A 57,671-nucleotide genomic window follows, 5' to 3' on the forward strand; every position below is an offset into this window, starting at 1 on the left:
CGATCTGTCAGCAATGGCCGTCCGCGCCCTACCCTAGCCGCGGTTGTGGACGCGGCTGTAGGGCGTATCCACCATGGGCAGATTTGGACGCAGCTTGCCGTCAAACGCGCGGTAGGCGTTCTCTACGGCGGGCGCCGTGGGGATCGTGGCGATCTCGCCGATGCCCTTGCCGCCGTATGCCACGGGCAGCAGCTCGTCCTTCTCCACGTAGATGGCGTGAATATCCGGAATCTCGGGCGCACGGAACAGCCCAAGCGTACCGTACCTTGCCTGGGGTACGCAGTCCTTGAGCGGCCAGTCCTCGGTAAGCGCATAGCCCATACCCATGAGCACGCCACCTTCGATCTGACCCTGGATGGAGATGGGGTTGACCACCTTGCCGGAATCGTGCGCGGCATAGACCTCACTCACGCGGCCGTCATCGTCCAAAATGACCACATGCGTGGCAAAGCCGTAGCAGATGTGGCTCTTGGGGTTGGGGACGTCGGCGCCCAGCTTGTCGGTCGGCTCCAGGTACACGTAGCCAAACTCGCATCCCTCGAGCGCCTTGATGGCGGCCGTGGGATCCTGAGGATGCGTACCCTGGCAGACGACGAGCTCCTGCTTTCGCAGCTGATAGGCGCGGCCGTCGTCGTACTCGATCTTGACGCCGTCGCCATGTGCACTCACGGGAGCGGTGGGCGCAGGCTTGCCGGCCTCGATGCCAAGCATGGCATCGCGCAGCAGGAAGGCGGCACCGCGCACGGCCTCGCCAGTCACGACCGTCTGTCGCGAGCCAGACGTGGTGCCGGAGTCGGGAGCGTTCTCGGTGGAGCACTCTCCGTTGGCAATGCAGTGAAGCGGCAGGCCACATGCCTCGGCAACGTCCTGCAAAAACAAAGCCGCGGTACGCGCCGGCGGGCGGGTTGTTGGTGTAGTAGCCAAAGCCGCGAATGTCGGTATTCTGGTACTTGTAGGGGCCGACGGCATGCGTACAGGCGCGCTCGAGCACCGGGCCGCACAGCGACGCGTAGGCGCCGGTGTCAAAGTTGATCTCGCAGTCCAGGCCGGTAAAGTTCCCCTCGGCGTCGCAGCCCAGTGTAAAGGTGCCGTCCATGGCGTGACGCTTGGGATGGAAAGCGAGCGACTCGGCACGCGTGAGCTTGCACTTCACAGGACGCTGGAGCTTATAGGCAGCAAGCGCGGCCAGGTGCTGGATGGACACGTCCTCCTTGCCGCCAAAGCCGCCGCCCACGAGCATGGTCTCTACAACCACGCGCTCGGGTTCGCTATCCCAACCAAACATGTGGGCGCACTCTTTGCGCGTGTCGTAGGCGCCCTGGTCGGTCGACTGCACCTTGACGCCGTCCTTGTACGGGAAGGCAACGGCGCACTCGGGCTCCAAGAAGGCATGCTCGGTAAAGGGCGTGGTAAAGCGCTGCGTCACGGTGAACGCACTCTCCGCCAGCGCCTTGGCGGCGTCGCCGCGCGTCACATGGCGGCACTGACACACGTTGTCCTTGAGCTACACCGTGTTGCCAAAGGCAAAGAAGCTGTCGTGCAGGTGAGGGGCGTCGGCAGCCTTGGCCTCGACAATGTTACGCACGGGCTCCAGCGGCTCGTAATCGATCTTTACGAGCTTCTTGGCCTTCTCGAGCGTCGCTTCGTCCTCGGCGACCACCAACACAATGGCATCGCCCACGCAGCGGGCGTCGCCGCCTGCGGAGGCGCAACCGCTTCCGCAGGCAACGTAGGCCACGTTATGTTGAATGGATTTGGCCATAAGAGACCCGCCTATTTCTTAAGAAGGTACGAATAGTTGTCGCGCACAGCCCTGATGGTCAGGCGGACGGCCTCGGGAAGACCGGTGTTGACGGCATCGACCGAGACGGTGCGGACCGTGCCGGCGACGCGGACCTTAACTTAAAGTAGTCCTCGTCCACGGCCAGGAAGCCCTCGTTCTCGGAGTTCTCCATGTCCTGCTCGCTCCAGAACAGGGTGAGCTTGTCCTTGTAGGGACGACCCTCCTGGTAGGGGCAGAACACGGCGCAGTTGCCGCACTCGTTGCACATGCCGTCGACATGGACGACCTGATGCTTGGCCAGGCCCGGCACCTTAATGGCAACGTTGGCGCGGTTGGGGCACACGTCGCAGCAGACCTCACACACCGAACCGCAGCCCAGGCAGCGAGTCTTGGTGCAGTTGCGCTTGTCGCGGCACAGCGACCCCTTGCGCTCGTAGCAGGTATCCTCGCGACCGGCCTGCTCGTTGCAGTCGGCGTACCTGTTAAAGTCCACACCGGCGATGGCACGGGCAACCTCGGCGGCATCGGCGATAGCCTCGACCACGGTCGCCGGACCGCGGCGGCAGTCGCCGGCAGCCGTGACGCCCTCGACGCCGGTGGAGGTGGCGGCAAGGCGGCCGCGACGGTCGTGCTCGACGCCCGCGGCATCGTACAGGCTGGCATCGATGCCCTCGCCCACGGCGCAGATCACCGTGGTGGCGGGAAGCTCAACAGTTTCGCCCGTGGCGACGAGGCTGCGACGGCCGCTTGCATCCGGCTCGCCAAGCTCCATAACATCGCAGGTCAGCACGGCGCCGTTGAGCGCCTTGGGCGCCAGCAACTCGCAGAACTCAACGCCGTCGGCAAGAGCAAGATCGAGCTCTTCCTCGTCGGCGGGCATCTGCTTCTTGGTGCGGCGATACACCAGGCGCACGTTCTTCACGCCTGCCAGGCGCTTGGCCACGCGGGCAGCATCCATGGCGGTGTTGCCGGCGCCAATGACCACGACGTCCTCGCCCAGCTCGAGCTTCTCGCCCTTCTTGGCGGCCTCGAGGAACTCCAGCACGTCGAGTTCGGCGCCCTCGCCCAAGCCCGCAGAGCCGGGCATCCAGGCGCCGGTGGCCACGACCACGTCGGTGAAGCCCCGGGCCTTGAGCCCGTCGATGGAATCCACGCGAGCGTTGAGCTGCACCTTGGCGCCAAAGGCCAGGCAGAGCTCGGCGTCGTGGTAGATATCGTCGCTGGCGATACGGAACTCGGGGATCACGTGACGGACCACGCCGCCGAGCGAGTCGCGGGCCTCAAAGATGGTGACGGGCACGCCGGCACGCGTCAGGAAGAACGCCGTCGCCAGACCGGCAGGGCCGCCGCCGATAACGGCAACGTTGCGCTCGCCGTCGTTGGCGATGGCCTGGGCGCGCAGCTTGGGCAGCACGGCGGTCATGGCCTCGCGGGCGGCCTTGAGCTTGCTGGCGCGGATCTGGGCGCCCTCGGGCTCGTAGAACGCACGCTCGCAGGAACGGCCGCAGGAATGTGGGCAGATGGTACCGGTAATGAACGGCAGGGCGTTGCGCTCGATGATGATGTTAAGCGCGTCCTCGTAGCGGCCCTCGTCAACAGCCGCCAGGTAGGCGGGAATATCCTGCTGGATGGGGCAGCTCGTGCGGCACGGCGTGGTAAAGCAGTCGGAAAGCGGGCTCTTGCCGGCGACCTTGCGGTCGGGTAGCGGGCGCAGCGGCTTCTTGTAGAGCGGGTTGGTGAGCGAATCTGTCTGAATCGCGGTCACGGCGTCGAGAGAGACGCCCGCGAACGGCTTGCCGTCCAGATCGGTAAACTCGCCGGCGATCTGGCTAAAGCGCTCGTAGCCACCGGGCTTGAGCACGTCAGTCGCCAGGGTGACGGGCCAAATGCCGGCGTCATACAGGGCACGGATGTTGTAGACCGTGGCACCGCCGGAGTAGCTGATGCGCAGCTTGCCATCGAACTGCTCGGTAATGCGGCGGACGGCCTCGATGGTCAGCGAGAACAGCGAACGGCCCGACATGTACATCTCGGTGGAGGGCAGCTCGTTCCTCGTCACATCGACGGGGAACGTGTTGGTCAGCTTGACGCCAAACTCCAGGCCGCGCTCGGCGCACAGGGCAATCAGGCGCTCGAACATAGGCACGGCATCGGCCCACTGCAGGTCCTCGCGGAAGTGCGTGTCATCGAAGACGATATAGTCAAAGCCCAGCTCGTTGAGGCGCTGACGTGCAAACTCATAGCCCAGCAGCGTGGGGTTGCACTTGATGTAGGAGTTGAGGCCCTTCTCGGTGATCAGGTAGGTCGCGATGCGCTCGATCTCCGCCGGCGGGCAACCATGCAGCGTGGACTCGGTAATGGAGTTGGAGACACGCGCCGGGAAGGACTCGACAAACGCGGCATCGACATGCTCAAATTTGTCCAGGTTGGCGAGCGCCCATGTGCGGCACTCGTTCCAGACGTCAGAGCCGCTGGCGTCCTTCATGCCCTCGATGTAGGCGTCGACCTTGGGGCTCTTAATACCCTCGAGGTCATAACCCACGGACATGTTGAAGACAAAGCCGTCCGGGCTTCCCAGGCCGTACTCGCGAGCGATCAGGTGGCAGGCAAACCATGCCTTCACGTACTCGGCAAAGGCCTGCGGAACCTCGAGCTCGGTCGACCACTCGCAGTTGTAGCACTCGTCCTGCGCCACAATGCAGGGTTTGTTCACACACTTGGAGAGCTCCTCGCCATCCATCACCTGAACGGTCTTGAGCTCAAAGAAACGAGAACCGGCCACGTAGGATGCCACGATGTTCTGGGCCAGCTGCGTATTGGGACCGGCGGCCGGGCCAAACGGGGTCTCGATGCACTCGTCAAAAATGGGAAGCGCGCCCCCCTGGTTGGTCGTGACCATCTTGCGCACGCCAAAGATGGCGTCCTGGGTCTTGTGCTCCTCGATGATCCAGTTCATCAGCTGCGAAAACGGGATCGGCCTCATGATGTCGCTCATAATGAGCTCCTCTCTGTAACGCCCGGCGAGACCGCGCGGCGGGCGCAAATACGGTGTAGCGCTAGCACAAGCGCCGGGCTCAAGCACACCGAGCTTACGATCGAAGTACTTGCTGGCCATCTTGACGTTGTTCTCGAACAGCATGGTCATAGCCTCGCACCAGCCCACGTTGGGCATGGCGGCGATCATGTGGTTGTCGTTATCGCGACACTCCTTGGCGGCCCACTGGGCAAATTCGGCGTTTTCGGCAATGGCCTGGTCGCATTTTTCCTGGCCGCGGCGATCGGAGACCTCGTAGCACAGGCACGAACGCATGCCCAGCTCCTGAGCTGCATCCTTAATGGTAAAGAGGCTTCCCGGGATCTCGCAGAAGCTCGCATGATGATCGAAGATCGTGGTGACGCCATCGCGGATGGAATCCAAGATCGTGGCATAGGCGCTGGCCTTGGTGCCGGCGAGGGTCAGGTTGTCGTCGATCTTCCACCACTGCTGCTCAAGATTCTCCAGGAAGTTGGTGGGGTTGCAGCCCTTGATGGCAATCGCGGGCCAGACCCGAGTAGATGTGGGTGTGGCAGTTGATGAGTCCGGGCATGATGAGGTTGCCCTGGGCGTCGACGTACTCAGCATCCGGGTACTTGGCCTTGAGCTCGCACTCGGGGCCCACTTCGACGATCGTATCTCCGTCAATGGCGACCGCACCGTTTGGAATGAACGGGGTCTGAGCGTTGCGGGTAAAAACGGAACCGTTAGCGACCAGAAGCATGGATGCTCCCTTCAGCATCAGGGGCGGGATTTGACACCTCTGACATGGCGGAGTGCGAAGTGCCGGCCTACACCGGAAACGGGCCCTCTCCCGTCAACGCTTCACCAAAGGGACAAACCCTTTGAAGTGCGGCCTATCGCCGCATGGCGTCGGCGGACGAGGCGATACGTCCGCCAACGAATAGCACCGAATTGGTTACTTCTTGCTCTCGGGCAGGACCAGGTCCACGGCAGCGTCCTTGGCAGCATCGATGTGCTGAGCCGCGACCGGCGTCTGCGGAAGGATCAGGTTGAGCACGATGGCCATGATGACGGTGGGGGTCACGGCGTTGGAGCCGATGACGGTGGACACCCAGGTGGGCATGCCCTCGCCGGCAAGGCAACCGCTGGCCATCCAGATACCCAGGCCAAAGACAACGGAGGTGCCGACGATGGTGGTGGTGCGCTGCGTGAGGCCCTCGCGAGTGAACATGCGCACGCCGTTCATGGTGATGGTGCCAAAGACGCCGACGGTCGCGCCGCCGATGACGGGCTGCGGGATAGCGGAAAGGACGGCAGAGAGCTGCGGGAACAGGCCGGCGATGGCAAAGACGGCTGCGATGATCACAAAGACCCACTTGTTGACGACCTTGTTGGAGCAGATGATGCCCACGTTCTGGCCAAGGGCGCTGGTGGGAAGACCGCCCAGCAGGCCGCCGACCATAGAAGTGAGGCCCTGGGACACGATAGCGCCGGAGAGCTCGCGCTCGGTGGGCATACGGTCGATGGAGCCCAGGCAGGCGGCGGAGACGTCACCGATAACCTGGATGGCAACCATGGGGAACACGACGGCGAGGGTAATGCAGACCTCGGGATCAAACTCAAGCGCGTAGGGCATGAGCTTGGGAAGGGCGAAGACCTGAGCGGTGGCGACGCTGGAGAAGTCGATCATGCCAAAGGGGATGGAGACGATCATGCCAACGATCATGCCAAAGAACACGGAGCCCAGCTTGAGCGTGCCCTTGCCAAAGTTGGCGAGCGCAAAGACCACGACAAAGGTGATAAGAGCGACGCACCAGGCCTGCGGGGTGCCCCACAGCGGCGTGCCCATGCCGCCGGCCATGTACTTGACGGCCGTGGGATAGAGAGAGACGCCAATGGAGAAGATGACCGTACCGGTCACGACGGGCGGGAACAGCCACTTAATCTTGCTGTAGGCCAGACCAAAGAGGACCGCAACGGCGCCGCCGACGATCTCGCCGCCCAGCAGCGCACCAAAGCTAAAGCCTTAACGGGAGGCATGCCTTCGCGAGTGAACAGGGCTTCAGTGCCGTTCGTAACCGTCTCCTGGGTCATTTGACCACCAATCCTCGAAGTAGTTGTTTTCGCATCTAACGCTCTATTGTGACGCAGTGCGGGGTTGAGGTTGTGCCTTCGTTGCATATCGCATTAAAGTGGATTCTCATTCTCAATAATAATTTTTTGTTATCAGACTATTCTTCAGCTGAGAAAACGCATTTCCGCAGGTCAGAAAAGTGTCTGGTCAAAATAACATCTAACTTTTCTTTTGGTCGACTGCTTACCGCCAAAATCCTACCGTTCGTCTGTATTACGCAATGTACCTGCGGATATGCGAGATGATGGGCAGCGTGTTACCATGAGAAAAACTGTTATGAACACTTCGATAGAACCCAAAGGAGTTGCCCGTGAACGAGACCGTACGTCGCTTTTTGCCGATGGTCGATTTCTTGGAGCAGGTACTCGGTAAGAACAGCGAAATCGTGCTGCACGATTTCTCGGATCCCGACCACGCCATCGTCGATATCCGCAACGGCATCGTGAGCGGCCGCAAGGTCGGCGGTCCCGCCACCGATCTGGCACTCAAGATCATGCACGACGCCAAGTATCGCGACCTGCCGTTTATTACGGGCTACGAGGGACGCGGTGCCGGCGGCAAGACGTTGGAGTCAGCGACGTACTTTATCCGCGAGAATGACGAGATCGTCGGTATGCTCTGCGTCAACACCGATCTCTCGACCGTGCGCTCCATCAACGCCATGGCGCAGCAGCTCATGGCATGCTTCGACGCTGTGCCTAGGCAGGCGGAGCCCGCGTCTATCGAGGTCGAAAGCCTTTCGGAGTCCACACAGGAGCTCATCGACCGCAGTATTTCCGAGTTGCTCGAAAGCCGCGGAATGGAAGTTTCTTCGCTCGGCCAAGCCGACCGCGTCGATGTTATCCGCCATCTCAACGGCAACGGCGTGTTTATGCTCAAGGGCGCCGTGGCCTGCGCCGCCTCCGCGCTGGGCATCTCTGAGCCCAGCGTATACCGCTACCTGCAAAAGGTCCGCAAGGAGGGCTAACGAGCAGAATGGAGCGCGGGTAGTCTTTTTGGGACGGGGCTATTTTAGCTACCCTCCCTCTGCCCGTGATCTCGATGAGCCGCAAGTAAAATCAATCTTGCATGTAGGGGTAGCTAAAATAGCCCCGTCCCAAAAAGACTACCCCTGACACAAAGAACCCTGCAGCTTCGCACGCGCTGCAGGGTTCTTTTGCATGTCATGGCTTGTTTTCGCCTACATCTTAGAGAGCGGCGATGACCTCGATCTCAACGAGACCGCCAGCCGGAAGGGCAGCAACCTGGAAGGCGCTGCGCGCGGGGAACGGAGCCTCGAACTTGGAGGCGTAGATCTCGTTCACGGCGGCAAAGTCGGCAATATCAGCCAGGTAGACCGTCGTCTTGACAACATCGGCAAACGTGGCGCCGGCAGCGGTCAGCAGGGCCTCGACGTTAGCAAGGGACTGCTTAGCCTGAGCCTCGACGCCTTCAGGCATCTTGCCGGTTGCGGGATCGATGCCCAGCTGGCCGGACAGGAACACCATGTTGCCGGTCTGGATGCCGGGGGAATACGGGCCGATGGCTGCGGGTGCGTTATCGGAAGAAACGACGGTCTTGCTCATGTTTTTCTCCTTACAAGTAAAAGGGAACGGGAGCGCGGCATTCATACCGGGAGGCACAGTTCGGTCTGAATGCCGCGCTTGATTGGGATAGTACTCAAGGTTTCCGCGCGATGCAAGATTATTATTAAGTTGCAAGAATATTTTATCGCCCAACGGTTTCCCCGGACCGCCGAACGGCTCTCCACGGGGTCAGCCAGCCCAAGCTGCTGAAGACTTTATCCCGCTTGGAGCACGGGCATCGTCCATCGCGACGGCGCCACTATACTTTTGAGTATCTGAGCATTTTGAAAGGCAGGATATGACCGCAACCGCCAGTCGAACCACCAACCGCAGGCCCGAGCTTTTGGCCCCCGCCGGAGGGCCCGAGCCCTTTGCCGCCGCGCTCGCCGCCGGGGCAGACGCCATCTACTGCGGCATGGGCAGCTTCAACGCCCGCCGCAAGGCAACCAACTTTACCGATGAGGCATTTGAGCAGGCCTGCCGCGCCGCGCACCTGGCCGGCTCGCGCGTCTACGTCACGGTCAACATCGTCATCAAGCAGTCCGAGATGAGCGATGCGCTGCAGCTCATCCATCGCTGCTCCACGCTGGGCGCCGACGCCTTCATCATCCAGGACTGGGGCCTGTTCTTTGAGGTCAAGCGCACGATGCCCGGCATCGAGACGCATATCTCGACCCAAGCGAACATCCACGACGACCGCGGAACCCTTTGGTGCCGCGAGCAGGGCGCCGACCGCGTAACCCTCTCGCGCGAGCTTTCCATCGACGAGATTGCCGCCATCCACGATGCCGCGCCCGATGTGGACCTTGAGGTCTTTAGCCATGGCGCCATCTGCTTTTGCTACTCGGGCCTGTGCCTGCTTTCAAGCTTTGCCATGGCGGGACGATCGGCCAACCGTGGCATGTGCGCCCAGCCCTGCCGCCTGCCCTACGAGCTGATCGACGAGAACGGTCGCACGCTCTCCCCCGCCGGCCGCGAGCGTGCGCTATGCCCGCGTGACACCAACACCTCACAGCTTGTTCGCCGTCTGTATGACGCCGGCGCCGCGTCGCTCAAGCTCGAGGGCCGCATGAAGGCGCCCGATTACGTGTACTCCATCGTTGATGTGTATCGTCACGAAATTGACGACATGCTATCCGGAGCCACCGTTGCCGAGGATGAGGAAGCCGCCCGTCAGCGCCAGCTCAAGCGCTGCTTCAACCGCGACTTTACGCACGCCTATCAGGACGGTACCTCGGGCGACGAGATGATGAGCTATGAGCGTTCCAACAACCGCGGCCAGATCGTGGGCACGGTGCTGGGCAGCCGCCCGGCCAACCGCGATGTGTGCGGCCTCAAACCCGACGACCGCCGTCGCCGCGCCGCCATCGCCCGCATTGAGCTGTTTGAGCCCGTGGGCAAGGGCGACCTGCTGGAGCTTCGCCACGATAACGAGTTTGACCAGTTCCTGACCACCATTGCCGCCGATGATGCCGCCGCCGGTGACATCATCGAATGTCGCGTGCCCCGCAGCATGCCCGAGGGCTGCCGCGTCCGCGTGATTCGCAGTCAGCGTGCCATCGACGCCGCCGGCGCCGCGCTCAAGCGCGATGTGCTGCGCCGCCGAGCTGTTGACGTGTCCGTCGTGGCGCGCCTGGGCGAGCCGTTTACCGTCACACTCACCTGCTGTGACAACCCCGCGCTCACCGCCACCGCCACGGACTTCACCGTCGAGGCCGCCAAGACCCGCGCCGTCGAGGCATCCGATCTGGTTGAGCACGTCGGGCGCATGGGCTCCTCTCCCTTTGAGGCCGCGAGCTTTGACGTTTCGCTCGACGCCGGCTGCGGCATGGGCTTCTCCGCCGTGCACAAGGTGCGCGCCGCCGCCTGCAAGGCACTGGAAGAGGTCATTCTGGCGCCGTACGAAGAGCGCGCGAGAACGCTCGAGTTGCCGGTGCTCGACAAATGCACGCGCCCCGCACCCGAGCATTACCGCGATGAGCCGCAGATCTGCGCCGCCGTCACCTCGCTCGAAGCAGCCGAGGCCGCCCGTACCGAGGGCGCCACGCGCATCTACATGACCACCGATGCGCTCGAGGCCGCCGCGCTCTCCCCCGCCGACGCATTTGAGCAGGGCATCGTGCCCATACTCGACGAGGTCTGTCGCGCCATCGACCACGAGCGCGTCGATCCCTGGATCAATGCCGGAGCCACCGTCGCCGTCGGCAATATCTCCGAGCTCGCCGTAGCCGCGCAGGCCGGCGCCACGGCGGAGGTCCGCTCTTGCCTGCCGGTGCACAATACGCCCTGCATGGAGGCGCTTGCAGAGCGCGGAGCCGATGCGTTTTGGCTCTCGCCCGAGATCACGCTCGACGAGATTGTCTCGCTCGGCGCCGCCGCGCCCGCGGCTCTGGGCATCACCGTCTTTGGCCGCCCGCGCGTCATGACAAGCGAGCATTGCATTCTGCAGGTTGCCAACGGCTGCATCCACGATTGTGCCAACTGCCGTCTGCGTGCCCGCAAGCTCTCTCTCAAGAATATCGACGGAAAGGTCATGCCCGTCCGCACCGATATCCACGGCCGCTCTCGCCTGTACGATGCCTACCCCATCGACCTCACGCCGCAGGTTCCTCAGCTGCTCGATGCCGGCGTACGTCGTCTCATGGTGGACGGAACGCTGCTCGAGACGGATGAGGTGGGCCGTGCCGTCGCTCGCGTCCGTCGCGCCGTCGAAGCAGCGCAGGCAGGTCGCAAGCCCGCCGCTCGCCTGCGCGGTGCCACCTCCGGCTGCATGTTTGTGGGAATTAGCTAACCGAAAGGCTTACACGTGAACGAAGAACCTCAAGTCCTCTACTGCGACGCCTGGCTCATGGCCATCGATAAGCCCGCCGGCATGATCGTCCACGGCGACGGCACCGGTGAGCGCACACTTACCGACTACGCCAGCGACCTGCTGCTGGCGATGGGCGACGGCTTTGCCGCGACCGACATGCAGCCGCTCAACCGCCTGGACCGCAACACCACCGGCGTGGTGCTGTTCTCGCTTGACAAGCAGACGCAGCCCGCCTTTGACCAGATGGTAATCGACCACGCCTTCGAAAAGCACTATCTGGCGCTCGCCGAGGGCAAAATCGACTGGAACGAGAAGCTCATCGACAAGCCGATCGCCCGCGACCGCCACGATAGCCGCAAGATGCGCGTCGGCGCCAGCGGCAAGCCATCGCAGACGCGCGTGAAGGTGCTCAAGCGCCTCAAGAGCCGCCGAGGCCTGCCCACGCGCTCGTATATCGATGTCGAGTTGCTCACCGGCCGCAAGCACCAAATCCGCGTGCATCTGGCGAGCGAGCGTCATCCCCTGGTTGGCGACGACCTGTACGGAACGCCGCGCCCTTGCGGCCTGATGCTCCACGCCCACAGCGTGTCCTTCACGCATCCCGTAACCGGCGAGCACATCCACATCGAAGCCCCCTGCCCCTGGGAGCCCTAAACCACCACAATGGGGACAGGCACCTTTGTGGTGGTTTTGCCGCAATGGCTCAGCCGCGGTCCCAAAACGTCTCGATCTGTAACAGTTAGAACCCATTTTCCGGTCTACCTGTTACAGATCGAGACATTCGAATCCCCCTCAAGGGAAAATCTCAATCTGTAACAATAACTCGGCAAAATCGGTCCCAGATGTTACAGATTGAGACATTATGGAGTCACCAGAAAAAGTATCTCGACCTGTAACAGCTGGAGCCCATAGTCCCCTCCTCCTGTTACAGATCGAGACAAATCCCCCGACAGCAAAGACGGCAACGCCGCACATGAACGTTGCCGCCTTTCCATTGGCAAAACTTTTTCGTTCCCGCTACTCGGCAACCTTGTCGAGAGGCTTCTTAAGGAAGCTCAGGACCAAGCAGCCGACCACGGCACCGATAGCAAGGGCCAGCAGATACTGCACCGGGTTTGTGATGACCGCGATAACCCAGGCGCCACCGTGCGGAGCGGGGCTCGCGCAACCAAAGAGCATCGACAGACCGCCGGCGGTCGCAGATCCCAGGATGCAGGCGGGCAACACGCGAAGCGGATCGGCCGCGGCAAAGGGAATGGCACCCTCGGTGATAAACGACAGACCCATGATGTAGTTCACCAGGCCTGCCTTGCGATCGGCCTCGGTCCAGCGGTTCTTAAAGAACGTCGTGGAGAGCGCGATTACCAGCGGCGGTACCATACCGCCCGCCATGACGGCAGCCATGATCATATTGCCCTGCAGCGTTTGCTCGGCAAGGGCCGCGGTGCCAAAGACATATGCGGCCTTGTTGATGGGACCACCCATGTCGGTCGCCTGCATGCCGGCGCAGATAATGCCCAAAAGAACGATGCTCGTGCCCGAAAGACCGTTGAGCGCGCCGCTAATGGCGGTGTTGATAACGCCCATAATCGGGTTAACGGCCATCATAAAGAGACTCGTAAAGAGAATGCCCAGCACGGGGTAGATGAGCATGGGCTTGATACCGTCGAGCGACTCGGGTAGCACGCTTGCAGCCTTCTTGAGCGCATTGACGATAATGCCGGCGGCAAAACCGACCAGCAGCGCGCCCAAAAAGCCAGCAGAGACAAGCTGAGCCTGGGCATCGGCATCCATTGCCGTGGTGAGATAGCCCAGCGTAAAGCCCTGCTTTGCAATCCAGCCGCCCACAAAGCCCGCGGCCAGGCCCGGACGATCGGCAATGGACATGGCAATGTAGCCCGCAAGGATGGGGAGCATAAAGTTGAACGCCTGGTTGCCCGCAAGGTTAAAGAAGGCCGCGACCGGAGTGCTATGGCCGTATGCGCTCGTGCCCAAACCCGCCTGGTCCAACAGAAACGAAAGCGCCATAAGGATGCCGCCGCCAACGACAAAGGGGAGCATGTGCGAAACGCCGTTCATGAGGTCCTTGTAGACCCTACGACCCAACCCCTCGGATTCGCCCTCGGCAGCCGCCTGTACCGCGGCGCCGCCGGACACATGATGAATAGGAGCATTGCCCGCAAGCGCAATATTAATAAGCTCCTCGGCGTCATTAATGCCACGCGTCACCGCACAGGAGTAAACCGGCTTGCCATCGAAGCGATCGAGCTCGACATTTTTATCCGCCGCAATGATGACACCCCTGGCACCAGCGATGTCCGCCGCGGTCAGCACATTTTTAGCGCCGCCCGAACCCTGAGTTTCGACCTTAATGCTCACGCCCATCTTGGCTGCCTGGTCTTCCAACCCTTTGGCCGCCATAAATGTGTGAGCAATGCCCGTTGGACATGCCGTGATGGCAACGACATCGTAAGTGCCGCCCCCCACCTTCTCGTTTGCAGCTGACATGTTTCCTCCTTTTGCACAAGCAGGCCCAGCCCTCCCCTTCCGAGGGTCACAACCTGCGTATTACCTTGTGTTTGAGTGATTGATAGCACCGAAGTGACGGCGCTTTTAAGCGATATCTATACGATGGCCCCGGCGGGCATGATCACGTCGTATGGAAACAGGGGTACTGGGAAATCATGCCCGACGGGGCCATCGGAACCACCAGAATGGGGACAGGCACCTTTTGGTGGTTTTGGCCTTACTTCGCCCCGTTGCTAAACCGTGATGACGTTTTCCATCGTCTGGTACTTGGCGGGCACCTCGCCCGCAGTGATAACCGTTGCGTCACGGAAGTCCGCAAATTTTACGGGAGCCACCATGCCAAACTTACTGGCGTCCGAGATTACGAAGCGTTTGGCTGTATGGCGCATCGAGATACGCTTGACCTGCGCTTCCTCGATATCGGGCGTCGTAAAGCCCTGCTCGGCGGCAATGCCGTTAGAACCCCAAAAACCGCAGTTAAAGTTGTAGCGGTCTAGGGTTGCCAGAGCATCGGGGCCAACGAGCGCCTCGGTCTCGGGTTTAAGCTCGCCGCCCAGCACCACGGTGCGCATGCCGCGCACAGCGAGATGCTGAGCATGGAGCACGGAATCAGTCACATAGGTGACCGATTCGAGATGCGGAAGATGCTCGATGAGTCTGAGCGTTGTCGAACCCGAATCGATGTACACAAAGCTCTCGGGCTCCACGAGCGCCGCGGCGCGGGCGCAGATACGCTCCTTGTCGTCGTTATGGAGATCACTGCGCTCACTGATCGTTAGGTCGCGCGTCACGTGCGCGCGCTCAAGACTTGTCGCGCCACCGTGCACCTTGGCGATGCGGTGCGCTCGGTCGAGCGTCTGTAGGTCGCGTCGAATGGTAGAGGCCGTCACGCCCAGGGCATCGGCAAGCTCGGGCACCGTTACCGAGCCAGCCTGCTGCACCATCGACACAATCGTATTGAGCCTATCTTCCGCAAGCATCGCTTACTCCTCCTCGGGGTAGACGACTCCCCAATCGGCGCGGAGCTTGGTCATGAGCTCCATCACATCAGAAGCATAATCCAGAAGCTCACGCTTGGAATCGTCGCCGGCGACGGCCTGCTCGAGGTCAGCCATCTCGTAGCACAGGGCATAAGCCTCGGTGCCCGCGGCGACCTCCTCGCGACGACCGTCCGCGGTCCAAACGATCGTCGCGTGATCGGCGCGCGGATACTCGTTGACCTCGACATAGCAATTGTCAAAGCTGATAACCGAGCGCTTTGGCTGCTTGGAGTGGAGCGTAAGGCTCACGACGCCCAGCTGCTGCTCGGCATTGCGGCAGACGATGCCGCCTGCAACGTCCACGCCGGTCTCGCAGGTGTTCCCCAGAGACACGACCTCGACGGGCTGGCTCGCCATAAACAGGCGCATGACGGACAGGGCGTATACGCCAATATCGAGCATGGCACCGCCGGCGAGGTTGCGGTTGTAGAAACGGTTGGTCAGATCGCCGTACTCCTTGTAGCTACCAAAGTTGAGCTGAGCGAGGTTCATGCGGCCAAACTCGCCGGCATCCATGCGGCGGCGCAGCTCTTGATACAAAGGCATGTGGAGCACCGTGGTAGCGTCCATAAGGACCACGTTGTGTTCGGCGGCAATGGCGCGGGCCTCATCGAGCTCGGCGGAGTTGAGCGTGATGGCCTTCTCGCAGAGAACGTGCTTGCCGGCCGCCAGGGCGGCGCGCAGATAGGTGATATGGGTGTTGTGCGGGGTGGTGATGTAGACGGCGTCGATGTCAGGATCGGCGTAGAGATCCTCAACCGTGTCATAGACCTTCTCGACGCCGTACTGGTCGGCAAAAGTCTGAGCCTTGGTGAGCGTGCGGTTGGCAACGCCCGTAAGCTTGCGGCCGGCCAGGGCAAGGGACTGAGCCATCTGGTTGGCAATAACGCCGCAACCGATCACAGCCCAACGGAGCTCGGGAGCCGTAAAGATGTCGTTAGGGAACGGCTTGTCCTGGACCGAAGCAAATGCTGCTTTGGCGGCTGCCGCGGCGTCGAGTGGAGCCTGCTTAGAATCTGCCATTATGTGTCTCCTGTGTCATAGAACGTCTTGCATTTCTGACAGCTCTATATTCGCACAAACACGCGCGTCTGTGCGCGTTTTTGCGTATCTCACCGCTAAACGGTCATTATTGCCCCGTAAACGGCACATATATACGCATAGGTGCGTAATTTAACGCAATCTAACGCGCATAAACGCGCACACAAGCAATTTATACAGCACGACCCGCTCATTTATGCTTACCCAGTTAGGGTACTCATGTAAGTCTGTCCCCAATGAGTAACTCATTTAAGTATGTCCCCAATGAGTGGGGATCAAAAAAGGCCCGGGTGCCGTGGGGCATCCGGACCTTTGCTAGCAACTTGATGTTGCGGGCAGCTTAGAACTTGTGGCCGCACTTCTTGCAGACGCGCAGCTTGTTCTTGCCGTCCTTCTCGTGACCGACGCGGGTAACCTTACCGCACTCGGGGCAAACGAGATTGACGTTGGAGGCGTCGATGGGAGCCTCCTGCGAAACGATGCCGCCCTGCTGGTTGGCAGCGTTGGGCTTGACGGCCTTCTTGACGACCGAAACGCCCTCGACAACGACCTTGTTCTCGGCAGGGAGAGCACGCAGGATAACGCCCTGCTTGCCGCGATCCTTACCAGAGAGAACCTGGACCTTATCGCCCTTCTTGATATACATATATCTCCCCTAACTACAGGGTCTCGGGAGCGAGCGAGACGATCTTCATGTACTTCTTGTCACGAAGCTCGCGAGCGACGGGCCCGAAGATACGGGTGCCGACGGGCGAACCATCGTTGTTGATGACGACGCAGGCGTTGTCATCAAAGCGAATGTAGGAGCCATCCTTGCGGCGGATCTCCTTAACGGTGCGAACGACGACGCAACGGACAACGTCCTTCTTCTTGACGTTGGCGCCAGGGGTAGCCTCCTGGACAGCACCGATGAACACATCGCCGATGCCTGCATAACGACGCTTGGAACCGCCAAGCACCTTGATGCAGCGAATCTTGCGAGCGCCGGAGTTGTCGGCGACGTTCAGCATGGTTTGCATCTGAATCATGGTAGATGTTCCTCCGAACTAAGAACCGAAGAGAGGTGCGCAGCCTTTATACGGCCCGTGGTATGCAAGCCAGGCATACGCACATCTTCGGAAACGTACAAGTCGTAAGAGCGACTGCTTATTTAGCGCGCTCGACGACCTCGATGAGGCGCCAACGCTTCATCTTGGACATAGGACGGGTCTCCATAACGCGGACGGTATCGCCCACGCCAGCCGTGCACTCCTCGTCATGAGCGTGCAGCTTCTTGGAGGTGGTCATCATCTTGCCGTACTTGGGGTGACGCTTGCGCTCGGTGATGGTGACGACGATGGTCTTGGCACCGGAGACAGAGGTAACGACACCCGTACGGACCTTACGCGTGTTACGCGAATCAGTCATGTTCTCTCCTTAGGTCCTACTCGGCGACAGCGGACTTCTCCGCTGCGATCTCGCGGGCGCGCTGCTCCGTGAGGACACGAGCAATGTCCTTCTTCACGGTGTTAACGCGAGCGGTGTTGTCCAGCTGGCTGGTGGCCATCTGGAAACGAAGGTTAAAGAGCTCGGCGCGCATTTCCTTCAGCTTCTCAACGAGCTGAGCGTCCGAGAGCTCACGAATCTCTGCGGGCTTCATTAGTTCTCCTCCTCGGCCGTCTCTTTAGCGGCAGGCTTAGCGACGATCTTGGTCTTGATGGGGAGCTTGTGCTGCGCCAGACGCAGAGCCTCGCGAGCGACCTCCTCGGGCACGCCCTTGACCTCGAACATAATGCGGCCGGGCTTGACGACGGCCACCCACTCCTCGGGGTTACCCTTACCGGAGCCCATGCGGGTCTCCGCAGGCTTCTTGGTGATGGGCTTATCGGGGAAGATCGTGATGTAGACACGACCGCCACGCTTCATGTAGCGGGTCATGGCAATACGAGCGGCCTCGATCTGACGGTTGGTGATCCAATGGGCCTCGAGAGCCTGGATACCAAACTCGCCGAAATGCAGCTCGGTATTACCCTTGGCCTGGCCCTTCATGGAGCCACGCTGCACCTTGCGGTGAAGAATACGCTTAGGGGCAAGCACTACTGACCCCTCCTCTCGGAGTTACGACGACGAGGACGGGAAGAGCCCTCGAGTGCAGGGTTGGGAACAGGCTGGCCCGGGAGCTTCTCGCCCAGGTAGATCCAGACCTTCACGCCGCAAGCGCCCATGGTGGTGCTGGCGACAGCCGTGCCGTAGTCGATCTTGGCACGGAGGGTGTGCAGAGGCACGCGACCCTCGCGGTACCACTCACGACGGCCCATCTCGGCACCGCCGAGACGACCGGAGCACTGGATACGGATGCCCTTAGCGCCGGCCTTGCGGGCGGACTGGACAGCCTTGCGCATAGCGCGACGGAAGGCAACGCGGCCCTCGAGCTGCTCGGCGATAGACTGAGCAACGAGGTTGGCGTCGAGCTCGGGGCGCTTGATCTCGACAACGTCGACGGAGAGCTGGCCCTTGGAGACGCCAGCGACCTTCTCGAGCTCGGTGCGGAGGGTATCGATCTCGGCACCCTTCTTACCGATGACAACGCCGGGGCGAGCGGTGAGGATGATGACCTTCACCTTGTCGCCAGCGCGCTCGATCTCGACGCGGGAGACAGCTGCGCGGGAAAGACGCTTCTCGAGGTACTTGCGAATCTCGAGATCGTTACCGAGGGTCTTAGCGTAATCCTTCTCTGCGAACCAGCGGGAGCGCCAGTTCTCGGTAATGCCAAGACGGAAGCCGGTGGGGTAGACTTTCTGACCCATACAGCTTTACGCCTCCTTTCGAGGAGCAACGACGACGGTGATGTGGGAAGTACGCTTCAGAATACGAGAAGCGGAACCCTTGGCGCGGGGACGGATGCGCTTAAGCGTCGGACCCTCGTCAACATAGGCAGCGGCGACAACCAGGTTGTCGGCACGCAGACCGTTGTTGTTCTCGGCGTTCGCAACGGCGGAACGGAGAACCTTCTCGACATCCACGGCGACGGCGCGGTCGCAGAAGTGGAGGATGTCGAAGGCCTGAGCGACAGGCTTGCGGCGGATCAAATCGACCACCAGGCGGGCCTTGCTGGGGGAAACACGCACGTACTTAGCGACGGCGCGAACCTCGGTGGCCTCAGTTTCAATAGACTTAGTTGCCATTTACGGTTAACCCCCTATTTGGCCTTGTGGCCACGGAACGTACGAGTCGGCGCGAACTCGCCGAGCTTGTGACCAACCATGGACTCGGTAACATACACGGGCACATGCTTGCGGCCGTCGTGGACGGCGATGGTGTGACCAACCATCTCGGGGAAGATAGTGGACGCGCGGGACCAGGTCTTCACGACGTCCTTCTTGCCAGCCTCGTTCATCGCGGTGATACGCGAGAGAAGGCGAGTCTCCACGAACGGGCCCTTTTTGAGACTTCTGCTCATAAGTGCTTTCTCCTAAAACTCGGTATCCGAAATTACTTCTTACGGCGACGAATGATGTGCTGGTTCGAGACCTTCTTCTTCTTGCGCGTACGAAGGCCCTTCGTCGGCTTACCCCAGGGGGTAACAGAGGGACGACCAGAGGTGTGGTTCTTGCCCTCGCCACCGCCGTGCGGGTGGTCGACAGGGTTCATGACGGTACCGCGGACGGTCGGGCGCACGTTCATGTGACGCTTACGGCCGGCCTTGCCGATGACGATGTTGGCGTGATCGGCGTTGCCGACCTCACCGACGGTGGCGCGGCAGGTAACGAGGATGCGGCGCATCTCGGAGGAAGGCATACGGACGATAGCGTACTTGCCCTCCTTACCCATCAGCTGACAGGAGTTACCGGCGGAACGGGCGATAGCAGCGCCCTTGCCCGGCTGGAACTCGACGGCGTGGATGAGCGTACCGACGGGGATGTCGGCGAGGGGCAGAGCGTTGCCCGGCTTGATGTCGGCGTCAGAACCGGACATGATGGTCTGACCGACCTCGAGGCCCTTGGGGGCCAGGATGTAGCGCTTCTCACCGTCAGCGTAGTGCAGCAGAGCGATGCGAGCGGAACGGTTCGGATCGTACTCGATCGTGGCAACCTTGGCGGGCACGCCGTCCTTGTTGCGCTTGAAGTCGATCACGCGGTAACGACGCTTCACGCCGCCGCCCTGGTGGCGGGTGGTGATGCGACCGTTGTTGTTACGACCGGCCTTCTTGGGCAGGGGCTCGAGAAGAGACTTCTCGGGCTTGGTGCAGGTGATCTCGGAGAAGTCGGAGATCGTCTGCCAACGCCTACCAGCGGAGGTCGGCTTAAGGTGCTTTACAGCCATTACAATCCCTTTCAATAGGAATCCGTTAGCCATCGCAGACAGGGATTCGAGGTTCTGCCTCGGGTGCGATGACACCGGACGTATACACGGTTCCGGGCGTGTCCATTTTATACGCCCAAAACCTTGAGCTCTCGCCTCCCCTATTTGGGAGGCATGAGCTCACTCAACAGCAGCGAGTCTTAGGCCTGGTTGCCAAAGACCTCGATGGTGTCGCCCTCGGCCAGCGTGACGATGGCCTTCTTCCAAGAACGGGTCTTGCCGGCGACATAGCGCACGCGCTTGGTCTTGGGCTTGACCGTCAGGGTGTTCACGCGAACGACCTTGACGCCGAAGATCTCCTCGACAGCGTCCTTGATCTGATACTTGTTAGCATCCTTGGCGACCTCGAACGTGTACTTGTTCTGCTCCATGCCGGAGAAGGAACGCTCGGACACGATCGGACGGATGATGATCTCGTGGGCGGTCATTTATGCAAGCACCTCCCCGAAGTGAGCGGCGATGTCGGCGGGCATCAGCACAGCGTTGTTGTTGACGAGATCGTAGGTGTTGGCCTCGTCGGCGGTGATGATGAACGTCTTGGGAATGTTGCGGAACGACAGGTAGGCGTTGACGTCCTCATCGCGAACGATGATGGTCAGACGCTTGCCCTCAAGGCCGAGAGCCTTGAGCATGGCAACGGCAGCCTTGGTGGAAGGCTTCTCGAAGCCGTAGTCGTCGACGAGCACGAGCTCGCCATCGGCCAGCTTGGCGGACAGCGCGGAGCGCATAGCCAGCTTGACCTCCTTGTTGTTCATACGCTTAGCGTAGGAACGGGGCTTGGGGGCGAAGACGACGCCACCGTGACGCCACTGGGCAGCACGGATGGAACCCTGGCGGGCACGGCCAGTACCCTTCTGACGCCAAGGCTTCTTGCCGCCACCGGAAACCTCAGAGCGACCCTTAGCAGACTGGGTGCCCTGACGCCAAGAGGCCATCTGGCACTTGACGATGTGGTGCATAACGTGGATGTTCGGCTCGATGCCGTACACCTCAGCGGCGAGCTCGGCCTCGGCGACCTTCTTGCCCTCGCTGTTCTTTACTTCAAACTTTGCCATTTAAGTGTTCTCCTTGGTATGACGCTGGGCTAAATGGGCTGGGCCCTTAGGCCATACGGATGGCGACGAGACCATTCTTGGCACCCGGGACAGCGCCCTTGACCAAGATGAGGTTCTGCTCGGCATCGATGCGGACAACGGAAAGGTTCTTGACGGTAACGCGCTCGTTACCCATGTGACCGGCCATCTTGACGCCCTTGAGGACGCGCGCAGGATAGGCGCACTGACCGATAGAACCGGGGTGACGCTGGAAGTGAGAACCATGCGTCATAGGACCGCGGCGCTGACCCCAGCGCTTGATGCGACCCTGGAAGCCCTTACCCTTGGAGGTGCCGATGACGTCGACCTTCTCGACATCAGCGAAATCAGCGACGGTAACGACCTCGCCGACCTTGTGCTCCTCGCCGTTCTCGACGCGGACCTCACGAAGGAAGCGGACAGGCTCGACGCCAGCCTTGGCGAAGTGACCAGCCATGGGCTTGTTCACGTTCTTGGCCTTGATGTCGCCGAAACCGATCTGGACGGCGTCATAGCCGTCGGTTGCCTGAGTTTTAACCTGCGAGACAGCGCAGGGGCCAGCCTGGATGACCGTGACGGGAACGACGTTGTCGTTCTCGTCCCAAACCTGGGTCATGCCAATCTTGCGGCCGAGAATCATGCTGATCAAGATATGATCCCAACTCTCGCGTGGTCTTGGGACAATGCGTACACCACCGAGCGTACGCCCCTAGAGGACCACTACTTACACGACGTGCTCCCCAGCCTTGTATTGTGCCCGAACTACCTGACAACCCTATTAAGCAGGCATTTTGTCCAGCCAGAATACTCCCCTGGTTTCACACAGCTGTTTAGTATACACGGCTGCGGGCGTATCCATCGAGATTCATATTTCACTCACATTGTTTACGCAGGTAAAGTGCGTGGAATCGCCTGGGCTTTGGCGGAGGGGCGGCGAAATATATTAAGTTTGCTGCTCTACAGTCCTGCGCAAGACGGAAAGCACATTAAGTGCTTTCCTTTGCGTGCGGAACTCGCGACAAACTTAATATATTTCGCCGCCCCTCCGCCAAAGCTCGAGAGACGACACGTTGATGTCTGCTTAACTCTGCTCGCTCAGCTAATTACTTTGTTGGGGGTCCACTATTTGCTGGAGGGTGAACTTGCATTGCATTGGCTCGCCTTCTGCTTGTGGCTTCGCCTCATCGAAATCGAAGATCATGATGGCACAGTTGGGGAGTTTTGTTGGGAGCTCGAAGCCCTCTGGGGCTGCAGCCTTGATGAATTGGCGGCTGGCGCTGCCGTGACTTACTGCTAGGAGAGTTTCAACGTCTTCGGCGCTCATGAGGTAAGCGAGGGTACTTACCATGCGCTCCTGCAGGGCATGGCTTCCTTCTCCGCCAAATGGGACCAAATCCTCGCCGGGGTCCCAGACGTCGGTGGGCAGGGCGTCGTGAGGGCCTTCTTCGAAGGTACCGTAGCTGCGCTCGATGATGCCTTCGCAGGGTTCGACGGCTGCGTCCGGGCCGAGGAGCTCGGTTGCGACGAGACTTGCCGTGTCCATAGCTCGGCCTAAGGGCGATGAGACCACTTTGTCGGGGACGACGTCGTGGCCCTTGAGCCATGCGGCCGCCATTCCCGCTTGTTTGCGGCCAAGGTCGGTCAACGGTGAATCGCAGCGGCCCTGGACCAGCTTTTTGACGTTGAATTCCGTCTGGCCATGGCGGAGCAGATACAGCCTCTTCATGTTCTCCCCTTCTGCATACATTACTTTGCCGACACAGCCCTACTCGTGGGCATGGCCTACGTAGTCTTCGTCAATCGTAATCTTGGCAATCGACTTAGGATATTCGGATTCGACCCTCTGGGCCAGCGTGTGCTTTACGTCTTCGGCACTCATCTGCAGATCCGAGGGACGCACGCAGTCAAAGATCACGTTGGTGTGCGTAGGGCCCGGCACGCAGCGCAAGTCGTGAATCGAAAGGCGGCTATCGATCTGTTGAGCCATAGCGTTAATGCACAAACGCATGCTCGCCACCTTGGGGTCGTCGGTCACGATGGGGTCGTAATGGAGCGTGACGATCATGCCGTCTTCGTCCTTAAACGACTGTTCGATGTTATCGAGCGTGTCGTGGCTCTCTAGTGGACTGACCTCAGCTGCCATCTCGGCGTGGGCGCTCGCAAACTTCCTGCCCGGACCGTAATCGTGAACCATCAGGTCATGCACGCCCAAAACACCGGGATAACTCATGATCTTGCCACGGATATGCTTGACCAGTTTGGGGTCGGGTGCTTGGCCCAAAAGCGGGCTCACCGTATCTTGGATAAGCTCAAAGCCGCTCCAGCCAATATAGGCGCCAACGGCAAGGCCGACCCAGGCATCAAGATTGACATACGTCACCTGAGAAACAATCGCACATGCCAGCACAGCACCCGTGGCAAGAACATCGTTCTTGGAATCCTGAGCCGTCGCATGCAGCGTCTCGGACTCAATACGGTCGCCGAGCTTTTGGTTGAGGGCCGCCATCCACAGCTTAATGACCATCGAAAGCAGCAGGACCGCAACCAGGGCAAGCGAGAACTCAACTGGCTCGGGATGGATGATGCGTTCAACCGAGGATTTGATTAGCTCAAGGCCGATGAGCAGCACGAGCGCCGCCACGACCAGGCCCGAGAGATACTCGTAGCGTCCATGTCCGTAAGGATGCTCAGGGTCCGCCGGCTTACTCGCCAGCTTAAAGCCAAGCACGCTCACGATGTTTGAGCTGGCGTCGGACAGGTTGTTCATGGCGTCCGCCACGATTGAAACCGACCCCGACAGCACGCCAATTACGCCCTTTGCAGCGCAAAGTGCCACATTGGCGATAATGCACACCACGCCCGTCAACGTGCCCACGCGCGCACGGTCACCTTGTGCTCGTTTAACAATCCACTCGACCATCTTTACCTGCCCCCAACAGCGTTACTCATACACCCGTTTGTCGAATAGCTCAGTAGTGTAGACCCTTTACAGCATCGATACAAAAAGGCCGCAACCCAAAGGGCTGCGGCCTTATCAATCGTGCGATCGAGCAAAAAGCTTAGAGCTTGATGTCGATATCGACACCAGCGGGAAGGTCGAGACGCATGAGCGAATCAACGGTGCCCGAGGTGGGGTCGAGGATGTCGATGAGGCGCTTGTGGGTGCGCATCTCGAACTGCTCACGGGAGTCCTTGTTCACGTGCGGCGAGCGGATAACCGTGTACAGGTTACGCTCGGTGGGCAGGGGGACAGGACCGGAAACGCGAGCACCGGTCTTCTGAGCGGTCTCGACGATGAGCTTCGCGGACTGATCGACGACCTCGTGATCATAGCCCTTGAGGCGAATGCGGATCTTCTGGGTAGCCAACTTAAACCTCCAAAGAGTGCGAGAGATGTTCTCGCGGATTACGTAACAGGGAGCTCGAACTTAGGCGTTCTTGCTCATGACCTCGTCCACGATGGACTTGGGCGCGGGCTCATAAGAGTCGAACTGCATCGTGTAGGATGCACGGCCCTGGGTCTGGGAGCGAAGGTCGGTAGCGTAACCGAACATCTCGCCCAGCGGCACCTTGGCACGGATGAGCTTGCTGTTCTTGCGATCCTCCATGCCCTCGATCTTGCCGCGGCGACCGGAGAGGTTGCCCATAACGTCGCCCATGTACTGCTCGGGGGTCTCGACCTCGACAGCCATGATCGGCTCGAGCAGCTGCGGATCGGACTTCTTGAGGGCGTCCTTGATAGCCATGGAACCGGCGATCTTGAAGGCGGCCTCGGAGGAGTCGACCTCGTGGTAAGAACCGTCGAACAGGGTGACCTTAACGTCGAGGACCGGGAAGCCGGCGATAACACCGGTGTTCAGGGCCTCCTGGATGCCCTTGTCGATGGACGGGATGTACTCCTTGGGCACGACGCCGCCGACGATAGCGTTGACGAACTCGTAGCCGAAGCCCTCCTCCATCTTCTCGAGCTTGATGACGGCGTGGCCGTACTGACCGCGACCACCGGACTGACGGACGAACTTGCCCTCAGCCTTCTCGACGTCGTGACCAGCGGTCTCGCGGTAGGCAACCTGGGGCTTACCAACGTTAGCGTCAACCTTGAACTCACGGAGCAGACGGTCGACGATGATCTCGAGGTGCAGCTCGCCCATGCCGGCGATGATGGTCTGGCCGGTCTCGTGGTTGGTGGACACCTGGAAGGTCGGGTCCTCCTCGGCGAGCTTGGTCAGAGCCAGGGACATCTTGTCCTGCTCGGCCTTGGTCTTGGGCTCGATGGCAACGTCGATAACGGGCTTAGCGAACTCGATCTTCTCGAGGACGATCTCCTTGCCCTCGGCGCACAGGGTGTCACCGGTGGTGGAGTTCTTGAAGCCGACGCAAGCGACGATGTCGCCGGCGGCAGCGTCGTCGCGGTCGATACGCTCGGCGGCGTTCATCTCGAGGATGCGGCCGAGGCGCTCGCGCTGACCGTTGGAAGCGTTGACCACGTAGGAGCCGGACTCAGCGCGGCCGGAGTAAACGCGGACGTAGGTGAGCTTACCGACGAACGGGTCGGTCATGATCTTGAAGACCAGGCCGGAGAAGGGCTCGTCGAAGGAGGGATGACGCTGGATCTCCTCGCCGGTGTCCGGATCGGTACCGGTGACGGCCTCGACGTCAAGCGGGCTGGGCAGGTAGTCGACGACAGCGTCGAGCAGCTCCTGAACGCCCTTGTTCTTGTAGGCGGAGCCCACAAAGACGAGGTTAAGCTCGTTGGCCAGAACACCCTTGCGCAGAGCAGCCTTGAGCTCCTCGACGGTGAAGTCCTCCTCCATGAGGATCTTCTCCATGAGCTCGTCGTCAAAGCTGGCAGCAGCGTCGAGGAGCTCCTCGCGCTTGGTGGCAGCGATGTCGGCAAACTCAGCCGGGATCTCGTCCATCGGCTCGGGGTAGGTCATGCCCTTCTCGTCGGCCTTGAAGTCCCATGCAGTCATGGTGACGAGGTCGATGACGCCCCAGAAGTTGTCCTCGGCGCCCATCGGGACCTGAGCGGCCACGGCGTTAGCGTCGAGACGATCCTTCATGGTCTCGATAGCGTTGAAGAAGTCAGCGCCCACGCGGTCATACTTGTTGATGAAGGCGATGCGGGGGACGTTGAAGGTGGAAGCCTGACGCCAAACGGTCTCAGACTGGGGCTGAACGCCGGCAACGGCGTCGAAGACGGCGACAGCGCCATCGAGGACGCGCAGGCAGCGCTCGACCTCGGCGGTGAAGTCAACGTGGCCCGGGGTGTCGATGATCTGGATGCGGTAGTCCTTACCGTCCTTGTTCCAGAAGCACGTGGTAGCAGCGGAGGTAATGGTTACGCCGCGCTCCTGCTCCTGAACCATCCAGTCCATGGTGGCAGCGCCCTCATGGACCTCACCGATTTTGTGGGTCTTACCGGTGTAGTAAAGAATACGCTCGGTCGTGGTGGTCTTACCGGCATCGATGTGAGCCATGATGCCGATGTTACGGGTATCGGAAAGCTTGTACTTAGGCTTAGCCATGTTAGTTCCTTACCTTAACTTACCAACGATAGTGAGAGAACGCGCGGTTGGCCTCGGCCATCTTGAAGACGTCCTCACGCTTCTTGACGGAAGCGCCCAGGCCGTTGGAAGCGTCGAGGATCTCGTTGGCGAGACGCTCGGCCATGGTCTTCTCCTTGCGAGCGCGGGAGAAGTTGACGATCCAGCGGATACCCAGAGCGGTGGAACGACGGGAGTTGACCTCCATCGGGACCTGATAGGTAGCGCCACCGACACGCTTGGGCTTAACCTCGAGCGTGGGCTTGACGTTGTCCATAGCCTTCTTGAAGGTAGCGAGAGCGTCGCCACCCTCGGACTTCTCGGCAACGATCTCGAAAGCGGTGTAAACGATGCGCTCAGCGGTGGCCTTCTTGCCGTCAAGAAGGACCTTGTTGATGAGCTGAGTCACCAGGCGGTTGTTGTAAACGGCGTCAGGCTGAACCTCACGACGATTAGCTGCTGCACGACGCGGCATGTGAAATCTCCTTAAGTGTCTACCGTGCGGCGCTCAAGACGGCACACGGCGAAAGTATCAAAACGTTATCTGGCTTATTTAGCCTTGGGGCGCTTAGCACCGTACTTGGAACGGGCCTGCATACGGTTCTGGACCGGAGCAGCGTCGTAGGCGCCACGGATGACGTGATAACGGACACCAGGGAGGTCACGGACACGACCGCCGCGGACGAGCACGATGGAGTGCTCCTGCAGGTTGTGGCCCTCACCCGGGATGTAAGCAGTAACTTCGATGCCGTTGACGAGGCGAACACGGGCAACCTTACGAAGAGCCGAGTTCGGCTTCTTGGGGCTCGTGGTGAAGACGCGGGTGCACACGCCGCGCTTCTGGGAGTTGTGCTGCAGAGCAGCGTTCTTGGACTTCTTGGGCACGGAACGACGGCCCTGGCGAACCAGCTGGTTAATAGTAGGCAAAGCGTACTCCTTCTCGAATGATTCCAGCTTTCTGTAAAGTGCAACGGCTTGAATCGAGGGGTCAGCATCCCCCTACGAAACACGCAGTTCGATAGGATACGTGGCGTTAGCTGTGCCGTCAACAGACCACGCCGCCGGGCGTATCCCAAAATTGGCACATTTCCGCAAAGCCTACACAAAAGGAATCCCCTCCTGTGCGTGGGGGCGGATCCCCGGGCCGGGCGGCACAGGGGTTAAGTTTGCTGCTCTACAGTCCTGGCTCGCACGGAGGCCACATTAAGTGGCCTCCGGCTCGTGCGGAACTCGCGACAAACTTAACCCCTGTGCCGCCCGGGCCGGGGATCCGACGTGCTCGTCGGGGCAACGTTACCTGCCAAAAAGGGACAGGTTTATTTTGGTCGGTTTTATCTGGGGAAACGTCGCGCTCCAACGGTGATCTGCTCTCACCTGTCGTATGGAAATCGGCGGCGCTTTCGGAAGTATGCGGCAAATTCTGGACCCGCCGAGCGCACCGGGGTTTTGCGATAATAAACCCGCAGGTAGAGCGCTTGAGCATATACGGTGTGGTCGACCCATCAAGATTTTGCCGCATACTTCAGGAATGCAGGCGAATATCGTGCGGTCTAACCGCCCATTTACCGCAAAGAAGGCCGCTTCCCCTAGTAGAAAGCGGCCCCAAATCTTACGAATAGACGATGGTAAAGGGTTCCGACGTTTCGGCGCCCCCTGTTGAAGTGCAGCGTGTGCCTTCGAGCGTTACTGAAACCACTTGGTCGACATCAATCAACATCGTTGGCACCCAGATGTTCTCTCCGCTATTGCGCGTATAAGAAAAATATAAGTTGAACGCCCCTGCGTCGTCATCTTCGATAATCTGCTCCGATCCATCCTTGTAGGTAACCGTCAACTTCTTCGTGACTGCGTCAATGCCCAGATCATCGATGTGCGTCTGGATGGAAAACGGGCTGATCTCGAGAGGCGTGTCATCGGAGCGGAGTTCCTTAGTATCGACGTACGCTCCAACGCTAAACTCGGGTGTCGATGCCTCGAACGGCTTCGCATCCTCTCCTTCGCCCTCGGTCCACGAGATATTCCAGGTGACCGCATGTTGAAAACCTCGCTCGCGATCCATAGAAGCAAAGTACATCGTGCCATTAATGACAGTATCGCTTGATGTGTCCTTATCAATGGTGCAGCGTGTATCAGCCCATTCCTCGCCGAAGTTCATGCTGGGTGTACTGACGCCCCCTTCTTCTTCACCATAGAGAACAAGTTCGCCAAGCTCTGCCGCCGGCTTGTAGTAGTTAACGCCATTCGGATTGGACAATGTAAACGTCACAGCACCGCAACCGTTCTCGTCGATTGCCATCTCATGAATGTCGAGCGTATAGCCGTTGCCCTCGACGGACAGATTGACCTTCTGGACTGCACCCTCCAGGCTTTGGGGCGCGATACCATCACCAAACTCTCTGGTGTAGGTATATTTCGTCCCCGACGAGCCGCCATTTGTCCAGGTAACGGACTCTCCGTTGCCATGGTTTCCCCAGGCAGAGGCAAAATAACTGGAATTGACAACAGCGTAGGCGACCCCTCCGGTCGCCAGCACTCCGGCAAGACATCCGATTACGGCAACATACAGAGGCTTCGCGTGACCCTTTCGGTGAAGCGGCTCGCCAGCAGCGGCATAAAGAACACGGTCAGCAAGATCGCTATCGGCTTGGACGGACTCGAAGGCCTGCTTGATCTGGTTGGATTTCACGGTCGCCCTCCTCTAGGATGAACTTGAGCTTCGATCTACCGCGAGCTAAACGCGTTCGAACGGTCGCGGCTGGCACATGCAATAACTCGGCAATCTCTGAGGTCGAAAAGCCCAGATAGTAATAGAGCACGATGGGGATACGGAATCGTTCCGGAAGCCGCATGACGTCTAATAGGACGGCCCTAGTCTCATCCTGCGCCGTCGAAAGCGAATCGGCCAGGTTCTCAATATCCTCCACACGCCTCCATGGCTTTCGAAAGAGCGATTTGCATTCATTGATCGTGACCCGGATAAGCCATCGGCGAAGATGCTCCCAGCTTTCAAAATGCGTATCGCTTTTGAGTAACTTTAGAAAGACGTCTTGAGCGACATCGTCGGCGTCAGCGCGATCGCGCAGATACGTCAAGGCGATCCGAAACACGACATCACGGTGGTCTTCAACCGCCTGTCTAAAAGCTTGTTCTTCCATAATCACCTCCCGGTGACGCTGATGGTTCTTGATGAGGTCCTCACCATAGATACGCTTTGGCCGAACGAAATGTTTCAAATCCAAGCAGGAAAAGCCTACCAAAATAAACCTGTCCCTTTTTGGCAAGGGATCAACGGAACGCAACAGGTTGAGCATACGCAAGCGAGCGGCCCCCAGAGCGTACAAGATGGCATGAAAAAGGCAGGGCATTGACCTTTTGGTCATGCCCTGCCTTTTGAATGACAGATTGTAGCTCTGGGGGCCGCGCAGCGACGGAGGTCGCCGCCGTTCGTTAGAACGGCGGAACTAATTACTCCTCGTCGTTGTCCTTGGCCTCTTCGGCGTCGTCGGTGTCTACGAGCTGGTTAAGCAGCTCGTCGAGGGAAGCCATGTCCTCGTTGATGGCACCGTTGGCGGGAGCCTTCTTGTCGTCGATCGGGGCGCCCAGGAGCTCCTCGTCGGCGTCGGCGTGATGCGTCGGAGCAGCGGAGGTGCCCAGCAGGATGTCGTCCGGACCGTCGGGGCTAAAGACCATCTGCAGCAGCTGCGAGAGGTCTTCCTCGTCGGCAACGTCGTCGTTGTTCTCGAGGATGTAGAGCAGGTCGTGGGCCTCCAGACCGTCACGGAGCTCCTCGATCGCCTTGGCACCGATACCATCGATGCGCAGCAGATCCTCCTCGGACTTGCCGACCAGGTCGCCGACCGTCTCGATGCCGACCTCGCTGAACTTGTTGGTCCAGCGCTGCGACACGCCCAGGTCGTCGAACAGGTACAGGCGAGCCTTCTCGGCGGAGATGGTGTGGCCGTTGCGGGTGAACGAACCGTCAGCACCACCGAACTCGTCGTAGCCGGCCCAGTCGAGCTGCTGCGGGAGCTGCTCGTCCAGGTCCTTGAGCTCCACAGGAGCCCACTCGGGCAGCGACTTGGCGTTGGGCGAAGCCGGACCGTCGATGTCCACGTAGCCGTCGGCCGTGCGATACGTCAGCTTGGCGTTGGCGTACGGCTTGAGGCCGGTACCGGCAGGAATCTTCTTACCAACGATGACGTTGGACTTAAGGTCGAGCAGGTGGTCGACCTTGCCCTCGATGGCAGCCTCGGTAAGGACACCGGCGGTGCGGATGAACGAAGCGCTCGACAGCCAGGAGTCGATGTTGGACGCGACCTTGAGCGTACCCAGGATGACGGGCTCGGCCACGGGAGCCTGACCACCCAGACGGGCAACGCGCTCGACCTCGTCGGCGAACTCGTAGCGGTCGACGTACTGACCAAGCAGGTACTTGGAGTCGCCGGGGTTGGTGATCTGAACGCGACGCAGCATCTGACGTGCGAGCACCTCGATGTGCTTGTCGTTCAGGTCGACGCCCTGGCTGGTGTAGACGTCCTTGACGCTCTCGACGAAGGTGTGCATCGTCGACTCGATGTCGGTCAGCTTGCGCAGGTTGCGGAAGTTGACGAAGCCCTTGGTGATCTGGTCGCCGGCGCGAACCTCGCAGCCGTCCTCGATCTCGGGCATGAAGCGCACCGAAGCGGGGACGCGACGCTCGTCGAGGACACGGGTGTGGTCCTCGGAGTCGGTGAGCGTCAGCACGTACTCGGACTTCTCGGGCTTAATCGAGAGGTGGCCGGAGTACGGAGCCAGCTCGGCCTCGCGACCCAGAATCTTCTCGTTGACGTTACCGACGATATCGAACATACGGCTGACCGTAGGCAGACCCTGCGTAATATCGTCGACGCCAGCGACGCCGCCGGAGTGAATGGTACGCATCGTAAGCTGCGTACCGGGCTCGCCGATGGACTGGGCAGCAATAATGCCGACCGCGGTACCGATGGCGACCGGACGACGGGTGGAAAGATCCCAGCCGTAGCACTTCTGGCACACGCCGTACTTGGAGCGGCAGGTGAGCAGCGCGCGGAGCTTAACCTTCTTGAGGCCGGCATCGACCATCTTCTGGATGTCGGCGACCTTCTCGATGTAGCCGTCCTGCTCAAAGAGCACGGTGCCATCGGGGGCCACGACGTCCTCAATGAAGCAACGGCCGACAAGGTCGGTGTTGAGGTCGGTGGTGCCGGGGATGATGAGGTTGTAGGTGACGCCCTCGTGCGTACCGCAGTCCTCCTCGCGGACGATGACGTCCTGGGCCACGTCGACCAGACGACGGGTCAGGTAACCAGAGTCCGAGGTGTGGGATGCGGTATCGACCAGGCCCTTACGGGCGCCGTAGGTCGAAATGAAGTACTCGAGCGGCAGCAGGCCCTCGCGGAAGTTCGCCTTAATGGGAAGGTCGATCGTCTCGCCGGACATGTCTGCCATCAGGCCACGCATGCCGCCGAGCTGACGCAGCTGGGTCTTAGAACCACGGGCGCCGGAGTCGGCCATCATGTACAGCGGGTTCTCCTCGTCGAACATGTCGAGCATGAGCGCTGCGACCTTATCGGTACAAGCGGTCCACTCGTTAACGACTTCGATGTGGCGCTCCGTCTCGTTGATGAAGCCCTCCTCGAAGTACTCGTTGATCTGGTCGACGTTGGCCTGGGCGCGGTCGAGCAGCCCCTGCTTCTCGGCAGGGATGAGAGCGTCCCACACCGAGATGGTGAGGCCGGCGCGGGTAGCGTAGTGGAAGCCGGAGTACTTGATGGCGTCGAGGATCGGGCCGACCTTGGCCTCGGGGTAACGATCGCAGCAGTCAGCAACCAGCTTGGCCACGTCGCCCTTGACCATCTTATAGTTCATGAACTCGTAGTCTTCGGGCAGGCACTGGCGGTTGAAGATGATGCGGCCGATAGAGGTCTCGAAGCGCGCGGTCTTGTTGCCGGTGACGTCGTAGTCGACGAACTCGTTCTTGCCGTTCTTAACGCGGAAGATACGGGTGCCGTCCTCGTTGATGACGTTGGCGTTCTCGGCGGACACGCGGACCTGGATCTTGGCCTGCATGTCGACCTCGGAGCGGCAGTCATAGGCGTGCAGCGCGTCGTCGAAGCTGGCGAACACGTGGTTCTCGCCCGGCAGACCGTCGCGGACCTGGGTCAGGTAGTACACACCGATGATCATGTCCTGCGAAGGGATATTGACCGGCTTGCCGGATGCCGGCGAGCGCAGGTTGTTCGCAGAAAGCATGAGCACGCGGGCCTCGGCCTGAGCCTGGCTGGACAGCGGCACGTGGACAGACATCTGGTCGCCGTCGAAGTCGGCGTTGAAGGGCGAGCAGACCAGCGGGTGCAGGTGGATAGCCTTGCCCTCGACCAGAACCGGCTCAAAGGCCTGGATGGACAGACGGTGCAGGGTCGGTGCACGGTTGAGCAGCACGACGCGGCCGTCGATGACCTCTTCGAGGATGTCCCACACAAAGGTGGCACCACGGTCGATAGCGCGCTTGGCGCCCTTGATGTTCTCGACCTTGCCAAGCTCGACCAGGCGCTTCATGACGAAGGGCTTGAAGAGCTCCAGCGCCATGGTCTTGGGCAGACCGCACTGGTGCAGCAGCAGCTTGGGGTCGGTAACGATTACCGAACGGCCGGAGTAGTCGACACGCTTGCCCAGCAGGTTCTGACGGAAACGACCCTGCTTGCCCTTGAGGGCCTCGGCGAGCGACTTGAGCGGGCGACCGCCACGGCCAGAGACCGGGCGACCACGACGGCCGTTGTCGAACAGGGCGTCCACGGACTCCTGGAGCATGCGCTTCTCGTTGTTCACGATGATCGCGGGGGCGTCCAGGTCGAGCAGGCGCTTGAGTCGGTTGTTACGGTTGATCACGCGACGATACAGGTCGTTGAGGTCGGACGCAGCGAAGCGGCCGCCGTCGAGCTGGACCATCGGGCGCAGATCGGGCGGAATGACCGGGATGACGTCCAGGATCATGTTCGCGGGGCTGTTGCCGCCCTTCAGGAAGGCGTCAACGACCTCGAGGCGCTTGACGGCCTTCTCGCGCTTCTGCTTCTGGGAGTCCTCGTCGGCGATGATGGCCTTGAGCTTCTCGGCCTCGGAGGGGAGGTCGATGGCAGCGAGCAGGTCGCGGACGGCCTCGGCGCCCATGCCACCCTTGAAGTACATGGAGTAGTAGCGGGTCATCTCGCGGAACAGCGGCTCATCGGAGATGAGGTCGCGCTCGGTGAGCTTCATGAAGGCGTTGAAGGCGTCCGTACGGAGCTGCTTCTCGTCCTTGCACTCTTCCTCGATGTCGACGATGCCGGAGGCGATCTCCTCGGGGGTCAGCGGCTCCTCGTCAGAGAACTCGTCAAAGTTCTCGGGGTCGCCCTGCTCCTTGAGGGACTCGATCTGGCGGGCGCACTCGGCATCGATCTCTTCCAGATCGGCGGCGAGCTCCTCGCGCAGGTCGTCGGCGTCGGCCTCGCGGGCCTCATAGTCAACCTCAGTGATGATGTAGCTGGCAAAGTACAGAACCTTCTCGAGGTCCTTGGACTTGATGTCGAGCATACGGCTCATCGGGAAGCTCGTGGGGCTCTTGAAGTACCAGATGTGGGACACGGGAGCGGCGAGCTCGATGTGGCCCATGCGGTCGCGACGCACCTTGGCCGAGGTAACCTCGACGCCGCAGCGCTCGCAGACGATGCCCTTAAAGCGGATGCCCTTGTACTTGCCGCAGGAGCACTCCCAGTCCTTGGCGGGACCGAAGATCTTCTCGCAGAACAGGCCGTCCTTCTCGGGCTTGAGGGTACGGTAATTGATGGTCTCCGGCTTCTTGACCTCACCGTGCGACCAGGAACGGATCTGGTCGGCGGAGGCAAGGGAGATCTTTACCGAGTCAAAATCAGTAGCTTCGAAATCTGCCACAGTCAACTACTCCTTATCAGTGGTCGTGGCGGCGACAGCCTCGGGCGCCTCGGCGGTCTCGGCATCCTCGGTCTCGACGTCGGCGTCAACGCCGGCGAGCGCAGCCAGGTCGTCGAGAGCAGAGGTCTCCTCGGCGGTCACAGGGGCGGAGGCGTCCTCGTCGGCATCGTGCATGGGCTCGATGTCCAGTGCGAGAGAGCGAATCTCCTTGACGAGAACCTTGAAGGACTCGGGGATACCCGGGACAGGAACGTTCTCGCCCTTGACGATGGACTCGTAGGTCTTGACGCGGCCCACGGTATCGTCGGACTTGACGGTCAGGATCTCCTGCAGGACGTTGGAAGCACCGTAAGCGTACAGTGCCCAAACTTCCATCTCGCCGAAGCGCTGGCCGCCGAACTGAGCCTTGCCGCCCAGAGGCTGCTGGGTAACCAGGCTGTAAGGGCCAGTCGAACGGGCGTGGATCTTGTCGTCGACCATGTGGCCGAGCTTGAGGATGTAGGACGTACCCACGGTAATGGGCTCGCGGAACTCCTCGCCGGTGCGGCCGTCGAACAGGCGGGTCTTACCGCGCTCGTCAAGCTGGGTGACGAACTCGGGACGCATGTGATCGCCAAAGGCAGCGGTGGCCTTGTTGAGCATGTTCTTGTTGGCGCGACGGATGACCTCGGCGATCTCGTCCTCCTTGGCGCCGTCGAAGACGGGCGTCGCGGTGAAGAACGGACCGGGAACGTACTTGTCGGAGTCGGCCTGCTCGGTATCCCAACCGCAGGCAGCAGCCCAGCCAAGGTGGCACTCGAGCAGCTGGCCGACGTTCATACGCGAAGGAACGCCCAGCGGGTTGAGGATAACGTCGATCGGGGTACCGTCAGCCATGTAGGGCATGTCCTCGACCGGCAGAACGTTACAGATAACACCCTTGTTGCCGTGGCGGCCGGCGATCTTATCGCCCTGCTGAATCTTACGACGCTGGGCGACGTAGACGCGCACCTGCTCGTTGACGCCGGGGGCCAGGTCGTCGCCGTTCTCGCGGCTAAAGCGGACGACGTCGATAACGCGGCCGTAAGCGCCGTGAGGCATCTTAAGGGAGGTGTCGCGGACATCGTGGGCCTTGGCACCGAAGATGGCGCGCAGCAGGCGCTCCTCGGCGGTCAGAGCGCTCTCGCCCTTAGGCGTGACCTTGCCGACCAGGATGTCGCCAGGGCCGACCTCGGCGCCGATACGGATGATGCCGTCCTCGTCGAGGTTGGCAAGCATGTCCTCGGAGAGGTTCGGGATCTCGCGGGTGATCTCCTCGGGGCCGAGCTTGGTGTCGCGGGCGTCGATCTCGTGACGGGTGATGTTGATGGTCGTCAGCAGGTCCTCGGCCACCAGGCGCTCGGACACGACGATACCGTCCTCGTAGTTAAAGCCTTCCCACGGCATGTAGGCCACGGTGAGGTTCTGGCCCAGTGCGAGCTCGCCGTGATCGGTCGAAGGACCGTCAGCCAGGGGCTCGCCCTGCTCAACGGTGTCACCGACGCGCACAAGCGGACGGTGGTTGATGCAAGTGGACTGGTTGGAGCGCTGGTACTTGGCCAGGTGATACTCGTCCATGCCGCCGGCATGCTTGACGATGATCTTGGCGGCGTCGGCAAAGATGACCTCGCCGGCGTTCTTGGCCAGGGTGACCTCGCCGGAGTCCAGGGCGGCGCGACGCTCCATGCCGGTACCGACATAGGGAGCGGCAGGGTGAACCAGCGGCACGGCCTGACGCTGCATGTTAGCGCCCATCAGCGTACGCTTGGCGTCGTCGTGCTCGAGGAACGGAATCAGCGTGGCTGCGACGGAGAGCATCTGACGCGGCGAGACGTCCATGTAGTCGACGTCCTCGACAGGCACGTCGGCGGGAGCGCCGAAGGAGCCGTCGAAGTCGCGGGTACGGGCGATCACGGTGTGCGGGCGGACGATCTTGCCCTCGGCATCGGTCGTGATGAACTCGTTGGTCTTGGGATCGAGCGGCGTGTTGGCCGGCGCGATGACGTGCTTCTCTTCCTCGTCAGCGGTCATCCAGTCGATCTGATCGGTGGCAACGCCGTTCTCGACGCGACGGAACGGGGCCTCGATGAAGCCGTACTCGTTGACGCGGGCGTAGAGGGCGAGCGAGCCGATCAGACCGATGTTGGGGCCTTCGGGGGTCTCGATCGGGCACATGCGGCTGTAGTGCGAATTGTGAACGTCGCGGACGGCCGTCGGCACGTTGGTGCGGCGGCTGGAGCCGGACTTGTGGCCGGCAAGACCGCCAGGGCCGAGTGCGGACAGACGGCGCTTGTGGGTCAGACCGGTCAGGGGGTTCGCCTGGTCCATGAACTGCGAGAGCTGCGAGGAACCGAAGAACTCCTTGATGGAGGCCACGATCGGGCGGATGTTGATGAGCGACTGCGGGGTGATCTCGTCGATGTCCTGGGAGCTCATGCGCTCACGGACGACGCGCTCCATACGGCTCATGCCAATACGGAACTGGTTGGCGACGAGCTCGCCGACGGTACGGATGCGGCGGTTGCCAAAGTGGTCGATGTCGTCGACCTTGAAGCCCTGCTCGCCGGCAGCGAGGGACAGGAGGTAGCGCAGCGTCGCGACGATATCCTCGTCGGTGAGCACCGTGACCTCTTCCTCGGTGGTGAGGTTGAGCTTCTTGTTGACCTTGTAACGACCGACGCGGGCCAGATCGTAGCGCTGCGGGTTAAAGAGCAGGCCCTCGAGCAGGCTGCGGGAAGCGTCCACGGTGGGAGGCTCGCCCGGGCGCAGACGACGGTAGATCTCGATGAGGGCGTCCTCGCGAGTGAGGGCGGTATCGCGCTCCAGGGTACGCTTGATCACATCGGAGTTGCCGAGCAGCTCGATGATGTCGTCGTTGGTGACGGCGATGCCAAGGGCGCGCAGGAACATCGTGGCGCTCTGCTTGCGCTTACGGTCGATGGAGACCATGAGCTGGTCGCGCTTGTCGACCTCAAACTCAAGCCAGGCACCGCGGGACGGAATGATCTGGGCCTTGTAGATCTGCTTGCCCGAATCCATCTCGGAGCTGTAGTACACGCCCGGGGAACGAACGAGCTGCGAGACGACGATACGCTCGGTACCGTTGATGATAAAGGTGCCCTGATCGGTCATCATGGGGAAGTCGCCCATGAAGACGAGCTGCTCCTTGATCTCGCCGGTCTCCTTGTTGGTGAGACGGACGTCGGTCAGAAGCGGAGCCTGATAGGTCATATCCTTCTCGCGGCACTCCTCGACGGTGTGCGCGGGGTCGCCGAACTGATGCTCGCCGAAGGTAACCTCGAGAACATGGTTCTGGCTCTGGATGGGGCTGGATTCCTTGAACGCCTCACGAAGACCCTCGTCCTTAAAACGCTCAAAGGATTCCCTTTGAACAGAGATAAGGTTGGGGAGCTCCATGGCCTCCGGGATTTTCCCGAAGCTGACGCGCTTGCGCTCAGTGGCAGTGTATGCGTAGGTCACCAGGTTTTTCCTCCTTCACGGAAATGCTCGGTGGGTTGGCGAGGCATAGCTTCGCCAGTTATCGCAACCTAATAGTTTATCAGGTACCGACCGTTGGGCAAGAAAAGCCTTGACGCGATTGAGTTTTTGGAGTAGCAAAGTTTTTCGACAGAAAACACGCAGGTAGATGTATGTATATCGAACATCTGTTCATATATTTTCTGTGAACAGAGAGCCAGCAATCGCAGCTCTTATAAAAAACGGGCGCGAACCGAGGTCCACGCCCGTAAATGTCGGTGCCCGAAGGCTTACTTGCGCATCAATCCGCCGCGCTCGTCGATGGCGTCCCAGAAGGCATCGGCAAAGCGGGGGTCGTTTGCAGCCATGAGGGCGTTAGTGGCCATCCAACCAGAGGGAGTGCCAGTGTCGTAGCCCGACAGCGGGTCGATGACGACGGCGTACATGGCCTCGCGGTCGAGCGAACGGGCCATGGCGTCGGTGAGCTGGATCTCGCCGCCCTTGCCGGCCTGCTGATCTGCCAGCAAGTCCATGACCAGCGGGCTCAGCAGGTAGCGACCGACGATGTACAGGTTGGACGGAGCCGCCTCGGGAGCGGGCTTCTCGACCAGACCGCCGATGCGCCAGACAGCGCCCGGCTCGGCATCGGCAACGCCCTCGGCGCCCTCGAGCGAACCGACGCGCTCGCCGGCGATAACGCCGTAGCGGCTGACTTCCTCGGGCGAGCAAGCAGCGACGGCGATAACCGAAGCGCCACCGTGCTCCTTGGAAACGGCGAGCATCTTGTCGCAGATATCGCGGTTAGGCACAACGTAGTCGCCCAGAAGAACCAGGAAGTTCTCCCCTGCCACGGCGTCGGCAGCAGAGCGAATAGCATGGCCGAGGCCCTTGGGCTCGTACTGATAACGGAAGTCGACCGGCATACCGCCAGCGTGGGCGACGGCATCGGCATAGGCGTTCTTGCCGCGCTCGCGCAGCAGGTTCTCGAGCGAGCGATCAGGCTGGAAGTAGTTCAGTAGCTCGGGCTTACCGGGAGAAGTAACGATGATGGCATCGTCGACCTCCTCGGGCTCGAGCGCCTCCTCGACGACGTACTGAATGACGGGCTTGTCGAGCACCGGCAGCATCTCTTTGGGCGTGCACTTGGTGCCAGGCAGAAAACGCGTGCCAAGACCGGCGGCGGGGATGATTGCCTTCATGTTATTCAAAGATCCTTTCGCAGGCGCAAAAGCGCCCCATGCGTGCGGCACACAGCCGCAGACCAAATTGCGATACTCAAGCATCTTACCGCTGGAACTATATGTCGCTACAAGGCAGAGACAATTCTTCAGCAGGTCAACGCAAATTATTGCTCGAATGGTGCAATTTTATTGCCCAACGGCAGGGCACCCGATACGACCCAAATCACAGAACATGGCAGTTTGAGCAACCGATGCCGAGGGACCGATAAACAAAAAAGACGGGGCTCGCAATGCGAACCCCGTCTGCAAAGGAATCTGGCGAGAAAGCCTGATTACTTGAGGGTGACAGCAGCGCCAGCAGCCTCGAGCTTCTCCTTGGCAGCCTCGGCGTCCTCCTTCTTGGCACCCTCGAGAACAGCCTTGGGAGCGCCCTCGACGACCTCCTTGGCCTCCTTCAGGCCAAGGTTGGTGAGCTCACGGACGGCCTTGATGACCTGGATCTTGTTGTCGCCGAAGCCCTCGAGCACGACGTCAAACTCGGTCTTCTCCTCGGCCTCAGCAGCGCCAGCAGCGGGAGCGGCGACAACAGCAGCAGGAGCAGCGGCGGAAACGCCGAAGGTGTCCTCGATAGCCTTGACGAGCTCGGAAGCCTCGAGAAGGGTCATTTCCTTAAGAGCATCGATGATCTCATCGGTGGTAAGCTTAGCCATTTCTAAGTCCTTTCGGTTTCCGTGCGGATGCACGGAGATCAGTTAAAACACGGCGCGAATGCGCCAGGGGTGCGGCGTTGCCGCCGCGGGTGAAAACAGCAACTAGGCTGCCTTCTGCTCGGAGACCTGCTGGATCGAACGAGCGAGACCAGAGGAAACGCCGTTGACGCAGACAGCGATGTCGCGAGCGAAACCGGAGATGAGGCCGGCGATCTGGCCGAGAAGCTGATCCTTGGTGGGCAGCTCGGCGATAGCCTTAACGTCATCAGCGGAAACGGCCTTGCCGTCGGAGATACCGCCCTTGATCTCAAGGACGCCCTTGGACTTAGCGGAGAAGTCCTTAAGGGCCTTAGCGGCCTCGACCGGCTCGGTCTCGTAGAACACATAAGCGACGGGGCCGGCGAGAATCTCGTCGAGCTCGGGCTGCTCCTGGTTCTTGAGAGCGATTTTGACCAGGTTGTTCTTGTAGACCTTCATCTCGGCGCCGCACTCGCGAAGCTGATGACGCAGCTCCTGAGCCTGCTTAACCGTCAGACCGTTGTAGTTGACGACGAACAGACCGGCGTTCTCGGCGATACGGGACTCGATCTCTGCAACCTTGTCGATTTTGTACTGCTGGGGCATGAATTACACCTCCTCGAATTCTTTCCGGGCACGGTCCGCCACAAGGACGTGACGGGGGCATGTCCAAAAAGAAAGCCCCCGCGCTGCATGAGCGACGGGGGCGAGAAGACATATCTACTCGACCACCTCGGCTGGCGGGATGTCCCATTAAGCTTGCGGGCGAAGCCCGTTTGCACCGGCTGTCTCTGGCAGCGGATTCGTGCGTGAACCGAAAGTATTATGGCGGGGACCCCGGCGTCGGTCAACGGGCGCGAGAATTCGTACACAAACCCTGCATACGCTCCGGCCGGGAGGGGCAGGGCGAGTTTTCCGCTCGGTCAAGTCCTGGGCTCGCACGAAGGCCACATTAAGTGGCCTTCGGCTCGTGCGGAATCTACGGAAAACTCGCCCTGCCCCTCCCGGCCGGAGCTACGTTGCCTTTGCTGCGAATCCTCGTGTCCGTTGAGCGACGCGCCCCACGCATAACCCTTATGTCGGTGGGCTGATGTGTTGCATCCCTGAGGACTACAAAGTCGAAATGAAGGCGGACAGGCGATTTAGACCTTCGTCTAGGTCTTTGTCGGAGACGCAGTAGCTTAGGCGGATGTGGCCTTCGCAGCCGAAACAGTCGCCTGGGACTAGGGCTACGTTTGCTTCTTTGATGGCTTTGATGCAGAAATCTTCGCTTGTTAGGCCGTACTGTTTGATGCTGGGGAAGGCGTAGAAGGCTCCTGCTGGTTCTACTGCGTCGAGGCCCATGGCGTCTAAGGCTGCGAGTACGCGCTCGCGGCGGGCTCGGTAGACTTCGAGCATGGGGGTTGGGTCGACGGTGAGGGCTCTGGCTGCGGCGTCCATTTCGAAGGAGACGGCACTCGATACTAAGTATTGGTGAGCTTTTGCGATCTCGGCGATGACGGGGGCTGCGGCTGCGAGCCAGCCCAAGCGCCAGCCGGTCATGGCCCAGGGTTTGGAAAAGCTCTCGATGACCACCGTCTGATCACGCAGCTCCGGGTGTCGCTGGGCAAACCGCTCGTAGCCATCCACATAGACCAGGCGGTTGTATACGTCGTCGCAGACCACGTAGATGCCCGTCTGCTCCGCCGCGCGCGCCACGGCGTCGAGCGAAGCCGCGTTGAGGATACAGCCCGTGGGATTGTTGGGCGAGCAAATGACGATGGCCTTGGTCGCCGGTGTCACGCAGGCGCGAAGGGCGTCCTCGTCAATTTGAAATTGCGCGGGCTCCGTATCCAAAAAGATCGCCTTAGCGTGGTTGGCCACGACGATGCTCTCGTACAGGCCAAAGGCCGGCGTGGGGATAATGACCTCGTCGCCGGGATTGAGCATAGCCATGAATGTTGCCGACAGGGCCTCGGTCGCGCCGTCGGTCAGGATGACCTCGTCGGCAGAAAACGTAAGACCCGCGTCGTCCATGTAGGCAGACAGCGCCTCGCGCAGGGCGGGGCGACCGTTGTTGGGCGGATAGTGTGTGTCACCGCGGTCCAGCGAGGCGGCCACCTCGGCGCTGATCACATCGGGCGTGGGAAAATCGGGCTCGCCAAGCGCGAGCGCGATGCACCCCGGGTGCTGAGCGGCGAGCGCGTTGATCCGGCGGATGCCGGAAGGCTTGAGCGTGGCAAGCGAGGTATTCATGGGCAGGCGCATGGCGTTCCTTTCGTAAGGGTTGCACTAGGATAGCGCGGCGAGGCGCCGCCAGACGGTGTAACCTAAACGGAAACGAACCGGAAAGGAGGCGGCATGGAGACAGATCCGCAGGGCAATAAGCCCAAAACACTGCAGAAGATTGCATACGTCAGTATTCCCAATAGCGCCGATCTTGAGTTTTTGCTCTGGGACCTGCAGGATGCCATCGCGGCCTATGCCCGGCTTTCCGGCACCGCGCTCCCCCGCCCGGTCGACTTGAAGGCGAATGACGCCGATGCCGCCGTCGATGGCATTGTGCTCGCGATTACGGATAAGCCCAACGATGAGGCGGCATCCGCCGCTCAACAAGCACTCGATCGCTTTGGCAATACGGGAACGCGCGTCTATGTCGTCGTTCAAGCCACCTGTGGGCGCACCGAGGAGGCGCACCGGTATATCGAGTGCCTGCGCCAAGCTTGCGAACTCCGTAGGCTAACGTGGTGCGGCGGCGTTGTCATCTGTGCCGGCAGCGGCATCGCGGCGCTTCACCATTCCCCACGCATGGGACTTCTGCGACGGCCGTTTTCCGAAGCGATGGATAAGCTGGTAGGCGCCGTGCGCATGGGCTGCTCGGTTGAGCACGCCCAACGACTCGGCGGCGGCGACACCGGGGATGTCACAGCAGATGGCGTGGTTTTCGCCAAGCCCGCCGTGCCCACGCCAATCTGGCACGCCATCATCAAACGTCTCGGCACCCGTGCTCAATCAACTATCTAAATTATCGAGCACCCCAGTCAACGGCCTCGCGCCAGCACTCAACGAGGCGCTCCAGGCGCCAGGCCGCGTTAGCGGGACTTGTTGACGGCAATATGACAGCGGGCAGGCCCGTCCGCTCCTGTAGATAGCGCTTGTAGAGGCGCCCCGCCGTGCCACCGTTGCATATTACCTGCTCAATGGACACGTTGCTGGTGATGAGCTCGATGTGTGCCGGCACGACGTTACGAATACTAGCGTCACTCGAGCCCTTGATATCGCAGCTCTCGATCACATCCCACAGGGCTACGCCGCCGTCGAGGAGCATGAATCGCTTGGCGGCAATCGAGGCGTCGAGTGTCGCCGGCGTACCGTCCGCCAAAGGATCGCCCTCATTGGGTGGCACAGGCGCACCGAGGCATGCCGCTATCAAGCGCCAAAAGCGGTTCTGAGGGTTGCCATAGTAAAAGGCATTGGCGCGCGAAAGCACCGAGGGGAACGACCCGAGCACCAAAACACGCGAGTGCCGGTCGAACACGGGCTCAAACCCATGCTCAATATGTTGATAGCCCTCGTCAGACGCAGGCATGGGCTAGACCCTCAGCAGATAACGCACCTCATAGGGCGCAAGCTCAAGCGTGCCCGCCAGCTCGACCGTGGGCGCGTCGTCGGCAAGCAGGTCGACAAAGGACCCGTTGAGCTCGCCGGCTGTAAAGGAATAGGTCTCGTCCACGGCATTCACCGCCACGAGCACCGTGGCGTCGTCGCAGGCACGCTCGAACAGCAGCTGCTTGTTTTGAATCACCACGTTACGGTACGCGCCGTAGTTGAGAGCGCGTGCCGCCGCATCGTTTGTCGAGCGCAGGTGTGCAAGCTGCGCAATAAAGCCTGTCAGTTCGTTAGGCGCGGGCTCGTCGAGTGCGGGTCGCAGCGCCCAGTCGCCATCGGGTCCGCCCTTTTCGCCGGCAATCCCCCACTCGCTGCCATAGTAGACGCACGGAATGCCCGGCATACCAAGCAGCATGGCATAGGCGGGACGCAGACAGCGCTTGTCGGTGAGAATGCTCGCCAGGCGCGGTACGTCGTGGTTGTCGACAAAGCTCAGCAGGTGTTTACCGCGGTAGATGCACCACGGGTCGCCGCCAAACTGGCGATGCAGCGAATGGGCGATCTCGAACATATTGACTGAGTTAAAGCTGGAATACAGGCCCTTGTAGCACTCGTAGTTGGTGCAGGAGTCGAGCATCTCGTCGTTGACGATCTGGTTGTAGTCGCCGTGGAGCGTCTCGCCGATCAGTACAAAGTCGGGCTTGAGCTCGCGGGTAAAGGAGTGCAGGCGACGCATAAAGTCGCGGTCGAGCATGTAGGCGACGTCCAGGCGCAGGCCGTCGATGCCAAAGTCATCGGCCCAACGGCGCACAGACTCGAGCAGGTAATCGACTACGGCAGGATTTTGCAGGTTGAGCTTCACGAGCTCAAAATGGCCCTCCCAGCCCTCGTACCAAAAGCCGTCGCCATAGCAGGATTCGCCGTCAAAGCTAATGTGGAACCAGTCCTTGTAGGGCGAATCCCACTTGCGCTCCTGCACATCGCGGAAGGCCCAAAAGCCACGGCCCACATGGTTGAAGACCGCATCGAGCACCACGCGGATGCCATGGGCGTGCAGTGTCTCGCATACGGCGGCAAAATCGGCATCTCCACCCAGGCGGCGGTCGATATGGCGCAGGCTGCGCGTATCGTAGCCATGGCTATCGGACTCGAGCGGAGGATTGATCAGCACAGCGCCAATACCGAGTTTTTGCAGGTAGTCTGCCCATTGGGCGATCTTCATGATGGGAGCATCGGGGTTGGGCGCGGCGTTGACAGCCTGGGCGAGCTCATCCTCGGCAACGGGCGCGGCGTTTTCGCGCGGAGCCCCGCAAAAGCCCAGCGGATAGATCTGATAGAACGTCGTCTCGTATGCCCACATAACAGCCTCCCGGTAAGCTCAACACAACGACATCCATTGTATGCCCAGCAGGGTAGCTAATTTGGGACGGGGCTTTTTTAGCTACCCAATCCAGTCCGCATTCCGCCGCAACTGATGAGGGGGTGTGGTTAGGCGACAGGCTTTGCGCGGCGTATGGCCGGGAACAGCACGGTGATGGCGAGGATGACGCCCACGACGGCAATCGTGCCGCCCGCGTAGCCGATCCAGGCGATACCGGGGCCCGACACCACGGCTCCGCCGATCGCGGTGCCCGTACCAATACCCAGGTTGAACAGGCCCGAGAAGATCGACATGGCGACGGCCGACGAGTCCGCCGGCGTGTACTTGATGAGCTCGGCCTGAAACGCCACGTTAAAGGCCGTGGCGCAGCAGCCCCATAGTGCGCAGACGGCAAGCACCAACACGAGTGCCGAGGCTGCGGGGGCCATAAGCAGCAGAGCCACCGGCACGCCGGAGAGCGTGATAGCCAAGAACGGGAAGCGATGCCCATCGAACAGGCGGCCAAACAGCCAGCTTCCGAGCAGACCAGAACAGCCAAACGCCGTCAGCGTCATGGTGATGGCACCCGCATCGACGTGTGCGACCTGCGCCAGGAAGGGCTCGATATAGCTGTAGCTTGCGTAGTAGCCGGTCGCCATAAAAACCGTGACCGCGTAGAGCGCAATCAGGAACGGGTTCTTGAGCAGCTCGGGCAGCTGCTTAACGGTAAAGCGCTCACCCGCCGGCATGGCCGGGAACACCGCGGCCTGGTACACCACCGCGGCGGCAGAGAAGGCCCCGACCACGGCAAACGTCATGCGCCAGCCCACGGCCAGGCCGATGGCACGACCGAGGGGCAGGCCGAAAATCTGCGCGATAGACGAGCCCGTGGCGATCATGCTGATGGCGAGCGCCCCGTGGCGGGCGTCAACCAGGCGCGAGGCCATAATCGAGGCGACCGACCAGAACACGGCATGTGCGCAAGCGACCACCAGGCGCGCACAGACCAGGATGGGATATGTCGGTGCCACAGCAGACAGGAACTGACCCAGAGAAAACACGGCGAGCACGCCGAGCAGCATCCACTTGAACTCAAAGCGCGAGGCAAACACCATGAGTGGCAGCGACAGCAGCATGACGCCCCAGGCATAGACCGAAATCATGATGCCGGCTTGGGCCTCGGTGAGCGAGAACGACGCGGCGATATCAGTCAGAAGGCCGATGGGCATAAACTCCGACGTGTTGAACACGAACGCGCAACAGGCGAGCCCGATAAGCGGGAGCCACTGCTTGAGCGAGATGCCATCTTGCTTTGTTTGAGCCATATAGGAAAACCTCTCCGATTGTCTTGGGCGGTGGGCGATTATATAGCAACGGCCCCGCATCCGTCAGTACAGATGCGGGGCCGCAATCAACTCAATACACAGAGGTTGCGCCATCAATTAATAGCTAAGCCAACCCCAGTAATATGCCTGCCGAATGCACGACAAACGCCACGATCCAGGCGACTGTCACTTGGAACGCGAACACGGCCACGGCGTAGCGCGCACCCAGTTCGCTCTTGACGGCACCGATTGCCGCCACACACGGCGGGTACAGCAACGTAAAGACCAGGAACACGTAAGCGGTAAACGGCGAAAACATGGTCGACAGTGCCGCGGGCGAGGTTGCACCCAAAAGCACCGTGAGGGTCGAGATAACGCTCTCCTTGGCGATAAGTCCGGTAACGAGCGCCGTGGATGCACGCCAGTCGCCAAACCCAAGCGGCGTCAGCGCCGGTGCGATAATGCTACCAAGGCCCGCAAGGAGGCTCTGCGACTGATCGGCGACCACATTAAAGCGAATGTCGAACGTCTGAAGGAACCAGATGACCACGGTAGCCGCAAAGATAATGGTAAAGGCCTTGGTAATAAAGTCCTTGGCCTTATCCCATGCCAGCATCACCGTCGTCTTAACGCTCGGCAGACGGTAATTGGGAAGCTCCATGATAAACGGCACCGGGTCGCCCTTAAATGCCGCGCGGTTAAGCACCAAAGCCGCGATGCAACCAACCGCAATGCCAATCAGATAAAGCGAGACCATAGCGGGAACCGTCGCCTGTGGGAAAAACGCCCCGCACAGCAGACCGTAGACCGGCAGCTTGGCCGAGCAGCTCATAAACGGCGTGAGCATGACGGTCATCTTGCGGTCGTGCTCGGACGGCAACGTGCGGGTCGACATGATAGCCGGCACGGTGCAGCCAAAACCGACGAGCATGGGCACAAAGCTGCGGCCCGACAGGCCAAAGCGGCGCAGCACCTTATCCATGACAAAGGCCACGCGCGCCATGTAGCCCGAGTCCTCCAAAATGGAGAGGAACAAGAAGAGCACGACGATGATCGGCAGGAAGGTGAGCACGCTGCCCACGCCTGTGAGCACGCCGTCGACAGCCAGCGAGCGCACCACGTCGTTGGTGCCGAACGCTTTGAGGCCCGCATCGGCCGAAGCGATGATGGCAGCGATGCCGTCCTCCAAGAGTCCCTGCAGCGCTGCGCCGATCACGCCAAACGTCAGCCAAAAGACGAGGCCCATGATCACCAGGAACGCCGGAATGGCCGTGTAGCGACCCGTCAGGATGCGGTCGATCTTGACGGAGCGTACGTGCTCGCGGCTCTCGTGCGGCTTGACGACGCAGCGCCCGCACACGTCGCCGATAAAGCTAAAGCGCATATCGGCCAGCGCGGACAGGCGGTCGGTGCCGGCCTCGCCCTCCATCTGGGAAATAATGTGCTCGATGGCGTCGAGCTCGTTGCGGTCCAGGTGAAGCGCCTCCGTCACCAACTCGTCGCCCTCAACCAGCTTGGTCGCCGCAAAACGCACCGGGATATGCGCCGTCACGGCATGGTCCTCGATAAGGTTGGCGATACCGTGGATGCAGCGGTGCAGGGCTCCGCCGTCCGGGCCATCGGGCGCGCAAAAGTCCAGGCGGCCGGGACGCTCGCGGAACCGCGCCACGTGCAAGGCATGATCCACCAACTCGCCGATGCCCTCGTTGCGGGCAGCGCTAATGGGGACAACAGGCACGCCCAACAGGCTCTCGAGCAGGTTGACGTCCACGGCGCCGCCGTTGGCCGTCACCTCGTCCATCATGTTGAGCGCGATGACCATGGGGCGATCGAGCTCCATAAGCTGCAGCGTTAGGTACAGGTTGCGTTCAATATTAGTAGCGTCGATGATGTCGATGATGGCGTCGGGATGCTCGTCCAGGATAAATTGACGGCTCACAATCTCTTCGCCCGTGTACGGCGACAGGGAGTAAATGCCGGGCAGGTCGGTAACGCTCGCCTCGGGATGGTTGCGGATGGTGCCGTCTTTGCGGTCGACCGTCACGCCGGGAAAGTTACCGACGTGCTGGTTGGAGCCCGTCAGTTGGTTGAACAGCGTGGTCTTGCCGCAGTTTTGGTTGCCGGCGAGGGCAAAGTGCAGCGGCGCGCCCTCGGGCACGGCCGTCTTTGCCGCGCGGGGCGAATACGTTCCCTCGCCGAGGGCCGGGTGCTCCGTTGTGCCAATAGCGGCGTTCACGCGCGGACCCGTATCGGTGTCGTGAATGCCCACGAGCTCAATGCGAGCGGCATCGTCCTTGCGCAGCGTCAGCTCGTAGCCACGCAGACGGATCTCGAGCGGATCGCCCATAGGGGCGTACTTCATCATGGTGACTTCGGTGCCCGGCGTTAGACCCATGTCCAAAATATGCTGTCGGAGTGCCTGATCGTCCGATGCCACCGATGCGACAACGGCGTCCTTTCCAATCTCGAGTGTATCGAGTCTCACGTCCGTGTTCCTCCCCCGGCGCCCACAGGGCTTTGTATTTATGTTCACCATGGCTAACCGTTTGCCATGGCTAACCAATTTTAACCATGCATGATAGCGCGAACATGCAACGATGTTCAATCGACAGATCGGTGCAAGGGGAATTCTGGGCCATTGCCTCCCAGACGGGCCTGCTGCGGAAACCGAATCCCACTCCGGAACACCTAAACGGGATGGGCTTTCCGGTTGAGGCATCTAGCGGAAACTGCAGCCCGGAATCGACGCTCAGACTGGGATGCAATTTCCCAATGGGGCCCTCGGGGAAACTGCGGCCCGGAATCTGCTCTCGAAACGGGACGCGGTTTCCCCGAGGACCAAAACAGCCGCCCGCCCCTCGACAAAATGATCCGTTCCCTCCGTCGCATGCGGAACATCCAAGGAGTGTCCCAGGGTGCCGGCACAATAGGAACGTCCCCAGCTGCCGGCAGCATTTCGCCGCAACAGCAAAAGCCCGCGCTGGCAACAAATGTCACCTGCGCGGGCTTGGTGGGCGCTCACAAAGGCACGTTACAGAGGCCCACGTCAGTTATGGATTACCGGACGGCACCGGCACGCGATGCCTCCGTCGGCTTACCAAGCGATGAAGCCTGCCGCAGTCTTAGACTATCGGCGCAATGCCGGCAAAGTGCAGATACAGCGAAATGATTGCCACGACAATGACCACCGCTGCGATCAGCTTGTCGTGCAGATGCGGAAGCACCGGTTTACCGCGGCCTCGCTCGCCCAGCATATAAACGGGAATGGCCGGAGCAAAAAGAATCGTCGTGATCATAACGCCCTGAAGACCCGTCGACCACACCAGGAACAATGTGTAGATGAAGCCGAGCGTACCGAAGAAGCGGGCTTTGCCGACGCTGGGCGCATGCGGCCCGTCCAGATGCTCGTTCTTCCAGCCAATCACCATGTAATAGGCAGCCGAGCAGACATACGGAACCAGAATCGTGTTGACCGCGCAGCTATAGAAGAACTGGTAGGTGCTCGCCGCCACATACGACACGATCAAGAAGAGCTGCGTGATGCCGGAGCTCACGAGAACCGTTACCACCGGGGCGTCGTGCTTGTTCGTCTTGGCAAACGCCAGAGGGAAGGATCCCTGGCGCGCCGCCTCGAACGGCGTCTCGGACGCAATGATGACATAGCCCAGCAGCGCGCCGACCAACGAAAGGATAACGCCAAGGTTTACGATGGCAGCACCAACCGGACCGATTGCGCACTCGAGAATTCCCGCCATGGAGGGCGTTGCAAGCTGTGCCATCTCCTCGCGCGGCATAATGCCGAGCGACAGCATCGAGATGATCAGATACAGCGTGAATACAGCCGCAAATCCGAGCGCCGTCGAGCGGCCGACGTCACGCACGTACTTTGCACGGCCCGAGATAACGACAGCGCCCTCGATGCCCGTGAAGACCCAGACAAGGGCGATCATGGTCGAGACAACCTGCTCGCCAAAGCCAGGACCAGCCGGCTCTCCCCAGAAGTTGTCCATAAAGATATCGACGTTGAACTTACCCAGGAGCACGATACTCAGCACAAAGAGCCCCAGCGGCACCAGCTTCGCCAACGTGACGATCGTGTTAATGCCCGCAGCCTCCTTAACGCCACGAAGCACAAGGGCGGTAAGGAACCACAAAAACACGCTGGCGCAAACGATAGAAAGCAGGTTGTTACCCGCGCCAAACGCAGGGAAGAAATAGCCCAGCGCGCTAAACAGCAAGAGCGCAAAGCTCACGTTGGAAAGACATGCGCTGATCCAGTAGCCCCAAGCGGAGTTGAATCCAATGTAATCGCCAAAACCGGCCGCAGCGTATGCATAGATGCCGCCGGTCAGGTCGGGACGGGCCTGAGACAAACCGTTGAACACCATCATCAGCGCAAAGACGCCAATAAAGCAAATTCCCCACGAGATAATGACCGCGCCGGTATTGGCTCCGCCTGCCGCCATATCGCCGGCAAGAGAAAAGATACCGCCGCAAATGCTCGCGGTGATAACCATCATGGTCAGACGGAAAAGATCAAGACCATTGGGGTCGATCATCTCGTCGTTACGAGTTTTAGAGGCCATTATATGTGCACCCCCTCCATCAGACGACCGCATAAAGATGGCCCGGACGTCCCGAATCGGGTGCCGGGCCATCGGTCAAGCGATCATTAAGCTAGTACAGCGACCGCATTAGAAGCGCAGGGACAGGCAGGAGAGGCCGCCGTCGACCTTGCGGTACTCGGAGGTATCGACAACAAGCGTCTTGTAGCCCAGATCCTGCACGGCCTTGAGCACGGTCGGATAGCCCTCGGCAACGATGACCGTACCGTTGACCCAGATGCAGTTGGCGCCGTAAGCCTCGTCCTCGGGCACGACGATCTTGTTGTACTGGGCAAAGTCGGGCTTATCGATAAACTCACCGGAGACGAGCATGTTGTTGTCCTCGATGTAGTTGACGCCCGTCTTGAGGTGCAGGACCTCCTCCAGCGGCACCTCGGAGCCCTCGAGGCCCCAGCCCTCGAGAATCTCGCAGAACTGGCGGATACCCTCTTCGTTGGTGCGAGCGGAGCGACCGACGTAGAAGTGGTCGCCGACCATCATGACGTCGCCGCCGTCGAGCGTGCCGGGGGAAACGATGTGCTTCACATGCTCGTCGTCAAAGAAGCGACGGACGACCGGCTCGATCTCGTCCTTCTCGCCATTACGGCTGTCGGCGCCGGGGTTGGTAATGATGGCGCCGCAGCGAGTGATAACGGCCGGATCCTCGACGAAGCAGCTGTCGGGATACTGCTCGAGAGCCGGCAGCACCGACACGTCAACGCCGCACTGCTCGAGTGCGTGCTCGTAATCGTAATGCTCCTCGATAGCGCGCTCGTAGATGGGCTGGCCAAGCTCGGGAGCGCTCGTGATGCCATTGCTCAGGGACTTGCCGGGACGACGGATAATGACGTGGCTGAACTTGGTCATGATGATCCTCCTTGGATCTCTTAGTAGAGGGCGGACTTCCTCGCGCCCGCCTTCCTTCCGGTGGCTTTATCTTAGGGTGTCTTTGCGGTTTTGTATATTGTATACAATCCTGAGCGGTAGGTTTTTCTCGGTAAGCGTATTTTGCTTCTTCTGATTAAGTAGCGCGATTTAGCTGGTCGTTCTATAATTCAATTAGCCTATTCAAGCGAAACGTATTAAGAATTGAAAATATACAGTTAAGGGTTATAAGTTCATGGAAACACTCAGAAGGCCCTTGAAGGACCATGTATACGACTACATTTCGAGTCGTATAGACGCCGGCGAGCTTTCGGCCGGCGACCGCGTGAGCGAGCAAGCGATCTGCGATGCCATGGGCGTTTCGCGCACGCCGGTTCGCGAGGCGCTCATCCAGCTAGCAAGCGATGGCTATCTGGACAATCTCCCCCGCCGCGGATTCCGCGTCCGTGGATTCGATCAGCAAAATGCCGTTGAGGTCTTTGAGATTATGGGGCCGCTCGACGGGCAGGCAGCATTTCTCGCCTGCCCCCTCCTGACCGAAGAGGACATCATGCAGCTAAAGTTTTTGGTTGGGTCCATGGACCTTGCGATCCAGGGCGGTCTTATCCGAAAGTACGACGACATTCAGCGAGACTTTCACCTGACGTACTTTAACCGCTGCGGCAACGACCGTCTACGCGACATGATTTCGCAACTCGAACGCTGTTTTATCAAGCGCGATTACGAGACCGTCGACCAGGAGACGGCGTGCAAACTCCTGGGCATAGCCAATGCCGAGCATGCTCATATTCTTGAGCTGTTCGAAGCGCGAGATGCAGTGGGCGTGCGAGACTACGTTCGCGATGTCCATTGGAACACGGACAACGCCCAGTTCACCGTTTGGTAGAAAAGCAACAAAGGTAGCTTTCAAATGTCCACCTCACGAGAGTGGATAATCTCCCATTTTTGTCGAAAAGCAGACCAAAAAATGGGAGATTATCCACTCTCGTGCTGCGCGGTCTAGAAACCGTGGCGCTCCAGGAATCGGAAGGCTAGGCGAATCCAAGGACGGACCGCCACCTGCTTGTCCTCGTTGTCGACTGCGGTGTTGGCGTTACCGAGCGAAAGGCCGTGGCCGCCCTGGTCAAAGACGTGCATCTCGCATGCGACGCCCTCCTCGGCCATGCGCTGCGCAAACGGGTAGACCTGCGCGATCGGCGCCGTCTTGTCGTCGGACACGCCCCACACAAAGGTCGGCGGCATCTGGCGCGAAACATGCGTGGTGGGGCAGATGTCGGCCAAGTGTTCGTCGGTTGCCTCACCGCCCGTCACCATCGACAGGTAGTCGTTAAGCAAATCACGTCCCGTCTTGCCGCCCGTCTTGGGCACGCGCAGGTCAATGCGCGGATCGCACGTCTGCATGTCGCGCACATAGGCAAGGTCGAGCAATGGATAGCCCAGCACCACGGCATCGGGGCGAATATCATCCGGACGCACCCCGGCAAGCGCCGCAAAGGGACCGGTCTTCCACTGCGTTGCTAACGAGGCACAAATCATGCCGCCCGCCGAAAAGCCCACGACGCACACGCGCTTGGGGTCGACATGCCATTCGTCGGCATTAGCGCGCACCGTGGCGACCATCTTGGCAAGATCGGCATGCGGGTGCGGAAAACTCACGTCGCCCGTGCCGCTTGTCACATAGTTGAGCACAAAAGCCTGGTACCCGTGATCCAAAAACGCAAACGCCACCGGATCTTGCTCATGCGGAGCGATGTGCGTAAACGCGCCTCCGCCGCAGATGATCGCTGCCGGGCGACGACCATTAGGCTTATCGGGCAGCGGCTCGGCGCCCAAATAGGTAAACGTCGCCGGATACTCCTCAGTCGGCTCCTCGCCCCACAGCGCATGACTCTCGATAATCAATTGGTGCTCCCTTCGCGCAATTCGTGCGCACTATTTTTTCGTCCTCAAGCGTACTCCAGTTGGACCCACGGCGCAGAAACACTCCCGCAATAAGTTCCCTTTCAACTGATATATCACATAATCCCAGCTCAGCACTATCGTTTCACAGCGTAAAATAGGGACGCTGACCGTGCCGGGAAACACATACGTAACGTTTCCGGCTACATTACACGCGTGCAACAGGCGCGCTTGATACGTTGGAGGCAACTATGGGTCTGCTCGATTCGCTCAAGTCCACGTTCACTTCGTCGGGCGAGGCGTCCGTTCCGCCCTCAGCAAGCTTCGCTACCCGCGAAGGCGTCATCTATGCCCCTGTCAACGGCGTACTCGTCAATCTGGACGAGGTTCCCGACGAGACCATCGCCGCGGGCATGCTCGGTCAGGGCTATGGCATCGAGCCCATCACCGGCACCATCTATGCGCCCGCCAACGGCCGCATCGGCGCCACCACCGTCACCAACCACTCCATCGGCATGATCACCGAGGACGGTCTTCGCGTGTTCATCCATGTTGGCCTGGGCACCGTGGAAATGAACGGCAAGGGTTTTGCCCGCTTTGTCGAGATGGGCGATGTGGTCAAGGCAGGCCAGCCGCTCATCAGCTTCGACCGCGAGGCTATTAAGGCCGCCGGTCACGAGGACATCGTGACCGTCATCGTCTCCGAGCTCGATCGTCTTAAGAGCATCGACCATGTCGGCGAGTCTGGAACGCTTATCGGCGGCAACCCGCTCGTCAAGCTTGGCGACCCGCTGCTGGTAGCCAAGACCAAGTAGCCAGGCCCCGTGCCACACAGCCAAAAGGCACCTCGTCAAGCGCCCGCGACCATTTGGCCGCGGGCGCTTTTCGTTTGAAAAACCATCCCGCCAATGCCTTATCTGTATAGCCCAAATGAGCCGAGCTGCTAGAATATCGAACTGTATGGATAACTATCATTCAACCGCTATGGGAGGATACGTGAACCGCACCAAAATCGCGCAGCTCTATGCCGATGCCGAGTCGCTCGGCGGCCAGACCGTCACTGTCGCCGGCTGGGTCAAGTCCGTCCGCGACATGAAGAACTTTGGCTTTGTTACGCTCAACGACGGCAGCTGCTTCCGCGACCTGCAGGTCGTCATGAACCGCGAGGCGCTCGACAACTACGACGAAATCGCCCACCAAAACGTCTCGGCCGCACTCATTTGCACTGGCACCGTCAAGCTGACCCCCGATGCGCCCCAGCCCTTCGAGCTTTCCGCCACCTCCATCGAGGTCGAGGGCGCGAGCGCCCCGGATTACCCGCTGCAGAAGAAGCGCGCAACCGTCGAGTTCCTGCGCACCCAGCAGCACCTGCGCCCGCGCACTAACCTGTTCCGCGCCGTGTTCCGCATCCGCTCTGTCGCGGCTGCCGCCATCCACCGCTTCTTCCAGGAGCAGGGCTTTGTCTACGTCAACACCCCCATCATCACCACGAGTGACTGCGAGGGTGCCGGCGAGATGTTCCGCGTGACCACGCTCGACCCCAAAAATCCGCCCCTCACCGAGTCCGGCGAGGTCGACTGGAGCCAGGACTTCTTTGGCAAGCATGCGAGCCTCACCGTGTCCGGTCAGCTCAATGCCGAGAACTTTGCCATGGCCTTTGGCGACGTGTACACCTTTGGCCCCACCTTCCGCGCCGAAAACTCCAACACCACGCGCCACGCCGCCGAGTTTTGGATGATCGAGCCCGAGATGGCCTTTGCCGACCTTAACGACTACATGGATAACGCCGAGGCCATGCTCAAGTACGTCCTTAAGGACGTCATGGCAACCTGCCCCGACGAGCTCAATATGCTCAACAAGTTTGTGGACAAGGGTCTGCTCGAGCGCCTGGACCACGTGGCAAACTCCGACTTTGCCCGCGTCACCTATACCGAGGCCGTCGAAATCCTGGAGCAGGCCGTCGCTGCTGGCCACCAGTTTGATTACCCCGTCAGCTGGGGCATCGACCTGCAGACCGAGCACGAGCGCTTCCTGACCGAGGAGCACTTTAAGCGCCCGACCTTCGTAACCGACTACCCGGCCGAGATCAAGGCGTTCTACATGCGCATGAACGAGGACGGCAAGACCGTCGCCGCCGCCGACTGTCTGGTTCCCGGTATCGGCGAGATTATCGGCGGCTCCCAGCGCGAGGAGCGCCTGGATCTGCTCGAAGCCCGCATCAAGGACCTGGGCATGAATCCCGAGCAGTACAAGTACTACCTTGACCTGCGCCGCTACGGTTCCTGCAAGCACGCCGGCTACGGTCTGGGCTTCGAGCGCTTGGTCATGTATCTGACCGGTGTGGGCAACATCCGCGACGTCCTGCCGCACCCGCGCACCGTGGGCAACGCCGACTTCTAATCGCCACAGCGCCACCAAACGCATTCCAGCGCATCACGCCAGCGCCTCTCGGCAAGCCGAGGGGCGCTTTTTTCAACAGCACCCGTCAAGCTTTTGGCAAGGTTTTGGTTAGTTGAGCAGGGCTGTTGAAAACTCGACCCGCCGCCTGCCGACAACTACCGACCGCCCAGAGCGCCCTGCGCCCCTAGGCAAGCCCCGCGTCCTAGGCTCCGTACCGTCGCCACCCAAAATGGAAAGGACGTGGGCGTTATGACCGAAGCCGTTGTTGAAAACTATGAGACCACGACCAGAGGCGCCGCCTCGATGGCGGCCTATCGCGCCGTACGCATCCTGCAGCTCTTGAGCGAAAACACCGGCGAAGACAAGGCATTGCTTTCCGATGAGTTAATCGAGCACCTCGCCCATCCCGATGACCCCACCCGCATGCCCATCTCGGCGGCGCGGCGCAGCATCTACACCTCGATATCCGCGCTTCGTCACGCCGGATACGAAATCGACTACAAACGCGGCGTGGGCTATCGGCTCTTGACCCGCCCGCTCACCGATGAAGAGATCATCCGGCTCCACGGCATGGTCATGCGCAACCGCTCCACGCCTATCGCTATCCGCAAGAGCATGGCGCAGCATTTAGTTGCCATGGCGAGTGCCGACGTTCGCGACTACCTCGATACACCCGAACCCGCTCCAAGCGCAGGCAGCAAGGCTACCAAGGCAACACGCACGCCCATCAAGCGCATCGACACGTGCGAGCTCGTCGAGCAGGCCATCGACCACGGAACGACCGTCAGCTTTGATATCTCGAGTACCCTCGCCCGTGGCGAAACCGAAGCGGTGCGGATGACGCTCCGGCCCTTTGCCATCAGGCAGCGCGATGGCATCTCGTATCTGCTGGGAACGGTCTACGACGCCCGAGGCACCGACGATACGCTGCGCACCGTCGAGATCGCCCGTATGAGAAACGTCAGCACGCGCCTCCTTGACGGCAAGAAACTCTTTGCCGCCCTGGACGAGGATGATGACGCCGTCTCCGCCGCATAAGCATCTCTGCCACCCATTCGACTACCCGTACCGCCTATCCGGTTCTGTATTAAAAAACCCGCCAGGCTGTTGTAAAAATGAACATCGGCGTTACTATAGTTCCACTTGCACTTTGTCCCAGTGCAGTGTTTCCAGCCATTTTTATACTGGGGGTAATGATATGAAGGACATCACCATCAGCCGCAGGAGCCTTCTGGTCTCCGCCGGCCTGCTCGCGCTCGCCCCGCTCGCCGGATGCGGCGGCAACTCTGGTTCCGGCTCTGCTGCCGCCGGTTCCGACTACACCATCGGCGTTCTGCAGCTCACCGAGCACTCCGCACTCGATGCCGCCAACAACGGCTTTGTCAAGGCCATCAAGAAAA

The 57,671-nt window shown here is 60.5% G+C and carries 52 protein-coding genes and 1 pseudogene (1 of these 53 cut by a window edge); 10 read left to right on the plus strand and 43 right to left on the minus strand.

Annotated elements, in window-relative coordinates:
- Positions 1-33 precede the first annotated feature (33 nt).
- From DW029_RS11630 to DW029_RS01900, 6 genes and pseudogenes are all read right to left on the minus strand, one after another.
- Positions 34-879, minus strand: a complete 846-nt coding sequence (locus tag DW029_RS11630; protein WP_118345130.1) for a molybdopterin cofactor-binding domain-containing protein — start codon at positions 877-879, stop codon at positions 34-36.
- A 55-nt stretch (positions 880-934) separates the two neighbouring features.
- Positions 935-1,492: pseudogene (locus DW029_RS11635) on the minus strand (molybdopterin cofactor-binding domain-containing protein); the annotation flags it as partial.
- Positions 1,493-1,504: 12 nt separating this feature from the next.
- Positions 1,505-1,762: a hypothetical protein gene (locus DW029_RS11640; RefSeq protein WP_118345131.1), complete on the minus strand. Its 258-nt coding sequence runs from the start codon at positions 1,760-1,762 to the stop codon at positions 1,505-1,507.
- 58 nt (positions 1,763-1,820) lie between these two features.
- Positions 1,821-5,093, minus strand: a complete 3,273-nt coding sequence (ygfK, locus tag DW029_RS01890; protein WP_370220077.1) for a putative selenate reductase subunit YgfK — start codon at positions 5,091-5,093, stop codon at positions 1,821-1,823.
- Between the two features lie 178 nt (positions 5,094-5,271).
- On the minus strand, positions 5,272-5,541 hold the full coding sequence (locus tag DW029_RS11645; protein WP_233543769.1) for a hypothetical protein: 270 nt from the start codon (positions 5,539-5,541) through the stop codon (positions 5,272-5,274).
- A gap of 195 nt (positions 5,542-5,736) precedes the next feature.
- A complete protein-coding gene (locus DW029_RS01900) occupies positions 5,737-6,789 on the minus strand; it encodes a uracil-xanthine permease family protein (RefSeq protein WP_118345132.1) in 1,053 nt (350 codons plus the stop codon).
- Positions 6,790-7,225: 436 nt separating this feature from the next.
- Here DW029_RS01900 and DW029_RS01905 point away from each other — a divergent pair, with 436 nt between their 5' ends.
- Positions 7,226-7,882 (plus strand): transcriptional regulator, encoded by a 657-nt coding sequence (locus DW029_RS01905; RefSeq protein WP_233543770.1) that lies wholly within the window; start codon positions 7,226-7,228, stop codon positions 7,880-7,882.
- Between the two features lie 220 nt (positions 7,883-8,102).
- On the opposite strand, the gene DW029_RS01910 is transcribed toward DW029_RS01905, so the two are convergent.
- Positions 8,103-8,480: a RidA family protein gene (locus tag DW029_RS01910; protein ID WP_118345133.1), complete on the minus strand. Its 378-nt coding sequence runs from the start codon at positions 8,478-8,480 to the stop codon at positions 8,103-8,105.
- 298 nt (positions 8,481-8,778) lie between these two features.
- Between DW029_RS01910 and DW029_RS01915 the strand changes: the two genes are divergently transcribed.
- Together DW029_RS01915 and DW029_RS01920 are read left to right on the plus strand one after the other, a co-directional pair.
- A complete protein-coding gene (locus DW029_RS01915) occupies positions 8,779-11,271 on the plus strand; it encodes a U32 family peptidase (RefSeq protein WP_118345134.1) in 2,493 nt (830 codons plus the stop codon).
- Positions 11,272-11,286: 15 nt separating this feature from the next.
- The gene (locus DW029_RS01920) at positions 11,287-11,946 is read left to right on the plus strand and encodes an RluA family pseudouridine synthase (protein WP_231500732.1); all 660 of its coding nucleotides are present in this window, start codon (positions 11,287-11,289) and stop codon (positions 11,944-11,946) included.
- A gap of 363 nt (positions 11,947-12,309) precedes the next feature.
- On the opposite strand, the gene DW029_RS01925 is transcribed toward DW029_RS01920, so the two are convergent.
- The 23 genes from DW029_RS01925 to DW029_RS02035 form a co-directional block, all read right to left on the minus strand.
- Complete coding sequence (locus DW029_RS01925) at positions 12,310-13,800, minus strand: PTS fructose transporter subunit IIC (protein ID WP_118345135.1); 1,491 nt, start codon at positions 13,798-13,800, stop codon at positions 12,310-12,312.
- A 254-nt stretch (positions 13,801-14,054) separates the two neighbouring features.
- A complete protein-coding gene (locus DW029_RS01930) occupies positions 14,055-14,801 on the minus strand; it encodes a DeoR/GlpR family DNA-binding transcription regulator (protein WP_117743067.1) in 747 nt (248 codons plus the stop codon).
- A 3-nt stretch (positions 14,802-14,804) separates the two neighbouring features.
- Entirely contained in the window at positions 14,805-15,884 is a 1,080-nt protein-coding gene (locus DW029_RS01935; RefSeq protein WP_117743068.1) for a Gfo/Idh/MocA family protein, read from the minus strand.
- A 358-nt stretch (positions 15,885-16,242) separates the two neighbouring features.
- Positions 16,243-16,548, minus strand: coding sequence for a 50S ribosomal protein L24 (rplX, locus tag DW029_RS01940; protein WP_099432059.1), 306 nt, complete (start codon positions 16,546-16,548; stop codon positions 16,243-16,245).
- 13 nt (positions 16,549-16,561) lie between these two features.
- Positions 16,562-16,930: a 50S ribosomal protein L14 gene (gene rplN, locus DW029_RS01945; protein ID WP_117734331.1), complete on the minus strand. Its 369-nt coding sequence runs from the start codon at positions 16,928-16,930 to the stop codon at positions 16,562-16,564.
- Between the two features lie 118 nt (positions 16,931-17,048).
- The gene (gene rpsQ / locus DW029_RS01950; RefSeq protein WP_117734330.1) at positions 17,049-17,309 is read right to left on the minus strand and encodes a 30S ribosomal protein S17; all 261 of its coding nucleotides are present in this window, start codon (positions 17,307-17,309) and stop codon (positions 17,049-17,051) included.
- 16 nt (positions 17,310-17,325) lie between these two features.
- The gene (gene rpmC / locus DW029_RS01955) at positions 17,326-17,541 is read right to left on the minus strand and encodes a 50S ribosomal protein L29 (protein ID WP_006235039.1); all 216 of its coding nucleotides are present in this window, start codon (positions 17,539-17,541) and stop codon (positions 17,326-17,328) included.
- Positions 17,541-17,978, minus strand: coding sequence for a 50S ribosomal protein L16 (gene rplP / locus DW029_RS01960; RefSeq protein ID WP_117734329.1), 438 nt, complete (start codon positions 17,976-17,978; stop codon positions 17,541-17,543). The genes rpmC and rplP overlap by 1 nt, the downstream gene beginning before the upstream one ends.
- Positions 17,978-18,688 (minus strand): 30S ribosomal protein S3, encoded by a 711-nt coding sequence (rpsC, locus tag DW029_RS01965; protein ID WP_006235037.1) that lies wholly within the window; start codon positions 18,686-18,688, stop codon positions 17,978-17,980. The genes rplP and rpsC overlap by 1 nt, the downstream gene beginning before the upstream one ends.
- 6 nt (positions 18,689-18,694) lie before the next feature.
- Complete coding sequence (gene rplV / locus DW029_RS01970) at positions 18,695-19,066, minus strand: 50S ribosomal protein L22 (protein ID WP_006235036.1); 372 nt, start codon at positions 19,064-19,066, stop codon at positions 18,695-18,697.
- A gap of 14 nt (positions 19,067-19,080) precedes the next feature.
- Positions 19,081-19,341: a 30S ribosomal protein S19 gene (gene rpsS / locus DW029_RS01975; RefSeq protein WP_006235035.1), complete on the minus strand. Its 261-nt coding sequence runs from the start codon at positions 19,339-19,341 to the stop codon at positions 19,081-19,083.
- A gap of 32 nt (positions 19,342-19,373) precedes the next feature.
- On the minus strand, positions 19,374-20,204 hold the full coding sequence (gene rplB / locus DW029_RS01980; RefSeq protein WP_055250219.1) for a 50S ribosomal protein L2: 831 nt from the start codon (positions 20,202-20,204) through the stop codon (positions 19,374-19,376).
- 179 nt (positions 20,205-20,383) lie between these two features.
- Entirely contained in the window at positions 20,384-20,671 is a 288-nt protein-coding gene (gene rplW / locus DW029_RS01985) for a 50S ribosomal protein L23 (protein ID WP_006235033.1), read from the minus strand.
- Positions 20,672-21,298: a 50S ribosomal protein L4 gene (gene rplD, locus DW029_RS01990; protein WP_006235032.1), complete on the minus strand. Its 627-nt coding sequence runs from the start codon at positions 21,296-21,298 to the stop codon at positions 20,672-20,674.
- A 46-nt stretch (positions 21,299-21,344) separates the two neighbouring features.
- Positions 21,345-21,965 carry a 50S ribosomal protein L3 gene (gene rplC, locus DW029_RS01995; protein ID WP_089572481.1) on the minus strand — a complete coding sequence of 207 codons (621 nt, stop codon included), beginning with the start codon at positions 21,963-21,965 and terminating at the stop codon, positions 21,345-21,347.
- 450 nt (positions 21,966-22,415) lie between these two features.
- A complete protein-coding gene (locus DW029_RS02000; protein ID WP_158572593.1) occupies positions 22,416-23,042 on the minus strand; it encodes a histidine phosphatase family protein in 627 nt (208 codons plus the stop codon).
- 39 nt (positions 23,043-23,081) lie between these two features.
- The gene (locus DW029_RS02005; protein ID WP_117743071.1) at positions 23,082-24,236 is read right to left on the minus strand and encodes a cation diffusion facilitator family transporter; all 1,155 of its coding nucleotides are present in this window, start codon (positions 24,234-24,236) and stop codon (positions 23,082-23,084) included.
- 139 nt (positions 24,237-24,375) lie between these two features.
- The gene (gene rpsJ / locus DW029_RS02010) at positions 24,376-24,684 is read right to left on the minus strand and encodes a 30S ribosomal protein S10 (protein WP_022094184.1); all 309 of its coding nucleotides are present in this window, start codon (positions 24,682-24,684) and stop codon (positions 24,376-24,378) included.
- A gap of 60 nt (positions 24,685-24,744) precedes the next feature.
- Complete coding sequence (gene fusA / locus DW029_RS02015; RefSeq protein WP_022094183.1) at positions 24,745-26,844, minus strand: elongation factor G; 2,100 nt, start codon at positions 26,842-26,844, stop codon at positions 24,745-24,747.
- Positions 26,845-26,863: 19 nt separating this feature from the next.
- Entirely contained in the window at positions 26,864-27,337 is a 474-nt protein-coding gene (gene rpsG / locus DW029_RS02020) for a 30S ribosomal protein S7 (RefSeq protein ID WP_006235013.1), read from the minus strand.
- A gap of 74 nt (positions 27,338-27,411) precedes the next feature.
- Complete coding sequence (gene rpsL, locus DW029_RS02025; protein ID WP_006235012.1) at positions 27,412-27,789, minus strand: 30S ribosomal protein S12; 378 nt, start codon at positions 27,787-27,789, stop codon at positions 27,412-27,414.
- Positions 27,790-28,471: 682 nt separating this feature from the next.
- A complete protein-coding gene (locus DW029_RS02030) occupies positions 28,472-29,548 on the minus strand; it encodes a DUF4179 domain-containing protein (RefSeq protein ID WP_118345137.1) in 1,077 nt (358 codons plus the stop codon).
- Positions 29,499-30,017 (minus strand): RNA polymerase sigma factor, encoded by a 519-nt coding sequence (locus DW029_RS02035; protein WP_118345209.1) that lies wholly within the window; start codon positions 30,015-30,017, stop codon positions 29,499-29,501. Before DW029_RS02035 ends, DW029_RS02030 begins: the two co-directional genes overlap by 50 nt.
- Here DW029_RS02035 and DW029_RS11435 point away from each other — a divergent pair.
- Positions 29,910-30,230 carry a hypothetical protein gene (locus DW029_RS11435; RefSeq protein ID WP_199582479.1) on the plus strand — a complete coding sequence of 107 codons (321 nt, stop codon included), beginning with the start codon at positions 29,910-29,912 and terminating at the stop codon, positions 30,228-30,230. The genes DW029_RS02035 and DW029_RS11435 overlap by 108 nt on opposite strands.
- 97 nt (positions 30,231-30,327) lie before the next feature.
- On the opposite strand, the gene DW029_RS02040 is transcribed toward DW029_RS11435, so the two are convergent.
- The 6 genes from DW029_RS02040 to DW029_RS02065 form a co-directional block, all read right to left on the minus strand.
- Complete coding sequence (locus tag DW029_RS02040) at positions 30,328-34,806, minus strand: DNA-directed RNA polymerase subunit beta' (RefSeq protein ID WP_199582448.1); 4,479 nt, start codon at positions 34,804-34,806, stop codon at positions 30,328-30,330.
- Positions 34,807-34,812: 6 nt separating this feature from the next.
- The gene (locus DW029_RS02045) at positions 34,813-38,241 is read right to left on the minus strand and encodes a DNA-directed RNA polymerase subunit beta (RefSeq protein ID WP_233543783.1); all 3,429 of its coding nucleotides are present in this window, start codon (positions 38,239-38,241) and stop codon (positions 34,813-34,815) included.
- Between the two features lie 350 nt (positions 38,242-38,591).
- Positions 38,592-39,500, minus strand: coding sequence for a UTP--glucose-1-phosphate uridylyltransferase (locus DW029_RS02050; RefSeq protein ID WP_117786148.1), 909 nt, complete (start codon positions 39,498-39,500; stop codon positions 38,592-38,594).
- A 314-nt stretch (positions 39,501-39,814) separates the two neighbouring features.
- Positions 39,815-40,192: a 50S ribosomal protein L7/L12 gene (gene rplL, locus DW029_RS02055; RefSeq protein ID WP_006235005.1), complete on the minus strand. Its 378-nt coding sequence runs from the start codon at positions 40,190-40,192 to the stop codon at positions 39,815-39,817.
- A 102-nt stretch (positions 40,193-40,294) separates the two neighbouring features.
- Entirely contained in the window at positions 40,295-40,816 is a 522-nt protein-coding gene (gene rplJ, locus DW029_RS02060; RefSeq protein WP_089572500.1) for a 50S ribosomal protein L10, read from the minus strand.
- 504 nt (positions 40,817-41,320) lie between these two features.
- Positions 41,321-42,457 (minus strand): pyridoxal phosphate-dependent aminotransferase, encoded by a 1,137-nt coding sequence (locus DW029_RS02065; protein ID WP_118345140.1) that lies wholly within the window; start codon positions 42,455-42,457, stop codon positions 41,321-41,323.
- Positions 42,458-42,550: 93 nt separating this feature from the next.
- Here DW029_RS02065 and DW029_RS02070 point away from each other — a divergent pair, with 93 nt between their 5' ends.
- Positions 42,551-43,213 (plus strand): hypothetical protein, encoded by a 663-nt coding sequence (locus DW029_RS02070; RefSeq protein WP_117743076.1) that lies wholly within the window; start codon positions 42,551-42,553, stop codon positions 43,211-43,213.
- A 1-nt stretch (position 43,214) separates the two neighbouring features.
- Here the strand turns inward: DW029_RS02070 and DW029_RS02075 are convergent, their stop codons facing one another.
- From DW029_RS02075 to DW029_RS02100, 6 genes are all read right to left on the minus strand, one after another.
- Positions 43,215-43,778 (minus strand): uracil-DNA glycosylase family protein, encoded by a 564-nt coding sequence (locus DW029_RS02075; RefSeq protein ID WP_118345141.1) that lies wholly within the window; start codon positions 43,776-43,778, stop codon positions 43,215-43,217.
- A gap of 3 nt (positions 43,779-43,781) precedes the next feature.
- Positions 43,782-45,158 (minus strand): alpha-amylase family glycosyl hydrolase, encoded by a 1,377-nt coding sequence (locus DW029_RS02080; protein ID WP_118345142.1) that lies wholly within the window; start codon positions 45,156-45,158, stop codon positions 43,782-43,784.
- A gap of 128 nt (positions 45,159-45,286) precedes the next feature.
- Positions 45,287-46,483, minus strand: coding sequence for an MFS transporter (locus tag DW029_RS02085; protein WP_118345143.1), 1,197 nt, complete (start codon positions 46,481-46,483; stop codon positions 45,287-45,289).
- Between the two features lie 124 nt (positions 46,484-46,607).
- Positions 46,608-49,019 carry a ferrous iron transport protein B gene (gene feoB, locus DW029_RS02090; RefSeq protein ID WP_118345144.1) on the minus strand — a complete coding sequence of 804 codons (2,412 nt, stop codon included), beginning with the start codon at positions 49,017-49,019 and terminating at the stop codon, positions 46,608-46,610.
- Between the two features lie 586 nt (positions 49,020-49,605).
- Positions 49,606-51,069, minus strand: a complete 1,464-nt coding sequence (locus tag DW029_RS02095; protein ID WP_117743081.1) for a basic amino acid/polyamine antiporter — start codon at positions 51,067-51,069, stop codon at positions 49,606-49,608.
- A gap of 108 nt (positions 51,070-51,177) precedes the next feature.
- Positions 51,178-51,954 (minus strand): dimethylarginine dimethylaminohydrolase family protein, encoded by a 777-nt coding sequence (locus tag DW029_RS02100; RefSeq protein WP_117635364.1) that lies wholly within the window; start codon positions 51,952-51,954, stop codon positions 51,178-51,180.
- A gap of 274 nt (positions 51,955-52,228) precedes the next feature.
- On the opposite strand from DW029_RS02100, the gene DW029_RS02105 reads away from it, so the two are divergent.
- The gene (locus DW029_RS02105; protein ID WP_233543771.1) at positions 52,229-52,858 is read left to right on the plus strand and encodes a GntR family transcriptional regulator; all 630 of its coding nucleotides are present in this window, start codon (positions 52,229-52,231) and stop codon (positions 52,856-52,858) included.
- 113 nt (positions 52,859-52,971) lie between these two features.
- Here the strand turns inward: DW029_RS02105 and DW029_RS02110 are convergent, their stop codons facing one another.
- Positions 52,972-53,874 carry an alpha/beta hydrolase gene (locus DW029_RS02110; protein ID WP_118345146.1) on the minus strand — a complete coding sequence of 301 codons (903 nt, stop codon included), beginning with the start codon at positions 53,872-53,874 and terminating at the stop codon, positions 52,972-52,974.
- A 248-nt stretch (positions 53,875-54,122) separates the two neighbouring features.
- On the opposite strand from DW029_RS02110, the gene DW029_RS02115 reads away from it, so the two are divergent.
- The 4 genes from DW029_RS02115 to DW029_RS02130 all read left to right on the plus strand — a co-directional run.
- Positions 54,123-54,686 carry a PTS glucose transporter subunit IIA gene (locus tag DW029_RS02115; RefSeq protein ID WP_117743083.1) on the plus strand — a complete coding sequence of 188 codons (564 nt, stop codon included), beginning with the start codon at positions 54,123-54,125 and terminating at the stop codon, positions 54,684-54,686.
- Positions 54,687-54,867: 181 nt separating this feature from the next.
- Positions 54,868-56,271: an asparagine--tRNA ligase gene (gene asnS / locus DW029_RS02120; protein WP_118345147.1), complete on the plus strand. Its 1,404-nt coding sequence runs from the start codon at positions 54,868-54,870 to the stop codon at positions 56,269-56,271.
- 249 nt (positions 56,272-56,520) lie between these two features.
- Complete coding sequence (locus tag DW029_RS02125) at positions 56,521-57,309, plus strand: hypothetical protein (protein WP_118345148.1); 789 nt, start codon at positions 56,521-56,523, stop codon at positions 57,307-57,309.
- Between the two features lie 160 nt (positions 57,310-57,469).
- Positions 57,470-57,671: the beginning of an ABC transporter substrate-binding protein gene (locus DW029_RS02130; protein WP_118345149.1), read on the plus strand. It continues 779 nt past the right edge of the window; 202 of the gene's 981 nt are visible here — the first part of the coding sequence; its start codon is at positions 57,470-57,472; the stop codon falls past the right edge of the window.

The sequence above is a fragment of the Collinsella sp. AF38-3AC genome (assembly GCF_003474365.1).
GTDB lineage: Bacteria > Actinomycetota > Coriobacteriia > Coriobacteriales > Coriobacteriaceae > Collinsella.

What these genes read in the sequence shown, in the direction of transcription:
- rplJ (WP_089572500.1), bottom strand. Translation starts at nt 40,816, where the DNA reads ATGCCCCAGCAGTACAAAATCGACAAGGTTGCAGAGATCGAGTCCCGT.
- rpmC (WP_006235039.1), bottom strand. Translation starts at nt 17,541, where the DNA reads ATGAAGCCCGCAGAGATTCGTGAGCTCTCGGACGCTCAGCTCGTTGAG.
- DW029_RS02005 (WP_117743071.1), bottom strand. Translation starts at nt 24,236, where the DNA reads ATGGTCGAGTGGATTGTTAAACGAGCACAAGGTGACCGTGCGCGCGTG.
- DW029_RS01930 (WP_117743067.1), bottom strand. Translation starts at nt 14,801, where the DNA reads ATGCTTGCGGAAGATAGGCTCAATACGATTGTGTCGATGGTGCAGCAG.
- DW029_RS02075 (WP_118345141.1), bottom strand. Translation starts at nt 43,778, where the DNA reads ATGCCTGCGTCTGACGAGGGCTATCAACATATTGAGCATGGGTTTGAG.
- DW029_RS02095 (WP_117743081.1), bottom strand. Translation starts at nt 51,069, where the DNA reads ATGGCCTCTAAAACTCGTAACGACGAGATGATCGACCCCAATGGTCTT.
- ygfK (WP_370220077.1), bottom strand. Translation starts at nt 5,093, where the DNA reads ATGCGTTCGTGCCTGTGCTACGAGGTCTCCGATCGCCGCGGCCAGGAA.
- rplB (WP_055250219.1), bottom strand. Translation starts at nt 20,204, where the DNA reads ATGGCTGTAAAGCACCTTAAGCCGACCTCCGCTGGTAGGCGTTGGCAG.
- DW029_RS11640 (WP_118345131.1), bottom strand. Translation starts at nt 1,762, where the DNA reads ATGGCCAAATCCATTCAACATAACGTGGCCTACGTTGCCTGCGGAAGC.
- DW029_RS01935 (WP_117743068.1), bottom strand. Translation starts at nt 15,884, where the DNA reads ATGGCAGATTCTAAGCAGGCTCCACTCGACGCCGCGGCAGCCGCCAAA.
- DW029_RS01925 (WP_118345135.1), bottom strand. Translation starts at nt 13,800, where the DNA reads ATGTCAGCTGCAAACGAGAAGGTGGGGGGCGGCACTTACGATGTCGTT.
- DW029_RS11645 (WP_233543769.1), bottom strand. Translation starts at nt 5,541, where the DNA reads ATGCTTCTGGTCGCTAACGGTTCCGTTTTTACCCGCAACGCTCAGACC.
- DW029_RS02065 (WP_118345140.1), bottom strand. Translation starts at nt 42,457, where the DNA reads ATGCGCCTGCCCATGAATACCTCGCTTGCCACGCTCAAGCCTTCCGGC.
- rplX (WP_099432059.1), bottom strand. Translation starts at nt 16,548, where the DNA reads ATGTATATCAAGAAGGGCGATAAGGTCCAGGTTCTCTCTGGTAAGGAT.
- DW029_RS02085 (WP_118345143.1), bottom strand. Translation starts at nt 46,483, where the DNA reads ATGGCTCAAACAAAGCAAGATGGCATCTCGCTCAAGCAGTGGCTCCCG.
- rpsQ (WP_117734330.1), bottom strand. Translation starts at nt 17,309, where the DNA reads ATGACTGATTCGCGTAACACGCGTAAGGTCCGTACGGGTGTCGTTACC.
- DW029_RS02000 (WP_158572593.1), bottom strand. Translation starts at nt 23,042, where the DNA reads ATGAAGAGGCTGTATCTGCTCCGCCATGGCCAGACGGAATTCAACGTC.
- rplN (WP_117734331.1), bottom strand. Translation starts at nt 16,930, where the DNA reads ATGATTCAGATGCAAACCATGCTGAACGTCGCCGACAACTCCGGCGCT.
- DW029_RS02080 (WP_118345142.1), bottom strand. Translation starts at nt 45,158, where the DNA reads ATGTGGGCATACGAGACGACGTTCTATCAGATCTATCCGCTGGGCTTT.
- DW029_RS02115 (WP_117743083.1), top strand. Translation starts at nt 54,123, where the DNA reads ATGGGTCTGCTCGATTCGCTCAAGTCCACGTTCACTTCGTCGGGCGAG.
- DW029_RS02035 (WP_118345209.1), bottom strand. Translation starts at nt 30,017, where the DNA reads ATGGAAGAACAAGCTTTTAGACAGGCGGTTGAAGACCACCGTGATGTC.
- rplD (WP_006235032.1), bottom strand. Translation starts at nt 21,298, where the DNA reads ATGGCAAAGTTTGAAGTAAAGAACAGCGAGGGCAAGAAGGTCGCCGAG.
- DW029_RS02125 (WP_118345148.1), top strand. Translation starts at nt 56,521, where the DNA reads ATGACCGAAGCCGTTGTTGAAAACTATGAGACCACGACCAGAGGCGCC.
- rplW (WP_006235033.1), bottom strand. Translation starts at nt 20,671, where the DNA reads ATGACCGCCCACGAGATCATCATCCGTCCGATCGTGTCCGAGCGTTCC.
- DW029_RS02070 (WP_117743076.1), top strand. Translation starts at nt 42,551, where the DNA reads ATGGAGACAGATCCGCAGGGCAATAAGCCCAAAACACTGCAGAAGATT.
- fusA (WP_022094183.1), bottom strand. Translation starts at nt 26,844, where the DNA reads ATGGCTAAGCCTAAGTACAAGCTTTCCGATACCCGTAACATCGGCATC.
- DW029_RS02045 (WP_233543783.1), bottom strand. Translation starts at nt 38,241, where the DNA reads ATGGAGCTCCCCAACCTTATCTCTGTTCAAAGGGAATCCTTTGAGCGT.
- DW029_RS01915 (WP_118345134.1), top strand. Translation starts at nt 8,779, where the DNA reads ATGACCGCAACCGCCAGTCGAACCACCAACCGCAGGCCCGAGCTTTTG.
- DW029_RS02100 (WP_117635364.1), bottom strand. Translation starts at nt 51,954, where the DNA reads ATGACCAAGTTCAGCCACGTCATTATCCGTCGTCCCGGCAAGTCCCTG.
- rpsC (WP_006235037.1), bottom strand. Translation starts at nt 18,688, where the DNA reads ATGGGTCAGAAAGTCTACCCCACCGGCTTCCGTCTTGGCATTACCGAG.
- rplV (WP_006235036.1), bottom strand. Translation starts at nt 19,066, where the DNA reads ATGGCAACTAAGTCTATTGAAACTGAGGCCACCGAGGTTCGCGCCGTC.
- rpsS (WP_006235035.1), bottom strand. Translation starts at nt 19,341, where the DNA reads ATGAGCAGAAGTCTCAAAAAGGGCCCGTTCGTGGAGACTCGCCTTCTC.
- rplL (WP_006235005.1), bottom strand. Translation starts at nt 40,192, where the DNA reads ATGGCTAAGCTTACCACCGATGAGATCATCGATGCTCTTAAGGAAATG.
- DW029_RS02050 (WP_117786148.1), bottom strand. Translation starts at nt 39,500, where the DNA reads ATGAAGGCAATCATCCCCGCCGCCGGTCTTGGCACGCGTTTTCTGCCT.
- rpsG (WP_006235013.1), bottom strand. Translation starts at nt 27,337, where the DNA reads ATGCCGCGTCGTGCAGCAGCTAATCGTCGTGAGGTTCAGCCTGACGCC.
- DW029_RS01910 (WP_118345133.1), bottom strand. Translation starts at nt 8,480, where the DNA reads ATGAGCAAGACCGTCGTTTCTTCCGATAACGCACCCGCAGCCATCGGC.
- feoB (WP_118345144.1), bottom strand. Translation starts at nt 49,019, where the DNA reads ATGGTGAACATAAATACAAAGCCCTGTGGGCGCCGGGGGAGGAACACG.